51 protein-coding genes and 2 pseudogenes (1 of these 53 cut by a window edge) are annotated in these 57,406 nt (G+C 64.1%); 21 read left to right on the top strand and 32 right to left on the bottom strand.

The window, feature by feature from the left end; translation table 11 throughout:
* Together mdtN and AC1RWI_RS20910 are read left to right on the top strand one after the other, a co-directional pair.
* Positions 1-371 carry the end of a multidrug transporter subunit MdtN gene (gene mdtN, locus AC1RWI_RS20915; RefSeq protein ID WP_492868438.1) on the top strand. 679 nt of this gene lie to the left of the window's left edge, so the window shows 371 of its 1,050 coding nt (coding positions 680-1,050); its start codon lies off the left edge, out of view; the stop codon is at positions 369-371.
* 286 nt (positions 372-657) lie between these two features.
* Positions 658-849, top strand: a pseudogene (locus AC1RWI_RS20910) (integrase core domain-containing protein); the annotation flags it as partial.
* Here AC1RWI_RS20910 and AC1RWI_RS20905 read toward each other — a convergent pair.
* Both AC1RWI_RS20905 and AC1RWI_RS20900 read right to left on the bottom strand, forming a co-directional pair.
* A pseudogene (locus tag AC1RWI_RS20905) lies at positions 823-993 on the bottom strand (SDR family oxidoreductase); the annotation flags it as partial. The pseudogenes AC1RWI_RS20910 and AC1RWI_RS20905 sit on opposite strands and share 27 nt — an antisense overlap.
* Before the next feature lie 227 nt (positions 994-1,220).
* Positions 1,221-2,159: an MBL fold metallo-hydrolase gene (locus AC1RWI_RS20900; RefSeq protein ID WP_492868436.1), complete on the bottom strand. Its 939-nt coding sequence runs from the start codon at positions 2,157-2,159 to the stop codon at positions 1,221-1,223.
* Between AC1RWI_RS20900 and AC1RWI_RS20895 the strand changes: the two genes are divergently transcribed.
* The 5 genes from AC1RWI_RS20895 to AC1RWI_RS20875 all read left to right on the top strand — a co-directional run bounded on the left by AC1RWI_RS20895 (position 2,149) and on the right by AC1RWI_RS20875 (position 7,150).
* On the top strand, positions 2,149-3,060 hold the full coding sequence (locus AC1RWI_RS20895; RefSeq protein WP_492868434.1) for a LysR family transcriptional regulator: 912 nt from the start codon (positions 2,149-2,151) through the stop codon (positions 3,058-3,060). The two genes, AC1RWI_RS20900 and AC1RWI_RS20895, sit on opposite strands and share 11 nt — an antisense overlap.
* A gap of 139 nt (positions 3,061-3,199) precedes the next feature.
* Positions 3,200-4,132: a LysR family transcriptional regulator gene (locus tag AC1RWI_RS20890; protein ID WP_043358207.1), complete on the top strand. Its 933-nt coding sequence runs from the start codon at positions 3,200-3,202 to the stop codon at positions 4,130-4,132.
* Between the two features lie 130 nt (positions 4,133-4,262).
* On the top strand, positions 4,263-5,297 hold the full coding sequence (locus tag AC1RWI_RS20885; RefSeq protein ID WP_052495074.1) for a succinylglutamate desuccinylase/aspartoacylase family protein: 1,035 nt from the start codon (positions 4,263-4,265) through the stop codon (positions 5,295-5,297).
* 82 nt (positions 5,298-5,379) lie between these two features.
* Positions 5,380-6,768, top strand: a complete 1,389-nt coding sequence (locus tag AC1RWI_RS20880) for an MFS transporter (protein WP_043355397.1) — start codon at positions 5,380-5,382, stop codon at positions 6,766-6,768.
* A 16-nt stretch (positions 6,769-6,784) separates the two neighbouring features.
* Entirely contained in the window at positions 6,785-7,150 is a 366-nt protein-coding gene (locus AC1RWI_RS20875; RefSeq protein WP_492868432.1) for a RidA family protein, read from the top strand.
* A gap of 412 nt (positions 7,151-7,562) precedes the next feature.
* On the opposite strand, the gene AC1RWI_RS20870 is transcribed toward AC1RWI_RS20875, so the two are convergent.
* From AC1RWI_RS20870 to AC1RWI_RS20855, 4 genes are all read right to left on the bottom strand, one after another.
* Positions 7,563-8,897 carry a spinster family MFS transporter gene (locus tag AC1RWI_RS20870; protein ID WP_492868430.1) on the bottom strand — a complete coding sequence of 445 codons (1,335 nt, stop codon included), beginning with the start codon at positions 8,895-8,897 and terminating at the stop codon, positions 7,563-7,565.
* 183 nt (positions 8,898-9,080) lie between these two features.
* A complete protein-coding gene (locus AC1RWI_RS20865) occupies positions 9,081-10,052 on the bottom strand; it encodes a quinone oxidoreductase family protein (protein ID WP_043355401.1) in 972 nt (323 codons plus the stop codon).
* Positions 10,053-10,125: 73 nt separating this feature from the next.
* Entirely contained in the window at positions 10,126-11,184 is a 1,059-nt protein-coding gene (locus AC1RWI_RS20860; RefSeq protein WP_043355403.1) for a beta-keto acid cleavage family enzyme, read from the bottom strand.
* Positions 11,185-11,242: 58 nt separating this feature from the next.
* Positions 11,243-12,091, bottom strand: coding sequence for a TauD/TfdA dioxygenase family protein (locus tag AC1RWI_RS20855; protein ID WP_492868428.1), 849 nt, complete (start codon positions 12,089-12,091; stop codon positions 11,243-11,245).
* A 347-nt stretch (positions 12,092-12,438) separates the two neighbouring features.
* Here AC1RWI_RS20855 and AC1RWI_RS20850 point away from each other — a divergent pair, with 347 nt between their 5' ends.
* Both AC1RWI_RS20850 and AC1RWI_RS20845 read left to right on the top strand, forming a co-directional pair.
* Complete coding sequence (locus AC1RWI_RS20850; protein ID WP_492868426.1) at positions 12,439-13,476, top strand: AraC family transcriptional regulator; 1,038 nt, start codon at positions 12,439-12,441, stop codon at positions 13,474-13,476.
* A 792-nt stretch (positions 13,477-14,268) separates the two neighbouring features.
* On the top strand, positions 14,269-15,375 hold the full coding sequence (locus tag AC1RWI_RS20845) for a porin (RefSeq protein WP_492868424.1): 1,107 nt from the start codon (positions 14,269-14,271) through the stop codon (positions 15,373-15,375).
* Positions 15,376-15,418: 43 nt separating this feature from the next.
* On the opposite strand, the gene AC1RWI_RS20840 is transcribed toward AC1RWI_RS20845, so the two are convergent.
* A complete protein-coding gene (locus AC1RWI_RS20840) occupies positions 15,419-15,706 on the bottom strand; it encodes a hypothetical protein (protein WP_492868422.1) in 288 nt (95 codons plus the stop codon).
* Between the two features lie 101 nt (positions 15,707-15,807).
* Between AC1RWI_RS20840 and AC1RWI_RS20835 the strand changes: the two genes are divergently transcribed.
* Complete coding sequence (locus AC1RWI_RS20835) at positions 15,808-16,068, top strand: hypothetical protein (protein WP_043355412.1); 261 nt, start codon at positions 15,808-15,810, stop codon at positions 16,066-16,068.
* Between the two features lie 98 nt (positions 16,069-16,166).
* The gene (locus AC1RWI_RS20830; protein WP_492868420.1) at positions 16,167-16,430 is read left to right on the top strand and encodes a hypothetical protein; all 264 of its coding nucleotides are present in this window, start codon (positions 16,167-16,169) and stop codon (positions 16,428-16,430) included.
* 143 nt (positions 16,431-16,573) lie between these two features.
* Here AC1RWI_RS20830 and AC1RWI_RS20825 read toward each other — a convergent pair whose 3' ends face one another.
* From AC1RWI_RS20825 to AC1RWI_RS20770, 12 genes are all read right to left on the bottom strand, one after another.
* Positions 16,574-16,735, bottom strand: a complete 162-nt coding sequence (locus AC1RWI_RS20825; RefSeq protein WP_492868418.1) for a hypothetical protein — start codon at positions 16,733-16,735, stop codon at positions 16,574-16,576.
* Positions 16,736-17,049: 314 nt separating this feature from the next.
* Positions 17,050-17,424, bottom strand: a complete 375-nt coding sequence (locus AC1RWI_RS20820; RefSeq protein ID WP_043355415.1) for a hypothetical protein — start codon at positions 17,422-17,424, stop codon at positions 17,050-17,052.
* A 716-nt stretch (positions 17,425-18,140) separates the two neighbouring features.
* Complete coding sequence (locus AC1RWI_RS20815) at positions 18,141-19,661, bottom strand: sulfatase family protein (protein WP_492868415.1); 1,521 nt, start codon at positions 19,659-19,661, stop codon at positions 18,141-18,143.
* A 145-nt stretch (positions 19,662-19,806) separates the two neighbouring features.
* A complete protein-coding gene (locus tag AC1RWI_RS20810; RefSeq protein ID WP_043355418.1) occupies positions 19,807-20,685 on the bottom strand; it encodes an SMP-30/gluconolactonase/LRE family protein in 879 nt (292 codons plus the stop codon).
* Entirely contained in the window at positions 20,682-21,449 is a 768-nt protein-coding gene (locus AC1RWI_RS20805; protein ID WP_043355420.1) for an SDR family NAD(P)-dependent oxidoreductase, read from the bottom strand. The genes AC1RWI_RS20810 and AC1RWI_RS20805 overlap by 4 nt, the downstream gene beginning before the upstream one ends.
* 62 nt (positions 21,450-21,511) lie before the next feature.
* The gene (locus AC1RWI_RS20800; protein WP_492868412.1) at positions 21,512-23,179 is read right to left on the bottom strand and encodes a sulfatase-like hydrolase/transferase; all 1,668 of its coding nucleotides are present in this window, start codon (positions 23,177-23,179) and stop codon (positions 21,512-21,514) included.
* Positions 23,180-23,264: 85 nt separating this feature from the next.
* Positions 23,265-25,118 (bottom strand): sulfatase family protein, encoded by a 1,854-nt coding sequence (locus tag AC1RWI_RS20795; RefSeq protein WP_492868410.1) that lies wholly within the window; start codon positions 25,116-25,118, stop codon positions 23,265-23,267.
* A 92-nt stretch (positions 25,119-25,210) separates the two neighbouring features.
* Entirely contained in the window at positions 25,211-26,410 is a 1,200-nt protein-coding gene (locus tag AC1RWI_RS20790) for a formylglycine-generating enzyme family protein (RefSeq protein ID WP_492868408.1), read from the bottom strand.
* Between the two features lie 178 nt (positions 26,411-26,588).
* Positions 26,589-27,785: a porin gene (locus tag AC1RWI_RS20785; RefSeq protein WP_492868480.1), complete on the bottom strand. Its 1,197-nt coding sequence runs from the start codon at positions 27,783-27,785 to the stop codon at positions 26,589-26,591.
* Between the two features lie 123 nt (positions 27,786-27,908).
* A complete protein-coding gene (locus tag AC1RWI_RS20780) occupies positions 27,909-28,673 on the bottom strand; it encodes a class II aldolase/adducin family protein (RefSeq protein ID WP_043355428.1) in 765 nt (254 codons plus the stop codon).
* A 154-nt stretch (positions 28,674-28,827) separates the two neighbouring features.
* Complete coding sequence (locus AC1RWI_RS20775; RefSeq protein WP_492868406.1) at positions 28,828-31,005, bottom strand: glycoside hydrolase family 3 protein; 2,178 nt, start codon at positions 31,003-31,005, stop codon at positions 28,828-28,830.
* Positions 31,006-31,035: 30 nt separating this feature from the next.
* Positions 31,036-32,457: an MFS transporter gene (locus AC1RWI_RS20770; RefSeq protein ID WP_492868404.1), complete on the bottom strand. Its 1,422-nt coding sequence runs from the start codon at positions 32,455-32,457 to the stop codon at positions 31,036-31,038.
* 315 nt (positions 32,458-32,772) lie between these two features.
* Here AC1RWI_RS20770 and AC1RWI_RS20765 point away from each other — a divergent pair, with 315 nt between their 5' ends.
* On the top strand, positions 32,773-33,393 hold the full coding sequence (locus AC1RWI_RS20765; protein WP_492868402.1) for a TetR/AcrR family transcriptional regulator: 621 nt from the start codon (positions 32,773-32,775) through the stop codon (positions 33,391-33,393).
* A gap of 119 nt (positions 33,394-33,512) precedes the next feature.
* Here AC1RWI_RS20765 and AC1RWI_RS20760 read toward each other — a convergent pair whose 3' ends face one another.
* From AC1RWI_RS20760 to AC1RWI_RS20745, 4 genes are all read right to left on the bottom strand, one after another.
* On the bottom strand, positions 33,513-34,829 hold the full coding sequence (locus AC1RWI_RS20760; protein ID WP_492868478.1) for a serine hydrolase domain-containing protein: 1,317 nt from the start codon (positions 34,827-34,829) through the stop codon (positions 33,513-33,515).
* Between the two features lie 155 nt (positions 34,830-34,984).
* Entirely contained in the window at positions 34,985-35,446 is a 462-nt protein-coding gene (locus AC1RWI_RS20755; RefSeq protein ID WP_043355431.1) for a MarR family winged helix-turn-helix transcriptional regulator, read from the bottom strand.
* A 128-nt stretch (positions 35,447-35,574) separates the two neighbouring features.
* The gene (locus AC1RWI_RS20750; RefSeq protein ID WP_043355433.1) at positions 35,575-36,198 is read right to left on the bottom strand and encodes a UbiX family flavin prenyltransferase; all 624 of its coding nucleotides are present in this window, start codon (positions 36,196-36,198) and stop codon (positions 35,575-35,577) included.
* Positions 36,199-36,200: 2 nt separating this feature from the next.
* On the bottom strand, positions 36,201-37,670 hold the full coding sequence (locus AC1RWI_RS20745) for a UbiD family decarboxylase (RefSeq protein ID WP_144409991.1): 1,470 nt from the start codon (positions 37,668-37,670) through the stop codon (positions 36,201-36,203).
* A gap of 151 nt (positions 37,671-37,821) precedes the next feature.
* On the opposite strand from AC1RWI_RS20745, the gene AC1RWI_RS20740 reads away from it, so the two are divergent.
* The 3 genes from AC1RWI_RS20740 to AC1RWI_RS20730 all read left to right on the top strand — a co-directional run bounded on the left by AC1RWI_RS20740 (position 37,822) and on the right by AC1RWI_RS20730 (position 41,782).
* Positions 37,822-38,706, top strand: coding sequence for a LysR family transcriptional regulator (locus AC1RWI_RS20740; protein WP_492868399.1), 885 nt, complete (start codon positions 37,822-37,824; stop codon positions 38,704-38,706).
* Between the two features lie 430 nt (positions 38,707-39,136).
* A complete protein-coding gene (locus tag AC1RWI_RS20735) occupies positions 39,137-40,483 on the top strand; it encodes an MFS transporter (RefSeq protein ID WP_052495078.1) in 1,347 nt (448 codons plus the stop codon).
* A gap of 90 nt (positions 40,484-40,573) precedes the next feature.
* On the top strand, positions 40,574-41,782 hold the full coding sequence (locus tag AC1RWI_RS20730) for a porin (RefSeq protein WP_492868397.1): 1,209 nt from the start codon (positions 40,574-40,576) through the stop codon (positions 41,780-41,782).
* Between the two features lie 123 nt (positions 41,783-41,905).
* On the opposite strand, the gene ertE is transcribed toward AC1RWI_RS20730, so the two are convergent.
* The 9 genes from ertE to AC1RWI_RS20685 all read right to left on the bottom strand — a co-directional run bounded on the left by ertE (position 41,906) and on the right by AC1RWI_RS20685 (position 52,427).
* A complete protein-coding gene (gene ertE, locus AC1RWI_RS20725; RefSeq protein ID WP_492868395.1) occupies positions 41,906-43,171 on the bottom strand; it encodes an N-carbamyl-l-glutamate amidohydrolase ErtE in 1,266 nt (421 codons plus the stop codon).
* A 35-nt stretch (positions 43,172-43,206) separates the two neighbouring features.
* A complete protein-coding gene (ertD, locus tag AC1RWI_RS20720; protein WP_043355437.1) occupies positions 43,207-44,562 on the bottom strand; it encodes a hydantoin-5-propionate amidohydrolase in 1,356 nt (451 codons plus the stop codon).
* 354 nt (positions 44,563-44,916) lie between these two features.
* Positions 44,917-46,395 carry a M81 family metallopeptidase gene (locus AC1RWI_RS20715; RefSeq protein ID WP_492868393.1) on the bottom strand — a complete coding sequence of 493 codons (1,479 nt, stop codon included), beginning with the start codon at positions 46,393-46,395 and terminating at the stop codon, positions 44,917-44,919.
* Between the two features lie 44 nt (positions 46,396-46,439).
* Positions 46,440-46,562, bottom strand: coding sequence for a hypothetical protein (locus tag AC1RWI_RS20710; RefSeq protein ID WP_269083402.1), 123 nt, complete (start codon positions 46,560-46,562; stop codon positions 46,440-46,442).
* Positions 46,563-46,587: 25 nt separating this feature from the next.
* Positions 46,588-48,222, bottom strand: a complete 1,635-nt coding sequence (locus AC1RWI_RS20705; protein ID WP_492868391.1) for an ABC transporter ATP-binding protein — start codon at positions 48,220-48,222, stop codon at positions 46,588-46,590.
* Positions 48,223-48,234: 12 nt separating this feature from the next.
* Complete coding sequence (locus AC1RWI_RS20700; protein WP_043355442.1) at positions 48,235-49,176, bottom strand: ABC transporter permease; 942 nt, start codon at positions 49,174-49,176, stop codon at positions 48,235-48,237.
* An 86-nt stretch (positions 49,177-49,262) separates the two neighbouring features.
* Entirely contained in the window at positions 49,263-50,204 is a 942-nt protein-coding gene (locus AC1RWI_RS20695) for an ABC transporter permease (RefSeq protein ID WP_492868389.1), read from the bottom strand.
* Positions 50,205-50,315: 111 nt separating this feature from the next.
* Positions 50,316-51,902 (bottom strand): ABC transporter substrate-binding protein, encoded by a 1,587-nt coding sequence (locus AC1RWI_RS20690; protein WP_492868387.1) that lies wholly within the window; start codon positions 51,900-51,902, stop codon positions 50,316-50,318.
* Positions 51,903-51,929: 27 nt separating this feature from the next.
* Positions 51,930-52,427: a MarR family winged helix-turn-helix transcriptional regulator gene (locus AC1RWI_RS20685; protein ID WP_043355448.1), complete on the bottom strand. Its 498-nt coding sequence runs from the start codon at positions 52,425-52,427 to the stop codon at positions 51,930-51,932.
* A gap of 357 nt (positions 52,428-52,784) precedes the next feature.
* Between AC1RWI_RS20685 and AC1RWI_RS20680 the strand changes: the two genes are divergently transcribed.
* The 6 genes from AC1RWI_RS20680 to AC1RWI_RS20655 form a co-directional block, all read left to right on the top strand.
* On the top strand, positions 52,785-53,171 hold the full coding sequence (locus tag AC1RWI_RS20680; protein ID WP_492868385.1) for a helix-turn-helix domain-containing protein: 387 nt from the start codon (positions 52,785-52,787) through the stop codon (positions 53,169-53,171).
* Positions 53,172-53,175: 4 nt separating this feature from the next.
* On the top strand, positions 53,176-54,495 hold the full coding sequence (locus AC1RWI_RS20675; protein WP_492868383.1) for a type II toxin-antitoxin system HipA family toxin: 1,320 nt from the start codon (positions 53,176-53,178) through the stop codon (positions 54,493-54,495).
* Positions 54,496-54,659: 164 nt separating this feature from the next.
* On the top strand, positions 54,660-54,866 hold the full coding sequence (locus AC1RWI_RS20670; protein ID WP_419188894.1) for a helix-turn-helix domain-containing protein: 207 nt from the start codon (positions 54,660-54,662) through the stop codon (positions 54,864-54,866).
* Between the two features lie 526 nt (positions 54,867-55,392).
* Positions 55,393-56,079 (top strand): hydrolase, encoded by a 687-nt coding sequence (locus tag AC1RWI_RS20665; RefSeq protein WP_043355453.1) that lies wholly within the window; start codon positions 55,393-55,395, stop codon positions 56,077-56,079.
* 217 nt (positions 56,080-56,296) lie between these two features.
* Positions 56,297-57,118 (top strand): alpha/beta fold hydrolase, encoded by an 822-nt coding sequence (locus AC1RWI_RS20660; protein WP_043358219.1) that lies wholly within the window; start codon positions 56,297-56,299, stop codon positions 57,116-57,118.
* A 61-nt stretch (positions 57,119-57,179) separates the two neighbouring features.
* A partial coding sequence (locus AC1RWI_RS20655; RefSeq protein ID WP_492868476.1) for a twin-arginine translocation signal domain-containing protein occupies positions 57,180-57,406 on the top strand: 227 nt, incomplete at its 3' end.

Below are 57,406 nucleotides of genomic sequence, written 5' to 3'. Positions count from 1 at the left end.
TGTCCGGCGAAGTCGTGATTCCCAATCAGTCCCTCTTCCTGCTAGTGCATACCGGCCAATGGTTCGCCGTCGCCAATTTCCGTGAAACCCAGCTGGCCGATATCCGTCCGGGCGATTGCGCCACGGTCTATTCGATGATCGCCCGCAGCCATGTCATGCGCGGCAAGGTCGAGGGCATTGGTATTGGCATCACCGATACGGAACGCCTGAACCTGCCGCGTTCCCTGCCCTATGTCCAGCCGTCGGTGAACTGGGTGCATGTGGCCAAGCGATTCCCGGTGCGGATCAAGCTGGAAGAACCGCCTGAAATGCTGGCCCGGGTGGGCGCGAGTGCAACCGTCGAGATCCGTCTGCAGGCCAAGGGCGTCTGAAATCGCCCCCCCGACGGAAGGCCCGACCGCAAGGCCAAACATGTTCTGAAAGAGCGAAAGTAGTGCGGCGCCGGTGGAACGCACGCCCGGGTGAACGACGTCGAGCACAATACCCGCCGCCGGCCCTACCGTACACGTCATCAGGAAGCCGACGAACGCGATCAGCAGAAACTGCTGGCTGGCCGGCATCGTAACGGTAAAGGCCGCAACAAAAACCAGCAGGGTCGCCACGCACAGGAAATCCACGGCGAGAGGCTTGTTGCGTGGCCGGCGTGCAGCCGCCCTGTACACGTCGATTGCGTTCGGGCTGCGCTGCCACGAGGCCGGTGTGCGCCCCTCAATGGGCTCTGTCGGTGACGCGTACGACAATGCCATGTGCGAATCCTTCTTTGCCACGCTCGAGTGTGAGCTGCTGGCACGCAGCCGCTTTGCCACCCATGGCCAGGCGCGCGTGCTCCACCGGCGCCTTAGTGCCGGCATACGCGGCATAGAACGGTGTGAAGACCCCGAGCAGCGACGTGACCAGCGTGCAGATCTTGCCGTTGTCATTGACACGCTTGCCAGCTTCCTTGAGGAAGAAGAAGGCCGTCTTGGAATTGACCGCCGTCATTTCGTCGTACTCGGGGTGATCGTACCTTTCGTGCAAAAAGTGGCGGTGATCAACCGGAGAGCCGCCTGCAGCAAGGGTTTGCCCCTTCCCGGCCTTGTTGCATAGTGCGCCGGGAGACCGGTAAGGAGTAAAGGGTGGAAGTCCCTGACCACGAAGATTTAGCAAATCACGTTGTCCCCGAGTCATGCGCCGTGTGTCGTGAGGCACATGGTGAAGCGTTATTCTTGGCCATTCTTGCCTTATTCCGTGAGCTTCGTACTATAGGGAGCCGGCACCCAGCTGAAGCCGGCATGCTCGGTCCGCACATGACCCAATCCGGGGAATGTCACATGGGCACTCCCCACCATGTAGCCCTGTCTCGCTGCATCGGCAAGGATGCGCTGACGCGTCGTAGCCGCAGCAGTGGGATCGACGTCGTACTCGATTGTGATGGTCGGGTCGCGGAATTGGGCCTCCGTGGCATGAATGATGTCCCCCCAGAGCAGCAGGCGCTGCCCCTGATTCTCTATGAGGTAGCCGTTCATGCCAGGCGTGTGGCCGTACAACGGGACAGAACGAACACCAGGGAAGAGTTGGGCCGCACCGTCGAAGGTGCGCAGCCTGCCGGCCCTCACATAGGGGTCGACGGTCTGGTGAGACTGCCGGAAGGTCATGCGAGCCGCTGCTGGCGCCGTGGCCTCGGCCTCGGGACTTAGCCACAGGGCAGGATCGCGCTGGTCCACATGCACCGTAGCATTCGGAAACACTGGCCTCCCGCCGATACTGAGGCCGCCCGAGTGGTCGCCATGGATATGCGTCAACAGAATGTCATCGATATCACCGGGCTCGTAACCAGCAGCGCGAAGGTTCTCGACGAGGTGGCCTGTCAGCGGGCCGAACAGTTCGCCCGCGCCGGTATCGATCAGGATGCGGCGGTCGCCCGTATCGATCAAGAAGCAGTTGACAGATATTTCAACGGGCAGCGTTTGGTGGGCTGCCGCGAACGCGTCGCGCACGGCCTGTGGCTTGCTCATGATCTTCGCGACGTCGCGCGGCGCCGTGCCATCCGACAGCACAGTGATGCGAAACGCCCCAAGCGTAAAGCGGTAGAAGCCTGGCGCCTGGCGTGCTACCCATCCGTAGCTGGACGCCGTATCCGCCGTAAGCGGTGAACCGGCATTGGCCGATATGAATGACACCCTCGTCTTTCTCAGGGTTGTGGAAGCTGGGAGCTTCACCGCTGCGGCAACTGAACTTCGCCTACCCAAGACCACGGTCAGCCGCAAGCTGCGTGAACTTGAGCAGCGCCTCGGTGCGCAACTCCTGCACCGGACCACGCGCCGCCTAGGCCTCACGGAGGCCGGCGCGCTCTACTACGACGCCTGCCGTGCCATTCCCGGCATGCTGGCAGGAGCCGATGCCGCCGTCGGCCAACTGCAAGGCACGCCACGCGGCACGTTGCGGATCACAGCGTCCTACTCGCTGGCGGTCAGCCTGCTGGGTCCGCTGCTGGCCGAATTTCGCTCCGGGCACCCGGAAGTGAACATCGACCTCGTACTCAGCCACCGCACGCTCGACCTCGTCAGCGAGGAAATCGACCTGGCTTTGCGTATGGGCGATCTGCCGGATTCATCCATGGCTGCACGGCGTCTCGCAACCTTCCCGAATCGCATCTACGCGAGCCCCGCCTACCTGTCGCAGCATGGAGTACCAACCCACCCCGACGCACTGCTCAAGCACGCCGCCCTATCCACGCGCGTGGCCAGGCGTGTCAGCGGTCATGCCTGGCCAATGCAACATGAAGTCGCCCCCGGGGAGCTTGTCGATTTCCCCATCCAGCCGGTCATCGAGGCCGATGACCCCGAAGCGCTGAAGGCGCCATTGTTCGACGGCGCTGGCCTGATGATGGCCACGGACCTGATCATGACGCGGCATGCCGAACAAGGCCTGGTGGTGCCAGTGCTCCCAGGCTGGCTCGGGCGTTGCCCAGACCTGCATGCCGTGTTTCCGCGCGGGCAGATACTGCCTCCAAAGCTACGCGCGTTCATCGACTTCCTGGTGGCACGGCTCGAGCAAGGTGCGACAGACGCCGGACGCTGAGCGCAGCGGGAAAGAAATTTGATCAGGGGAGCCGCGCCGTCGGCGTCCGCCTCGCCAGCCTTTTTTTCTACATCATGCCTTTGTGGCATATTTGCCGTCGATTGCCGACCGCCAAATCATCCAGAAGACGAGTGAAATTGTGGAACTCAGACACTTGCGCTATTTCATCGCCGTAGCTGAGCACGAGAGCATTCGGCTGGCTGCGGAACATATTCACGTCACGCAGCCCGCCATCTCCCGCCAGATCCACGACCTGGAGGAGGAACTCGGCTTTGCCTTGTTCGAGCGTACCCCGCGTGGCCTCAAGCTGACGTCGGCTGGCCAGGCCTATCTGCGAGATGCCCGCAAGGCGCTCGCCCAGCTCGACGTCGCAGCACGAGGCGCCGCGCGGATTTCGTCCGGCGTTCAGGGTTATCTACGCCTCGGCTTTGTCGAGAACAGTGGCTGGGACGGGATCGTGCCGCACATCTTCCGGCGTTTCCAAGCGGAAGTGCCGGACGTCCGCGTCGAGCTGGTACCGATGAACACACCGCAACAGCTCGACGAGATTCGGGCGAGCACGCTCGACGGTGGCTTCATCTACCAGTACGGGCCGCTCCCCGAGTCGATCAACACGTTACCGCTGACGACAAACGAGGTCGTCCTCGCCGCGCCGCGTGCATGGACGCTGCCCGAGCAGGGTGATGCTTCCGCACGCCTGCCGCTGCCAGGCGTGGCCTTGCGCCAGATAGCCGACTGGCCATTCGTCACGTTCCCGCGTGCGACGTACCCGCTCTACTACGACCAGTTGATCGGAGCCTGTCAGGCTTGCGGCGTCACACTCAATGTCGTTCAGGAAGTCTCGACGGAAGCCGCCATGCTTTCCCTGGTTTGCGCCGGCATTGGTGCCGCCATTGTTAATTCTGCCAACTTGGGCCGTCCGCCTGCGCTCTGCCACTTTGCGTCGTTCACGGATCTTTCCATCCCGATGCCGCTCGTTTTTGCTTGCAAAATCGATACACCTAATCCGGCACTTTTCCGCTTCATCCAGACGGTGGAAGCAATGGGGCGGCCCGGTTTGACAACCGGGTGATGCCCCAGAAGCATCACCCCCTCCCCAAAACGGCATTTGTCGGCAACTGACTCGGCCCCCAATATTGCATGCACACGTGGCCGGTTCCATGGGAACTGACCACGCCCGATTTCCCCCACCGGAGACAGGCATGCCAGCCCAATCGAATGACCATACCCTTTCCAGAAAAACACTGATCTCAACGGAGATCGACTATGAGAGCGAGGGGTTCCAGACCGGCGTGCTGCGTATTCCCTATTCGCATGACCGCTCCGCCTACGGTCACATCCCGACGCCGATCGCTGTGCTCAAGCAGGGCGAGGGCCCGACGGTGCTGCTGACCGGCGGCAACCACGGTGATGAGTACGAAGGCCCGGTAGCGCTGATGAAGCTGATCCAGCGCATGCCTTCGCTAAAGATTCAGGGCCGACTGATCGTCATCCCAGCGCTCAACTTTCCTGCGTTCCTGAATAGCTCGCGCACCTCGCCAATCGACCGCGGCAACCTGAACCGGTTGTTCCCCGGCGACCGCAACGGGTCGGTCACGGCGATGATCGCGCATTATGTCGATACCGAACTCTTTCCCCGCGCTGACGTCGTGTTCGACCTTCACGCCGGGGGCGCGTCATTCAACCACATACCCACGGTGCTGGCCGCGCTGCCGTCCGACCCGGCTCGGCGTAGCGAATACCTGAAGCTGGTCAATGCGTTCGCCGCGCCCCACACCATGGTCATGGACCTGCTTGGAGAAGACCGCACCTACGGCGCCGCGGCCGAGCGCCATGGCACTTTGTTTCTGTGCGGGGAATTCGGTGGCTATGGCAGCTGCAATGTGGATGGCCTGTCCATCGTCGAAGATGGCCTGCGCCGCGTGCTGCATGCAACCGGACTGACGCGCGACGACAACCCGCCCCCACCGTGTCATGACACGCAGTTCATCGCCGTGGATGGCGCTAGCCACTATCTGTTTGCGCCTCGCCACGGCGTATTTGAACCGTGCTTCAAGCTGGGGCAGCAGGTGGCGGCAGGCGACCTGGCCGGTCGCCTCTTCGATCCGTACGCCCCTTGGGAACCGTCGCGCGAATTGCATTTCAATGGTGCGGGCATGGTGGTCTGCGCCCGCACCTTCGCAGGCGTCGAACCCGGCGACTGTATCGCGCTGCTCGCCGCCCCCATCACCCTATAGCCCGTTTTCAGCGGCAATACAAAGCCTGGCGCCCGTCCATAGCGCACGCCAGGCCGTCTTTTGCCGTGTCGAGGAGCCCTTCATGCAGTCCACCCAAAAAGCCGCGCCAGCCCTGGACGCCGGCGCGCCCCGTACCGAAGAGCCGGTCATTGCGTCAGCCGGCACGCCGTTCTCACATGGATACATCGTATTCATGTTCTTCATCTGCTTCGCCTTCTCCTATATCGACCGCCAGGTCGTCAGCATCCTGGTGCAGTCGCTCAAGACATCGCTGTTGCTTAGCGATACCCAGATCGGGCTTCTGCAGGGCGCGACGTTCACGCTTTGCTATGCCACCGCAGGCCTGTTTGTGGCCAGGCTGGTGGACCGCTCGAACCGCGTACGCCTAAGTGCCACCTGTGTCGCCATCTGGGCAGTGTCCACGGCCATGTGCGGCACCGCCAGCAGCTTCGGCGAACTTCTGGTCTGGCGCGCCGGTACAGCAATTGCCGAGGCAGCCCTCAGCCCTGCTGCTCTCTCCATCTTCAGCGACATGTTTCCGCCCCGCAAGGTCACACGGGCCAGCGGTGTTTTCATGCTGGGGCCCTACGTCGGCGGCGGTGTCGCACTGCTCGGCGGTGGCGTGCTGCTTGGCTGGATGGACCAACCCGCAGTGGCGGATTGGCTGACAGGTCATGGCCTGCTGCCGTGGCAAATGGTCTTCTTCGTGGTCGGATTGCCGGGCCTGGCCCTTGCAGCACTCGTTTTGGCGACCATTCGCGAACCGGTGCGGCGCGGGCTGCAGACCGCCCAAGCTGCCACTGAAGCAGCGCCACCGATAAGCGAAGTCCTGCGCGAATTGTTCGTACGAAACCGGTTCTGCCTGCCCTACTTCTTCGGCTACGTTGCGCTTATTCTGCTGTTCTACTCCTACGCCGCCTGGTTCCCGACCCTGCTGATCCGCAGCTTTGGATTAACCGCGAGCGAAGTCGGCAAGATGACCGGTCCGGTCTACATGCTCGGAGGCATGGCCGGCGTCATCAGCGCCAGCCTATTTGTCGGTAAGGTAAATGACCGCGATGCGCTGAAGAAAGTGCTGCGTATCGCCTCCGTAGCTGCCACCTTGCTGGTCCCAATTGCATGCGCGGCCCCGCTGGCACCGGTGATGTGGATGTCGCTTGCACTGTACGGCCTGTGCGCCTACGCAACCAGCATCGTCATGGCACTGGCGCCCGTACCGCTGCAGATTGCCATCCCCAATCGCATGCGCGGTCGCTCCGTGGCACTGCTGGTGTTTCTCACCAACGCTATTAGTGGCGGACTGGGCCCGTTCGCGGTCGGCTCCATCAACGAGTGGTTGGGCCATCCCAAGGCCGGACTGGCAATCGCCCTGGCAATTGTGGGTACGTCGGCAGCGGCAGTCAGCGCCTTGCTGTACTTCATCGCTGTCAAGCGTGTCGGACAGGCCGCCACTGCCGGCAATAACCAGTGAACAGGAGCAATTTCCGATGTCAGTTCAGAAGCCGTATTCCGACTGGGTGGAGCGCGCAGGATGGATCTACTTCTCGGGGAAAACCGGTGCGGGTGTGGACGGGGCGATCCCAGCAGACTTTACCGGCCAAGCCACTAACGCGATGTCCAACTCGTTCACCGCGCTACGCGATGCGGACTGCGATTGGCGCGACGTCGTGAAGGTGACAGTCTTCCTTACCGATATGAAAGACTATCAAAGTTTCAATGCCATCTACCTCAAATTCTTCGGAAATGAATTCCCGGCTCGCTCCTGCGTTGCCGTCGCCGACCTGCCCCGGTCGGCGAAAATTGCGGTTGAAGTCGTAGCGTATCGCGCCACGGCAAGCATCGAACATAGCTGAGTATTTCTCCATAGGAACTATGGCAGGTATACCTATCCTTCCTGCACCACAAAGTTCATTGGAGATGCGCCTTAAGTTCTTTCACAAACCTTGAGGGGCGGCCCGCCGTGCGTATCAGGTGGACCTCCCACTTGAAAGGTTCGATGCATACGATCGAGCTCGAAGAGTTGCCGCGTAGCGCCAATGTCCCGGCGAGCGCGACATGGTCGACGGGAATGATCGCACACGGGCGCTGCGAGCGCGGGAAGCCTCCGCAATCACGGGCTTGCGCCGCGGCTCGGTGTAGATCCATCACAGCCTGTCGTTTCGGGAACGCGATCAGTTGCTGATTTCACAGCTGCGTTGGCAAAACGAGCGTGAGCCGCATCTCTCTTCGCTGGGTCTGTCGAAAGGGTGACGCGACCAAAACCCATCAGGCGGATGCCGATGCGAGCGGTACTTCGTTATAAGTCTGCAGGCGGTTGTCGGCCCGATGCAGATCCGATTCATAATGGCGCGCCGCCAACAGGAAACATGCGGCAGCGACCAAGCCGAAGGCAGGCATCACCGCAAGGGCCGTCTGCAGGCCAAGGGCGTCTGAAATCGCCCCCCCGACGAATGGCCCAACCGCAAGGCCAAACATGTTCTGAAAGAGCGACAGTAGTGCGGCACCGGTGGAACGCACGCCCGGGTGAACGACGTCGAGCACAATACCCGCCGCCGGCCCTACCGTACACGTCATCAGGAAGCCGCCGAATGCGATCAGCAGGAACTGCTGGCTGGCTGGCATCGTAACGGTGAAGGCCGCAACAAAAACCAGCAGGGTCGCCACGCACAGGACAGCCACGGCGAGAGGCTTGTTGCGTGGCCGGCGAGCAGCCGCCTTGTCCACCACGAAACCCCATGCGAAGGCCCCCAGCGCGCCGCACAACACGATCAGCGCTGCCTGCTTGGCGGCGACGTCCGGGGCTGCGCCGTGGAACCGGTTGAAGTAGCTGGGGAGCCAGGCCCAGACAGTGGATACCACGATGAGCTGAAACGCTGCGCCCACGCAGGTCCACCAAACCGTACGCGAGTCAGACAACGCGCTTGCGACGTGCTTGATGAAGTTCCATGGTGACGCCTTCGCTTTGTTCAGCCGGGATGTCAGCTCCACGGTCTTGTAGTCAGGCACGAGCAGGTAGAGCAGCGCGACTGCCAGTCCCGGGAAGCCCACCACGCCGAACGCTGCCTGCCAGCCCCAGCGCTGAGCGATCACACCGCCCAGCATGACGCCGAGGACAGCACCCATGGAGCCGGCGGCAAAGAACGCTCCTAGCAACATGGAGCGCATGCGCTTGGGGAACAAGCTTGCAATCAGTGCCGCACCGACGGAACCATAGCCACTTTCGCCAACGCCGACCATGGCACGTGCGGCAAATAACTGACTGTAGTTGCGAGTAAACATGCATGAGATAGTCGCTACGCTCCATACCGTTGCCATCACGGCGACACTCTTGACCCGGCTCATCCGATCGGCCAGAAGCGCGACGGGCAGGCCGCCCAGGGCGACAACGATGGAGATGACCGACACCAGTGCGCCAAGCTGCTTGTCCGACAAGCTCCACGCCTCTTTCAAGTGGGGAAACAACGAGACAATGACCTGCCGGTCGATGTAGTCGAACAGCATCAGCGCAAATGTCATGGCAAAGGCAAACCAGGCTCGGGGCCGGCTGACCAGATAATCGTCGCGATCATCGGGTCCAGAATGCGGGGTGTGCGGGTTCATGCGTGTCTCCATAGTGGGTTGGCTCTTGCATTGAGAGCCACCTCTGATGCTTGCGCAGTCTGCTACGTGCCACTGACATTGCCGGCAGTCTTCCGGCATGGGGCGCTCAAGGTCAGGCTGACACGCGCAGCAATGCGCCCTTGATGCGTGCCGCGCGTGCCTCGGCAACGCGACAATGCCCTGTCAGGGCACCAGGACGGTGGCGCCTACTGTCTTGCGCGACTCGAGCGCCCGATGCGCGTCGGCGGCATCGGCCAGGGCAAAGGTCTGCTGGGGTTCGCTCGCGATGCGGCCGGCCAGCACGTGGCCGAACAATTCCTTGGCCATGTCCAGCATGTGCGCGCGCGGCTGGATATAGTGCATCATGGCGGGCCGCGTGAACCAGATCGAACCCTTCACGGCCAGCATCTGGGAATCGACGATCACCGCTCCCGACGAGGTGCCGTTGCTGATCAGCGAACCGCGCGGCTGCAGGCAGTCCAGGGAGGCTTCCAGCGTGTCCTTGCCCACCGAGTCATAGACCACCGGAACCCCCTTGCCATCGGTGATCTCCTTGACGCGCTGCACGATGTTCTCGCGCGACGTCACGATGGTGTGCGCACAGCCGTTGGCCTTGGCGATCGCGGCCTTCTCGTCGGTACTCACGGTTCCGATCATGGTGACGCCCATCGCCCGCGCCCACTGGCAGGCGATCAGTCCCACGCCACCCGCAGCCGCGTGGTAGAGGATGGTCTCGCCACCCTGGAGCGGATAGACCTGACGGAACAGGTATTGCGCCGTCATGCCCTTCATCATCAGCGTGGCGGCGGTGCGATCGGAAATGCCATCGGGCAGCGGGATCAGCACCGCGGCCGGCATCACGCGCGCCTGTGCGTAAGCGCCCTGCGGCCCGATCAGGTAGCCGACGCGGTCACCCACACGGATGTCCGTCACGCCGGAACCCACAGCCTCGACCACACCGACCGCGTCGGAGCCCAGCCCGTTGGGCAGCGCCAGCGGGTAGCGGCCGGTGCGGAAATAGATATCGATGAAATTCAGCGCGATGTACGTGTGGCGCACGCGAGCCTCGCCGGGGCCGGGCTCGCCTACCTCGACGTCTTCGAACTTCAGCACTTCCGGGCCGCCGGTTTCGTAGAAGCGAATGGCTTTTGACATGATTGTCTTCCTGTGTATGTTCTGTGGGGCTTTGCGCCATCGGCTCAGTGGGTCACCGACAGCGCTGCGGCGCTCAGGCGACCTTGCGCAGGTGGCCCTGCTGGCGGCCGATGCGATTGGGCGCGAAGCCGTTGGCCGCCAGGGACTCCTCCACGGTGTCGTAGAACACGCCGATCTTGGAAATCTCGCGCGCCTGCCGCGCGGTGGCGATCGGGCGGCCGAACTCACGTGAAATGCGCACCAGTTGCTCGATCTGCTGGACCGTGCTGAACTTGCTGGAGCGCTGCTGGTTCCAGAGGTTGTCCTCGATGCCGCAGCGCACATGCAGGCCCATGGCGATGCCCATCATGTTGATCGGCAGCACGTTGAGCACGGAGCTTTCCACCGTCAGCACTGCGCCATCGGGCACGGCGCGCACGATGTTAGCCATGTTGTAGATGTTGGGCGCGTCCATGCCGCCGCTGATGGCCACCCAGTTCATGACCAGCGGGCCCTTGTAGATGCCCCTGCGCATCAGGCGCTCGACCGACTCGAAGCTGTTGATGTTGTAGCACTGGAAAGCGCTTTGGATGCCGGCAGCCGACAGGCGGCGGATGTGCTCCTCGACCCATCCTGGCTGCGAGGGCACCGTCATTTCCTTGTAAGCCTGAAAGGTGGCCGGATCCTCCATCGACGTGCCGCGCAGGTCTTCGTAATCGAAGTGCTCCAGCACATTCATCTGCGAGGTGTTCACGGTCACCGTGACCTGGTCGGGCTTGGGGTCGAGATCGGCTAGCATGTGGCGCGTATCATCGGAGAGCCACTTGGCGGCAGCGCCATCGGTCTCTGGCGCGAAGGAGATCGAACCGCCCACCTGGATGATCATCTCGGGCACGGCCTTGCGCACGCCGGCGACCAGCTCGTTGAACTTGGACAAACGCTTGGAGCCGCGGCCATCGAGTTCGCGTACGTGCAGGTGCAGCACCGTGGCTCCAGCGTTGTAGCAGTCCACGGCCTTCTGGATCTGCGCCTCCATCGTCACCGGGATGTCCTCGGGAAAGTCAGAGGGGACATAGGACGGCGCGTAGGGCGCGGCCGTGATGATGAGCGGCTGCTGGTTTTCGGGGAACAGGTGTCCGTCGAGAAAATTCATGGCGTGTCTCCAGGGGAAAGGGGAAGGAACAAAGGGATAGGGCCAGCGGGAGCGAGGGTCAGAACACCTTGTCGCCGATGATGCCGGCGCGCTCCATCTTGCGATGGCTGGGCGGGTAGTCCATCACGGCGTAGTGCTGCGTCGAGCGGTTGTCCCAGATGGCGATGCTGTTCGGCTTCCAGCGCCAGCGCACCTGATACTCGGGGATCAAGGCCTGGCCGATCAGGTACTGCAGCAGCGCCGATCCGCCTTGGGTGAAGTCCTGGCCGTAACGCACGTTGGCCGCCGTGTGGAAGTTCGTGAAATGGGTGGCGAAGCCGTTGACGAACAGCACCTTCTCGCCGGTCTCGGGATGGGTGCGCACCACGGGATGTTCGGCATCCGGGTACTGGGCCTTGAGTGCCAGGCGCTTCTCAATCGGCATGGCCGCACCGAATGTGGCTTCGATGCTGTGCCGCGCACGCAGGCCGGCGATCTGGAGCTTGACCTGGTCGGGCAGCTTCTCGTAGGCCAGCGCCATGTTGGCCCACATGGTGTCGCCGCCCACCGGCGGGCATTCCACGCAGCGCAGCACGCAGCCCATTGGCGGCGTCTCGCGCCAGGTGGCGTCGCAATGCCAGCCGTTCTCGTAACGATCGTTGGGAGCCTCTGGCGATTTGTAGATGCGCACCAGGCCCGGGTGATCCGGGTCGCTGCCGACCACGGGGTGGTCCTCGAGCTCGCCGAAGCGGCGCGCGAAGCCCACATGCTCGGCGCGCGTGATGTCCTGGTCGCGCAGGAACAGCACCTTGTGCTTGAGCAGCGCGGCCCTGATCTCGGCGAACAGCCCATCGTCGTGCACGGCGTCCGCCAGGTCCACGTTCACGAGCTCGGCACCAATGGCGCACGTCAGCGGTTCGATATGCATGGTCTGTCTCCTTCTTTTTTGTTCAGATCACCACCACGGACGGGCCCGTCGTCTTGCGGGACTCAAGGTCGCGGTGGGCACGCCCCGCTACATGCGGCGCGTAGCGCTGGTCGGGCGGCTCTTGCGTTGAGAGCTACCGCCAATGTTTGCTCGGTCTGTGGTGCAACGCGGGCTCTGTACTGCCAGAAAGACGGCTTGAAGACTGAAGCCACGCTGTGTGCCATAGATCTCGCGCCGCCGGACATCGGGGATCAGAGCCACATCAGATCCACATCGGAAGACTATCTCTGCAAGACCAAATGCGATGTATTATTTGGGACATTCAATGTCTAAATTGGGACACGCCCATGCCCGGCTACACACCCTTGATCCGAAGCGCGAGTCTTACCGGCTATACGGAACTGGCGCGCCACCATGGACTTAACCCTGAGGCGATGCTGCGCAAGGTGGGGTTGAGTCCTCGAAGCCTTCTCGATCCCGACATGCCGGTCACTTCCATGGCGGTGCGCCAGCTGCTTGAGGACAGCGCATCGATGACAGGCGTGGAAGACTTTGGCTTGCGGCTGGCCAGGGACCGGCGGCTGGCCAACCTGGGCCCGATCAGCTTTGTGATGCGCGAAGCACCGAACGCCAGGCAGGCGCTGGACAACCTGTGTCGCTATATGCGCCTGATCAATGCGGCGCTGCTGACTAGCATCGAAGACTTCGGCGATGCCGTATTGATTCGCGAAGATATCCTGGCCACCGGCAAGTATCCGGTGCGGCAGTCCATTGAAATGGCCGTGGGCGTGCTATATCGCACGATCCAGGAACTATTGGGGCCAACCTGGCGGCCCCGAAGCGTCTGTTTCGAGCACCGTCAACCGCACGGTGCCACGTGTCACAAAGCGCTGTTCGGCTCGGTGGTTGAATTCAATGCGAGTTTCAATGGCATCGTCTGTGCCGCAAAGGACCTCGCGACGCCCATGCCGGCCAATGACTACCGTATGACGCCATACGTCCGTCGCTTTCTCGACCAGGCCTTGTCTGGATCCAATGAGAGTGCGACGCACACCGTTCGGCAGGTCGTGGTTGCCATGTTGCCCGGGGGCAGGTGTACGTCGGACCAGGTGGCAAAGCACCTTGGCGTGGATCGCCGAACTTTGCATCGCCGGCTCGTTGCGGAAGGCACGAGTTTTTTGTCACTGCTCCAGGCGGTCCGAGCTGAACTCGCCTCCCGCCAGATCCTCGACAGCGATCGCTCCCTCGCCGAACTCGCCGACCTGCTCGGTTTCTCAAGCTCCAGCGCTTTCGCTTTCTGGTTCAGAAAGCACTTTGGCATGACGGTGTCGAGCTGGAAGCAAACCTCACAGGCAGTCGCAAATGCATTGCCGCAACGTGGCTGATCTTCGCCCTCTCTCGTCGCCCTCTCCCACAGTAACCTGCGCACCGAGGTAGTCCAGTTTCTGGCCAGGCTCGCCGGTATGATCGCCACATACCAAAGGACAATAGACGCCCCCTGCCCCTGGGCCTGCCCCTGCCCCTGCCCCTGCGCCTTGCCTTGCGCTGACCTGGCAGCAGATATCCCTGGCGCCATACGCTGCGCAGAACTGCGCTTGGATCGGTGCTTGGAGCGGCGCTGCACCCATCTTCTTTCCGGGCCTTGGCCATCGGCGGCAAAGGCGGGGAAGTCCACGGGACGCCCGAACGCGGGCGCGTTGAGCCGCGCCTGACCAGCAGCAACCCGCCATGACCGTCCTGCCCCTATGCGCCCCGCAACGGCTGACTAATACGAAGAGACAATGGCGATGAGCACCACGCAGCTTTAACCTTCGTTCGAGGTGCTTGCGCAGAGATCCGCCACACTCCCGCGCCGCACCCGACCAGGGTGCTCGACGCGCGCCACACCGGCTCCGAGCAAAAGGCGGCCATCCATGCACACATGCGCAAGGCTACGCCTGCGTTGCCGGGCTTCGCGCTTGGCGCGGCGGCACACCTGGTGCTGGGCTTCTGGTGCGCGCTGCTGCCGATTGCGCTGTCGCTACCGTTGTCTGTCCGGCTCGCCTGCGCGAGCACCACGGCCTGGTCACGCGCGCGGATCCAACCGCACGCCGCCATCCCATTCATTCCCCACGCATTGCCATCGCGCAGTGAAATCCATAATGCAAAATCAAGCAAGAACCCGGTCCCGCCCGTGCATGCCGCAGCCACGCACCTGGCTGAGCGCGGTCGGCCTGCTGGCGGGCCTGGCGGCCGCCACGCCGCTCGCGTGGGCGCAAAGCACTGTCGCCATCTATGGCCGCCTTAACACGAGCCTGGAATACACCCGCGCCAGCACAGCCACCGAAGGCAAGGTGCGTGGCGGTGCCGCCCGGCTGACCAACAACCGCTCCGTGTTCGGACTGATGGGCGAGGAAAATCTCGGCGGCGAGCTCAAGGCAATCTGGCAGATCGAGAGCAGCCTGTCCATCGACAACGGCCAGGGCCAGATCGCCAGCCGCAACACGCGGCTGGGCCTGCAGGGCCCGTTCGGCACGATCTTCGGCGGCAACTGGCATACGCCCTACACGGAGTCCACCATGGGCTACGACCCCTACTACCCGACCACGGCCGGCTATATGGCGCTGATCGGCAACGGCTCGGCGTCGAGCACGGACAACATTGAGGACACCAGTTCCTTCGACCGACGCCAGAAGAACACGCTGCAATACCGTTCGCCCGTGTGGCACGGCCTGAGCGGCGCGCTGGCCTGGGGCTTGCCAGAGGAGAGGAATACGGCGCCGCGCAACCCGGCGCTCTACTCCTTCGCCACCGCCTACGACGCAGGGCCACTCAACCTGACCCTGGCCTATGAGGTCCACCAGCACTACCAGGTGGCCGGCCGTAACGACGACGCCATCAAGGCGGGCGTGGCCTACCAGTTCGCCACCACGCGAATCGCGCTGGTCTATGAACGACTGCACTACCGCACCGCCACCGGTGACCTGTCCCGCAACGGCTACTACACCTCCGTGGTGCAGAAGCTGGGGCCGGGCAGCGTGCGCCTGGGCTTCGCCTTCGCCGCCAACGGCACGGGGGATGCCACCGAGACCGTGGGCTTCTTCCACGCAGGGCCGAAGACGAGCGCCACGCAGCTCACCTTCGGCTACGACTATCCGCTGTCGCGGCGCACCGCGCTGTATGCGTACTACAGCCGCATCGACAACCAGCGCAATGCCCTCTACGACTTTGCCATCAACGGCATCGGCGTGGCCGCCGGCGCCAGGCCGCAGACCTTCGCGCTAGGCATGCGCCACAATTTCTGACCCTGTCCCCGCGCGGCAAGACCACATCAGCCGCAGGAACTTCCTATTGTCGGGCTTCGTCGGCGGCGCGATGGCCAGCGCTAACCCCTACTCGCTCATCGAATCCTGCCGGGCCATTGGCATCGAGCGGTATCGGCGCCTCCCGCTCGGCCTCCCGCTTTCCGATGTACGGGATCAGCGTGTCGCGCAATGGCAAACACCCTGTGTTGTTCTGTTGGTTTGCGCCCACCAGGTCAAAGCCACCGCGCACCGTGCGTTGGCGCCATTTTTCCCATTCCAAAGATTTTCTTCCCAAGCCCAGCCTGCGTTTGCGGGCGATTTTCGATGACATGGCCCGCCTTGGCACACTCCATGCGTTTGTACCTCCCGAGCGCAGCACAGATGCTCAACCCAGATGAACCAACGTCCCAATCGCTCCCAAGGAGAACTGCCATGACTACCACCCTCGCCATCAAGGACCTGTCGGTCACCGAAGAACTCGACGCCCGCGCCATGCGCGCCGTGCGCGGCGGCTTCGTGCCCTTCCTGCCCATCTTCAGCGCGGTCAAGATCGACTCGACCTTCAACGCCGAGCAACTGATCGGCCAGACGCAGAACGTCGTCAACATGAACGGCAACAACGCGGCCTTCGTCGACGACATCAAGTCCCATGTCACCTCGACGCAGAACGCCCAAAACAACATTTATCGTTGAACGGCCCGGCGCAAGCGGAGGCGGCCTCGCCCCCCTCCGCTGCCAACCAGCCAATCAAGCGCATTTCAAGTCATCCCGTGAAGCCAAGGAGAACCAACATGTCAGCCATCATCGTGCGCGACCTCGCCCTGAACCAGGAACTCGACAGCAAGTCCATGACCGCGGTGCGCGGCGGCAATTCCTGGCTGCAAGGACTGGGCCCGGTGGCCAACGTCAATGTCAACGTCAACCAGAACATCGCCCAGTTGCAAAGCATCAATGTCAACACGCTCAACAACGTCGGCGTGATCGGCTCCGGCTTCGGCCCGCTGAGCATCGACGTCAACCCGTCGCAATGGGCTGCCACCCACGCCAAGGTTTGAATCGGGCCACGACACGCTCGGCGGCGATGGGCAAGGTAACGCTGCGCATCTCGCCATTGTCGTTCTTGAAGTCGAATTGCTGCGTTTCTGAACAGTTGCCCAAGACCACAGCAAGGCTACGGCTCGACTCGCCTGGAAGTGCTTTATCGGTTGCTCCGCCGCCGGGAGTGGATCGTGCGCAGCAGCCGGTCGACGAAATAGACATACGGCAGCGCCAGCCAGGGCGGCAGCACCAGGCCCGGCATCGCGTAGTAGCGGCCGTGGAAGTCACTGTGATATTCCGGAAGCGGCCAGTACGGCAACACGACGAAGCCCAGGCTGCCGAGCAGACCAGCGAGCTCGAACAGGCTGCGGCTGCCAAGACAGATAGTCGCGGCCGAAGTCCAGGCCGGTCGGCACGCGCCGATGCACCGTCTGCCACGGCAGCGCCAACGGCGGCACTGCCGCCGAGGTCATGCTGAGCATAAAGCGCGTCGATACACCACGTCGTCGCCGAACAGCCTGTCCGTGCGCAGGATGACCTGGGCCGGCGGGAAGGCGGCCGGCCCGGCCACGGCTACCGTGCCGTGGCCGGGCGAGGCCTGGCCGCCTGGCGCCCGTCTTGTGTTACATCGCGTCTTTACTGGTTGCGCTCGGTGATCACCAGCGGCACGCGCACATCGCCCACCGTCATCACCGCTTGCACCGGCAGCGCACCCGCCGGCGCGAGTTGCGCCTCGCTCATCTGCTTGTTGCCGGCAAAGCGGAAGGCGGTCACCGTGACGGTGGCCTCGCCGTGCTGGCGCAGCGGCGGCGGCGCAGCCGCGCGGTCCGGCGCCACCGGACGCGGCAAGGCCGGCGGCAGCTCGGGTTCGATCTGCTGGCGCAGCGCGCCAGCGTCGGGCGGCACCTGCGCCAAGGTGGGGGCAGCGGCCAGGACGGTCAGGCAAAGGCCAGCGAGTTGCCGCGCGCCGGTGGCGGCGCGGATGGGGAAGCGAGAGGGATAGCAGCTCATTGAAGACGGGAATCGGTCACTTTTTCACAGGTGCCAATCCTATCGAGCATTTCGCGTGCAAAGCTGACAAGTTCTGACATTGGCTTGGGCGCCACCCCAAAGCGACTGCGCGTGGGCTATGGTCCTGCCGCCGCAGCGCAAGCACCGCGGCACGCCGCCAGGCGCTCTGGCGGTGCAATGCACGGTGACCAGTGACTCGGGGGAAGGTTTGAGGAAAGACGGGTGGCACGCCAGGCCGAGCGCAACCTGGAGGCCAAGGTGGCGCTGCATGGGGTGATCGTCTTTCCGTGCAAGAAATGGCGGTAGCAGGACGCACCGCCGTGCGCAGCAAGGCTTCTCGGGTCAGGTGAGATGCCCGGGACGTCGTCCCGCATCACCAGTTCGACGCCCTGCGCCACAGCGCGCCCGCATAGTGTTACCCGGCTGCCAAGCGGCGTGCAATTGACGGCGTAGTCGGCCAGCGGCGTGCGCAGCGCCCCCTGCGCCCGATCGCTCGCGCCGGTGTTGTCCGAGCGAGAGCGTGGCGGTTTCGATGAGAATACGCTTCGGTCTCAAGGGCGAGTGAGACGGCCGATTTCACAAGAGCAGTGAAATCGCAAAGTGTTGCCGAGAGCGATTTTGCAGGGGGGCTGCCGCCAGATTTCGCACCATTCGACCGATCACCCGAAGTTGGCGACGCATCGCGCCACGACAACCGGGAGGCCGCCCCCCAAGACTCAAACAAGGCGGTGATTACGAATTGGAAAAGGCGGCTTGCCCGGCTCGGCGGGCCGCTGCAGATCCTGCGCGTACTTCAGGGCGAGCGCGTCGGCCTTGGCCCCCCGCCCGGTTTCCCTCAGGCGATCCAGGTAGGCCCGCAGTTTCCCGCGGATGTGATAGGGGCCGCCTTCCTTCACAACATTGACGAGCGGGTCTCTGCCACGCGCCGCTGTGGGCAGCATTTCCGCCTCCCAGGCCCTCAGAAGTCCCATCCCCTTCTCTACGATGTCGGGCCGGTGATCGGCGAGGTTGCGCTGCTCATGGGGGTCGGCCTCCAGGTCGAACAGCAGGACGTCGTCGAACAGGTGGTATCCGTCGTGCAGGGTGCAGATCATCATCCAGTTCCCGAAGCGCACGCCGCGCTGGCAGGTCCATGCGCCTTGCGACACGACAAGGTGGTCACGCCCTTCATCGGCCCCAGCTTTCAGGCTCTGCGCGAACGATGCGCCATCCCAGGATGCGGGCACCGGCTGGCCCAGCAACTCCAGGATCGTGGCCGTGACATCGATCTGGTAGTGGAACGCGCGATACTCACGCCCGGCCTCGATGCCCGGCCATTTGAGCAGCAGCGGCACGTTGGTGGTGAACTGGTCCGCCGTCTGGTGGTCACCGTAGACACTGAGCTCGCCGAGGGTCTCGCCATGATCGGAGGACAGCATGACCGCCGTCTCGCCGTCGACGCCCAGTTCCGCGAGTTGCGCGAGCAGCTTTCCCACGTACTCGTCGGCCACCAGTACGCCGGTATCGTAGCCGTCGAACATGGCGCGGACTGCCGCCATGTCCGGGATGCTCTGCGGCTGGCGCGGGTACCACGCGCGGGCGGCCTCGTTCGGCGCGAAGCCCGTGCTTTCCTGCGCGCTGTGCGGGCCGCACCCTTGCCAGTGCTCCGCGCGCACCTCCTGCGTCAGCCATGCCGGCAAGGGATCGTCGGCAAAGGGCTCTCCGTACTCCGGCGCCGCCCGGTAGGGCGTGTGCGGATCCCACATATGCACATGCAGGAACCAGTTGTCCTCCTTGCCATGCCGCGCCAGCCAGTCCGACGCAAGGGCATGGACCTCATCGGCCGTCTCCCGGCCGAACTTGCCGACGTTGTAGGTTTCGTCGAAGCCGGTGTACCAGTGGAACGCCGAGTGCCGGTGCGCGAACGAACTGACGCTCACGGTCTTCAGCCCGGCCTGCTGCAGGCGGAACGGGAAACTGTCGAAATGGAGCTGCGACCAGAATTGCCGGTCGGGGCCGCCGATCACCGGATCGGCATCTTCGCCGCCATGATTGACGACACCGTTGTGGATACCGAAGCGCCCGGTCAGCAAGGCGGTGCGGCTCGGCAGGCACGGCGTGTCCGACGCATGGACGTTGCGAAACAGCGCGCTGCGGGCAGCCAGCTTGTCGATGTTGGGGCTTGTCTTGCGATGGTAGCCATAGCAGCCGAGGTGGTCGGGCCGCAGCGTGTCAATGTCAATGTAGATCAGTCGCATCGTTGAAATTCTCCACTTGTTGATGAGATGCGGGCGGGTCTGCGTACCCCGACCCTTGCCGCCGCGCCCCTGTTGATCGGGCCGCACGCCCGCGATACCGGACCGAGGGGCCGGCCCGCGGCCCCGCTTCTTGCCGCGCCTCCAGTCAGAACCGCGCCTTGCATGACATCTGAGGCAGCCCCCTCGTTGGCGCGCGGAACGAGAACAGCCCGCCGGCGAGCGGCTGCAGCGCGAGCGCCGCCGGAGACAGGCCTTTGCGCGCGGTCGTGACGTAGACGGTCCTGAGGTCGTCGCCGCCGAAAGCCAGCTTGGTGACGTTGTCGCACGGAAAGCGAACCACACCGGCCAGCCTGCCGTCCGGTGACCACCGCTCGATCCTTGCCCCGCCAAAGACGGCGATCCAGAGATGGCCGTCGGCGTCGACCGCCATTCCGTCCGGATAGCCCGTGCCGCAGAGCCGGGCAAATTCGCGCCTGCGCGACAACGCGCCGTCCTGGCCCACGTCGAAGGCGTAGACGAGGCGCTTGACGGTGTCCGCGTGATAGAGCGTGCGGGCGTCCGGGCTCATGGCCGGGCCGTTGGTGATGACATAGCCGCTGTCCCGGCGCCATGTCCGGCCGTCGTCGCCGACCTGGTAGAGCGAGCCGCTCGGCGCGGCTTCGCCGTCATCCATCGTGCCGAACCAGAGCCGGCCGGCGGGATCGACGAAGCCATCGTTGATGCGGTTGCCCGGCAGGTCAGGCTCCACCTCCTTGAGCCGGCGGCAAGCACCGTCCGCGGGATCGAAGCGATAGAGTCCATCCTGCATGCCGCACAGGAACCCCCCGTCGTCGAGCGGAACGATAAAGCCGGGCTGGCTATCGACCGGCCAGGAGCGCATTGCGCCCGTCGCGATGGCAAAACGATGGATTCTCCTGCCCTTGATGTCGACGAAATAGACCGCGCTCGAGCCTTGGTGCCAGACCGGCCCCTCGCCAAGCTCGGCGCCGAGCTGCCACACGCAGAGAGGATGGTTGTCTTTCATGCGCCAAAGTACCCCGCATCGACGAAATACTCGCGCCCGGAGCAGCGCTCCGCGTCATCCGACGCCAGGAACAGCGCCATGGCCGCCACGTGCCGCGGCTCGATGCGGGCGGGAAGGCATTGGCTCTGGAGCAGCCGCGCTTCGCTCTGCGCTGTCTGCCAGAGCAGGGTCTGGCGTGGTGTGCGCACGGCGCCCGGGACGATGCAGTTCACACGGATGCCGTCGCGGCCAAGATCCCGCGCCAGCCCGCGCGTGAGTCCCTCGATGCCGGCCTTGGCCGTCATGTAGATGGAGAGATCGGGCACCGCGACATGCCACGAGGCCGAGCCCAGGTTGAGGATGACGCCCGTCCTGGCCGTGCGCATGCCGGCGGCGGCCAGCTGGGCGCAGAAGAACTGATGGCGCAGATTGACGGCAATGCACTCCTCCCAATCGGAGGGCGTGACGGCATCGACCTGGTGCCGGTCATCCCTGCCCGCATTGTTGACCAGCACGCCAATCGGACCGCAGGCCTGCGCGATGCGGTCGAAGACGGCCGTGGTGGCGCCGATATCCCGCAGGTCGCAGGGGTGAAAGACGGTATGCAGCCCCTCGGCAGTCAGCGCGTCCTGCAGTTGCCTTGCCCCCACCTCGCAGACATCGATGAAATGGACGTGCGCACCCTGGCGCGCAAAGGCTCCCACCATTTCCGCGCCGATGCCGCCGCCGCCGCCCGTGATGACGACAGACTTCTCTTTCAAGCTAGGGTAAATCGCGTAAGACATCTGAATCTCCGGTACTACCATGATTCGGCGAAGGCAGCCCCGCGGCGCCAGCCGCCGAGGCCTCAGTTCGCACCTAGCCCTGCTGTGCCGTGCTCGATGGTCACCCGGTCGAACTCCGGCGCCGCCGCCGTGATCGAGTGCTCGAATGCCTCGGCATGTTGCTGCAGGCGCTGCAGGATCTCGGGCTCGCTCGCGGCCTTGTCGAACTTCTCACCCGGATCGCGGCCCAGGTTGTACAGCGTCGGCTTGGCCATCTTGGCTTGCAAGCCGCCCTTCGGATTGCGCCCGCTGACGTCGTAGAAATTGACTTTCCACTCACCTTCGCGCCAGGCCTGCAGGCGGCCGCGGAAGTAGTAAGGCAACACCTGGCGCGGGCTCGGCGCTTGCTCGCGCAGCGTCTTGCCCAGGTCGCTGCCGTCGAGGGCGGCGTCGGGCAGCCGCGCCCTGGCCAGCGCGGCGAAAGTCGGCAGCAGGTCGTAGGTAGCGCCGATGCCGTCCACCACCGCGGGGCGGATGGTGCCCGGCCACCAGAACAGCGCCGGTACCCGCGCGCCGCCTTCATAGGTCGAGCCTTTGCCGTCGCGCAGCATGCCGGCCGACCCCACCAGCTCCTCGTACAGGATCCAGGGGCCGTTGTCGCTGACGAACACCACCAGGGTGTTCTTGGCATCGGGGCTGCGCCGCACGGCCTCCAGCACCCGCCCCACGCTGTGGTCCAGCTCCGCGATGGCGTCGCCCACCGGGCCGCCCTTGCTGCTGCCGACGAACTCGGGGGCAGGCATATGCGGCAGGTGGGGCTTCTCGTAGCCCACCCAGGCCAGGTAGGGCTGGTTACGCTTGCGGCCGACGAAGTCGACGACCTGGTCGGTCAGCCGTCTGTTGTAGCTGCGCTGGTCCACCGGCTGCTCGACCACGCGGTCGCGGTAGTCGGCCTTGCCGTTGTCCACCACCCGCTCGCTCGCGATCAGCGGCGAGTTCCAGTAGGCGTTCTTGGGATCGCGGAAGGCCGCGACCGCCTGCCGGTAGTACAGGGCGAACAGCGCCTTGGGCGACTCGCCATTGGCGAAGCGCTGGCGCAGTTCGGCGATGCTGACGCCGCCGGGAATGCCGGCGAAGTACGCATCGTTCGACATCGGCATGCCCCACCAGGAATCGAAGCCGTGCCGCGTGGGATAGGCGTGCGGTGCGTCGCCCAGATGCCATTTGCCGAACAGCGCGGTGGCGTAGCCAGCGTCGTGCAGCACGCTGGCTACGCTCGTCTCGCGGTCGGGGAAGCCGTAGGGATCGCCCTCGACCGCCACGCTGTTGAGCGCGCCGTACAGGCCGGAACGGGTCTCGACCCGCCCGGTCAGCATGGCGCCGCGGCTGGGCGAGCAGACCGGGGAGCTGACGTAGAAGTTGGTCCAGCGCTGGCCTTCGGCCGCCATCCGGTCCAGGTTGGGTGTGCGAAATACCGGATGGCCGTAGCTGCCGAGATCGCCCCAGCCGAGGTCATCGGCGATCAGCAGGATGATGTTGGGGCGGGTGCGTGGGCCAGTGTGCGGACCTGTATGCGGGCCTGTGTTCGGGCCTGTGTCCGGGCCGCTGTCGGGTGCCGCCTGCGCCTGGGACAGCGGCGCCGCCAGTGCCAGGGCGCCGGCCAGCAGCAATAGCTTGCGCAGGCAAGGCGCGCCGCGCCCGGGGGCTTTCTCATGGGAACCCGGGCGCACCGTGCCTGTGCGCACTGTCATCCCAGGCCGCATCGTCTTAGAAGCTTCTTCCATTGTCTAATCCCTGTCTCTTCGAGGTGAATCTGGCGCCGTTACGGCGCGCGTCCTATTTCGCCGCGGGCGATACGACCGCGCCATCCGCGTAGTCGATCGCAGCCGGCCTGAATCCGATGCGCATCGCGTTGACATGGAGGATCTCTCCCGGTCTGAGCGCAATGGTCTCGCCGCCATAGACCGACCAGCTGGGCGGCACGGGGCGCATGTCCCCGACCTTGGCAAGGCCCATGCCGAACAGCTCGCCCGCCAGGCGCTCGTAGTCCCAACTCTGCACCACGTGGGTGGCGGCCGTGGCGCGTGCGGCGGGGCGCTCGATCCAGTAGCCAATGGAGGCACCGGGCGTGGCGCAGGCGATCTGCACGCCATCCACGCCATCCACGCCTTTGCCGGCCCTGCGCACTTCGGGAATCGCTGTCGCGGGCGGCTCGCTGCCACCCCGCCACATCTGCTTGAGCATCTCGCGCTCTGGCACGCCGCCCTTATCGCCGACCTTGGCCGTCCACGCCTGGAACGCATGCCTGAGCTCCTCGAGCTTGTTCTTGTACTTCGGGTCATCCGCCAGGTTGTGTTGCTCCCATGGGTCCTGCTCCGCATCGTAGAGTTCCTCCACCGGCTTGGTCTTGAACCATGCGGCCGTGGCGGGAGGGAGGCTGCCTTCGGCCCTGAGCTTCAGGATGTCGCGCATCATGGGCAGCTTCATGCGGAACTTCAGGTCTTGGTAGTACGGCAGTTCCGGCATGTAGTTGTACAGATAGCGATAGCGCTGGTCCCGCACCATCCGTACCCTGTCGTACTCGGTATCCATGCGGTCGCGCGCCGCGAAGACGTAGCGGCGCGGTATGCTGGCCCGCTGCTCACCAAGGAAGGCCTGGCCCTGCATATAGCCCGGAACCGGCACGCCAGCCAGGGAAAGCACCGTCGGTGCCATGTCGACGCCGCTGACCAGTTCGTCCCGGCGAGTACCCCCGTGCTGGCCGCCGGGATGTCGCACGATGAATGGCACATGCGTGCCGCGCTCGAGGAGCTCCCGCTTCATCCACGGCAGGTTGCCACCGTTGTCGGCAAAGAAAAAGATGATGGTGTTGTCGTACAGGCCGTCGTCCTTCAGCATCTGGATCAGTTCGCCAACCTGCCGGTCCATCAGCTCGATATTGGTGTACATGCGAGCGATGTCGCCGCGTACGGCCGCCGTGTCCGGGAAAATCGGCGGCACCGGCACGCTGACCGGATCATTGAGCAAGGGATCCTTGCGCAAGGCCACCATGACTTCGTGGGTCAGGAAGAAGTTGAAGACCGAGAAAAACGGCTTGCCCTTGGGGCGGTTGCGAAAGGACGCCGCGGGTCCGTTCTCATCCCAGACCGTGACGGGCGCCTCGAACTGGTAATCCTGCTTCTGGTTGTTCGTGGTGTAGTAGCCCGCCTTGCGCAGGTACTCCGGGAAGGCCTTGACTTGCTCGGGCAGCACGACAGAGTAGGTGGCGGGAAGCCCATCCGGCCTCTGGGAGGCGCTGCGCCCGGGCATCTGTATCTCCCCGGGCCCGGTACGCATGTGTTGCGCACCCACTGAAGTCGGGTACATGCCAGTGATCAGTGCCGCGCGCGCAGGCGCACAAACGCCTGCAGTCTGGTAAGCGTGGGTGTAGAGCACCCCTTCCCTGGCCAGCTGGTCGATATTGGGGGTCTTCACCTCGCGATCGCCGTACGCGCCGATGAAGGTCGTGATGTCCTCCACCGTGATCCAGAGGATGTTCGGCTGATTCCGCTGCTGCTGCGGCTGCGGCGGCTGCTGGGCATGGAGCAGTCCCGACTGCGCGGCCACGAGCAGCATGAAGCCATGCATGGCCAGGCGCATTGCGCGAGGCAGGCAGGCAAACGGATTCCTGGTGCGGTTGTGAACGTTCATGCTACGTCGATTCCAGTTGGATTGATTCGTTCCGGCAGGCACGGCACACGGCCGCCGGATGCCACTGCATTCGCCTGTCAGGCCCGGCCGCCCTATCCGCCTGGCGCGGAAGCCCTGGCCGGTGGTTGGGACTGGCCTGCCTGGCGTTGCCGCATGGCTTGCCAGCTGCCCTGGTCCATCACCAGACGGAAGCCCAGGTGCGACATGCTGGCGTAGGGGTCGGTACCACGGCGCGCGCTCGGGCGGTAGCTCAGGCAGTAGTCCTGATTGCAAAGGAAGGAGCCGCCGCGGATCACCCGCCTGGGCGCTTGCTCAGGCACGCCGGGTTCCGAGGGATCCCAGCTGTCGGCAGGGCCCTGTGGATCGACCGCCACCCTGTCCGCTCCGGCTGCCCGTTTGAACTGGTCGGCGCGGTACCAGTCCGCCACCCACTGCCAGGCATTTCCTGTCATGTCATAGAGTCCATATCCATTGGCCGGGAAGGTTCCGGCGGCGCTCGTGCCGAGCGCGCCGCCGGCCTTGGGACTCACCACGGGAAAGGGGTGCGCTTGCTGTCCCTGCCAGACGTTGGCCATCTGCTTGCCGCCGGGGGAGAACTGGTCGCCCCATGCATAGGTCGCCTGCTCCAGCCCGCCGCGCGCCGCGAACTCCCACTCGGCCTCGGTCGGCAGTCGCTTGCCGACCCATCTGGCATAGGCTTGTGCATCCGCATAGGAGACCTGCACAACGGGATGAGCGTCCTTTCCTTCGATGGAACTGCCCGGGCCTTTGGGATGGCGCCAGTCCGCACCGGCCGCGAAGCGCCACCAGCGGGCGTAATCGCTCAAGGGCACCGGGCGGTCCGTGCCGACAAAGACCAGGCCCCCGGGCACCAGCACGCTGTCGGGCGGGCGCGGCGTGCCCGGTGGCAGCTGCACCTTGAGCGTTTCCCAGTCCGGCTTCTGTTCGGCGGTGGTCACATAGCCGGTGGCTGCCACGAACGCGCGGAACTCGGCATTGGTCACGTGATGCCGGTCCATCCAGAAACCATGGACGCGCGTCTTGTGCGCCGGACGTTCGTTGGCCTGCGCCAGCGGGTGATCGCTGCCCATCAGGAAATCGCCGTCGGCAATCCATGCCATGTCGCGTGGACCATTGACGCCGTCGCCAATGATGATGTGCGGCGAAGCGCTTGCGCCAAGCAGCGGCTTGGCGTCGCCCCGCAATCCGCCGGCACTGGCCAAGGCGGCGATCGCCGCGGGCACGGCAATCGCCGCTGTGATCCACGCCGCGGCACGCAGGCGCCGGGGCATGGATCGCCGCCCGACCTGGCTGTGCGCAGACACCGCGGCCGCCGGCTCGCGGCTGGCCGAATGGGACTCGCTTCGCTTTCTGCTTTTCATGGAAACCGTCATTGCAATAGAAGGCTGAATGCCGGCAGGTGGCGTCGCTGATCGGCGCCGCCTGCCGGATGAAGCGCGCCTCGAGCCGCTAGAACTTGTGACGAATGCCGATCGCCGCCCCGGTCTGGCTGTTCTTCCCCTGGCCCAGATAGGCGCCGTTGCCGAATCCGATCGCCGCCGAATCCAGGTTCAGGCCGGAATTTCGCACGTACGCCACGGTCACATAGACGTCGGTACGCTTGGAAAGCGAATAGTCCGCAATGAAGTTCACCTGCCACGGATTCACTGGATTGCTGTTGGGCTGCGCAGCATTGGTCTTCAGCGTCTTGCGGGCATCGTAGTAGTAGCCCAGCGTCAGCGTTAATGCGGCAGTGGCGTCGTAATTGACCCCTGCCCACCAGAAATCATCCCGGACCAGGGTTCTGCCTGCCGCGTCCTTCATCTGCCCCCAACGATAGCCAGCCATCAGCTTGGTTCGCTCGAATGAATAGCTTGCCGCGAACGCCGCCTTCCTGGATGTGCTGGTGCTGCCAACGGTAACGGCCGGATTCCACTGATCGTAGGTTGCCGTCGCGCCAAGGCCCGCGCCCAGGTACGTCAGGCCAGCGCCATAGGCTGTATTGTCCTTGGCGTGGCCCGGCGTTTCTCCCGCGCCTTGACCCGCAACCGGCGTGATCTCGAATTGGCTCAGCCCGGCACCGAAACTGTAGTGGGCCCTGAACGTAACCGGGCCGGTCTCCATCGTATATTTCACGGCATTGTCCACGGCGCCTGAGCCAGCCGTCCCGCCCATTAGCGCCAGGGTTGGCTCGAACAGCGGGGCGAACTTCGCCGGCATGAAGTCTCCCAAGCTCTCATACAGGCTGGTGTTTTGCCTGCCGAGCGAAATCTGCCCGAGACTGCTGCTTTGCAAGCCGACGAATGCCCGCCGGCTGAACATGGCTCCCGCGCGGTTCACCTGTCCGGTATCGGCGGCAAAGCCGCTCTCCAGCACGAACAGCGCCTTCAGGCCGCCGCCGAGATCCTCCACGCCGCGTATGCCCCAGCGCGAACCGGACATGCCACCGGCGCCCTGTATGCCGAACCTGTTGGCACCCGGCTGCCTCGTCTCCACGCCAGTGACCGGATTGATGGTCGGGGCGCTCGCCGCCAGATTGTTGGCGTAGCCGATAGGCAGATCGACGACACCGTACATGGTCACGCTCGACTGCCCATGCGCCAGACCTGCGCAGCCCGCGGCCGACACCAACGCGGCAGCGCGCGCAAGGTATTTAGTCCTTTTCATACTCCTCCATATTATTGTTTCGGCGCGAATGGGGCGCCTTCTCGTTCTTCCCATCGACTGCTTGGGATGTCCTCTGGACCGGCCAAACGGCGAGGTCCACAGGGTTGCGCTGCAATGGCGCTCCTAGTTGCGGAAACCGGGGTCGATCCGGTCAAGCTTGCGGAGCAACGCCGGCCAGGCAAAGGCTCCCCCAAGGCCGCCGGTCTGCACGCGCATGGACTCCGCAACACCGCGCACGATCTGCTCGGGGACGTGCATCAACTCCCCGCCAGCCTGGGCCGAGATTTGGATCTGGCAGGCGGATTCCAGCACGTACATGCTCAAGAATGCATCGGCCACCGTCCTGCCGACTGTCAGCAAACCGTGATTGCGCAGGATCATGTGATTGGCCCGGCCGAGGTCTGCCTGCAGGCGAGGCTTCTCCTCCTCGTGCATGGCAACGCCTTCATAGCCGTGGTAAGCAAGCGATCCGAGAATGAACGTGGACTGTTGGCTGAGCGGCAGGAGACCCGCCTTCTGCGCACTCACGGCAACGCCACTTCGCGTATGGGTATGCAGGACGCACTGCGCGTCCGGGCGCGCCTCGTGCACCGCGCTGTGGATGACAAAGCCAGCCGGGTTGACCGGATAGGGGGAGGCCAGGATCTTGTTGCACTGCGCGTCGATCTTCAACAGGCTGGATGCCGTGATCTCGTCGAACATCAGCCCATACGGATTGATCAGGAAGTGGTCCGCTTGCCCGGGCACACGCGCGCTGATGTGCGTGAACACAAGATCGGACCAGCCATGCAGTGCGACGAGCCGATAGCAGGCCGCAAGGTCGACGCGCAATTGCCACTCCTGCGGACTGACGAGTTCCTGGATGCATGCGGAAGCGGTAGCAGTCATGTTTTGACTCCTGTCGGACAATATGTGAAAGGGGTGTTCTTTCCCACCGGTGGACCAGATCGGCCGTTGCGCTGGGAATCGAACTGTGCGAGGAAGGTGTCGGCGGGCACGTGCGCCGCCGGTATTCACGCCCTCCCTCTAAGGGCAGCATCCGTCAGCGGCCGAACTCGCGCTCCTCGAGGCATAGTTCAATGCTGAGTTCAAGGTCTTGCGCCGAACGCCCCAGCGCAATGCGGTACTGGCCCGCTTCCATGCGCCAGCATCCCAACTCGGACTGGAAGCAGGCAAGCAGGCGCGGATCGGCGGTAATGCGGACTCGCGCCGATTCGCCAGGGCGCAGCGACACACGCTCGAATCCGAGCAGCCTCATGCGCCGGTCACCTGCCGCATCCGTGAGGTACACCTGCGGGACGTCATCGCCTTGGCGCGCCCCCGTATTTGTCACGGTGAATGCCACGGTCAGCGACTCCGCATCAACGACCTCCAGGTCGCGGTAGGCGAAGGTGGCATAGCTCAGGCCGTGGCCGAAGCCGAACAGCGGCTGGCGGCCAGTCTTGGCAAACCAGCGGTAGCCGACCTCGGCGCCTTCGTGGTAGTGCACCTTGATTGGCGTGCCGAGCTCGACGTCCGAGCCCGGCAGCGTGGGGTGCGGTGTTTGCCCGACATCGAAAGGAAAGGAAATGGGCAGCCGGCCGGACGGATTGATCTTGCCTGTAAGGACTTCGGCAATCGCTTGCGCGCCGAGCTGCCCGGGGAACCACGCCTGCACGATGGCCCGCGCCTTGTCGCGCCAGGGCATGGCCACCGGGTTTCCGGTCTGCAGCACAACGATGAGATTCCGGTTTTCGTTCGCGACCGCTTCGATCAGCGCGTCCTGCCCGAACGGCAACGTCATGTCCGGGCTGTCGAAACGCTCTGCTTCGTGCCGGTAGGCAAACATGACGACAATGTCCGCGCGCTTCGCCATCGCCACGGCATCCGCGATATGCGCACCGCAATCGAACTCGATGATGGCCTCCGGCAACTGCTTGCGCAGCGCCGCCAACGGAGACGATCCGAACAAGCGCATGACGGTGGTTCCCAGCAACGGATGGCTGCGCAACGGCACTTGCGCCGCATATCCGCTCGTGGGCATGACCTGGCTCGATCCGTCCCCGGACAGCACGCCGGTCTGGGCGTATCCGCCGATGATCGCGATTCGTTGCCGTCCCGCTGCCAGGGGGAGCGCCTGCCCTTCATTCTTCAGCAGCACGATACCTTCGCGCGCCGCCTGCAGCGCGACCGCATTGTGCGCGGCAAAGTCGACCGGCGCCGCCGCACGCTGCTGGTCAATGCCGATTGCGTAGTAGGAGCGAAGCATGCGCCGGACCATGTCGCTGATGCGCTCCTTGGGCACCTTGCCTTGCTCGTAGGCCTGCCGCAGCGGCCCGTTGAACCACTCCTGCTTGTCGAGTTGGGCGCCCGCGTGCTGATCAAGGCCGGACAGCGCAAACTCCCATCCGTAGACCGCCAGCCAATCGGACATCACCCACCCCTTGAAGCCCATGGCGTCCTTGATCGTCTCCTGCAGGATGGCGCGATTTCCACAGGCGTATGCACCGTTGACCAGGTTGTAGGCACCCATCAGGGCGCCCGGCTGGCTCTTCTCGATCGCGATCTGGAAGGCCAGCAGATCGCTTTCCCGGTGCGCCGCGGGATCGATGATGGCATCAAGGAAGAATTTGTTCGTTTCGCTGGCGTTGAGCGACACATGCTTGAGCACGGCGATGACGCCCTCTTCCTGCGTACCGGATACGATTTCCGCCCCGATCAGGCCAGAGAGGAGCGGATCTTCCGATATGTACTCGAAGTTCCTGCCGTTGCGCACATCGCGCACGAGGTTGATCCCGCCCCCCAGCGCTACGTTGAAGTCCCTCGCACGCGCTTCCTTGCCAATGAGATTGCCGATCGTGCGCGCCAACGACGGGTTGAATGTCGCGCCGATGGCAAGCCCGGCGGGGAGCGCCGTGGCGCAATCGTCGGGTCCGTCGGTGTGACGAAGCCCAAGGCTGGCGTCGGCCAGCTTCAGCGGGGGAATTCCCAGGCGCGGCACGCCTTTTACGTAGCCGGCGACAGCCGGCACGTCCGCCGGCACGCGCGGCTCGCGCGCGCCTGTTCCGAACACCCGGACCATCAGGCTGTACAGCATGGAGAACCGCTCGTCGTCCGTCATGCGTGCTTCGGTATCGCGGGCGAGCGCGTCGGGATCGCGGCCTGCGGCTACGGACGATGAAGATGGCATCAACACGGCGGTCGACACTTCACCCGTGTTTGCGAGAATTTCCTGGTGCATCGGCTTGCGTTTCCTTCTCTATCGGTAACGTCAGTTGGAGGGGGTTCTTGCGGCCCGGCGCTGATGCAGCGCCTCGAGGATCTTCCGGTGTTTGCCCGGCGACAGCGGGTAGAGGAAAGCAAGCCCCACGGAGATGCCGAGGAAGATCATCGGCCCCTGCCACAGCATGGCCCAGATGCCATCGATGGTCGACTGCGCTTGGCTTCGATTCGCGACGAAATCCACAGCCCCGAGCATGTGCCCGACGCCGCCGACCGCCATCGCCAGGGCTACCTTGTGCGCAAAACTGAAAACGCCGAAGATCGTCCCCTCCCCCCGGATACCGGTACGCCACTCTCCATACTCGACCGTGTCCGGGACCATCGCCCACATGGAAAGCAGCGCCGCTGCAATCGAAAAGCCAGTCAAGCCAATGAGGATGAAGAAGACGCTGATGCTTGGCATGCCGATTGCGCCCAGCGCTGCGTAGCCACAGATGCCCAGGCAGCCTCCGGCCATTGCGACGAATCGCTTCGACGTGCGCCGCATCACCCATGCCCAGAACGGAATGGCAATGAACACCTGGACGGCGACCGTGCCGAGGGCGGGCCCGATCAGGTCTTCCCTGTGCAGGCCGTACTTCATCACATAGGGAAGCGTCTTCGAGAAGAAGGTTCCCGCGCCGACGATCGCAACCGTGATGCCGCAGGCCAGCAGGAATGGCAGGTTGTGCGCCACCGTGGCGAGCGCCTCGCGAATCGTGATCCCGTGCGAGTCTGGCTGAACCCGCTCCTGCGTGGAAAAGAATGTGAGGAGGAACACAGGAATCGAAGCGACGGCATACAGCGCCATCACGACAAAAAAGCCTCGTTTCTGATCCGCCATCCCGAAAACGTGCACGAGCTTGAGAGTCAGCAGCGCTACCACAAGGCCGGCCGCACTCGCACAGACCATCCGATAAGCGGCGAGGCTTCCGCGCTCGCGGCTATCGCAGGTCAGCGTTGCCATCAGCGCGTTATAAGGCATCGAGAGAACGGTGTAGGTCGTCCTGAAAATCATGTGCGTGACCAGAACAAGGGCCAGCAGCGTCGTGCCCTGGAGGTTCGTGGGAAAGAACATGGCCATGAAGCTGAGCGCGAGGGGGACAGACCCGAACAGCAGATAGGGACGATAGCGACCCCAGCGGGTTCTCGTGCGATTGGCGATGTAGCCTGCCACGGGGTCGCATAGCGCATCCCAGAGCAATGCGCCGCCGAAGATCCAGCCCGCCGTAACGGGGGGAAGCCCCAGCACATCCGTGTAGTAGTACAGCAAGTACAGCGTGGTCGCCTGCCAGTACAAATTGAACGCAAAGTCACCGAGGCCAAAGCCAAGCTTCTTTCGCAGCGCAAGCCGTTCGTCGTTTCCCGGCGCCGGCGCCGGAGCCGGCAGCGCCGTCGGCGACACCGCGCAGTCGAGATTTGCAGCCGTCATGTAATCCACCTCGCAAACAAGGCATTCCTGCCGATATATCTACGCACAGACCAGCAGCGCCACGATGGTGGCGATCTCCGCATGCCCTGGACTCTTTATTTATCCACTCGGATAACTTTAGCAGAACGACCGAAACTGGTTACTAGTACAATCCCTGACTCATTTGCGCAGCAAAGGCGGAAGCCAGGAATGCGGCGGCACGGTGCAAGGCGTGACCGCTATACAGGCGTCGAGCCGATAGATCCGGAGATGTTTCGCATTGCATTTCCGGATGCCAAGGGCGGAAATCGGGGCTTACCTCAGAGAAGGACGAAGATGCAAACCGTCAGGCTGGCACAGCAGGACCGAAGCGAGCAAACACGAGCGGCGATACTTGGCATTGCGCTGGAGCAGTTCTCCACGCGTGGCTTCGATGCCGTGAGCCTGCGAGAAATCGCCGACACGGCCGGCGTCAACCACGCGATGATCCGCTACTACTTTGGGAGCAAGGAAAATCTCTGGCGTGAGAGCGTGGCTCACCTGTTCGACCGATTCGTGGAGGAAACCCTGCCGCCGGGGCCTGACACCGAGGGGTTTTCACTGGATGGCGCGAAAGAGTACGTCCGCAGCTATGTCAGATACTGCGCGCGGCACCCGGAGCATGCTCGCCTGATGATGCAGGAAGCCAACCGGGACTCGGAACGCCTGAAGTGGATGGCGGAGAAATTCATTCGCCCGCGCCATGACCGGACGCTACCGTTCGTCAAGCAACTCGGTGCCGTGACGCCAGGGCTGGAGCGTATCGACGCCGTGATGCTGCTCTATATGATTACGGCCATTGCGCAGGTTCCGTATTTGCTGACCTCGGAAATCAAGTACGCCCACGGCATCCAGGTCATGCACGAGAAGACGGTCGAAGCCCATTGCGATGCGGTGCTGGCGTTCATCTTTCGATAGCCCGGCACGCAACGTACCTGCGAGGTGCAGCGACTGAGGGCGAATTGCGCAATCCAGACAAAAGCGGCGGCGTTCGCGGGAGTTCGTCGCCCGTGAAGCCGCGCGCCTGCTCTGGCTTGTCACTTCATCAACGATTGCGCCAACGCGTCGAAGGCACGGAACGTGATCGGATTGTTGGCCGCATTGCTGGCAACGGGGTGCGAGGCATAACGGACGATGGTCAACTCGGCCTTGGGGTCGATGTAGATGCGCTGACCATAGACACCGAACGCCTGATACACGCCGTGGCTATCGTGGGTGACCCACCACATATCGCGGTAGCTCCATCCCGGCAGTGCCGGCCCGCTGGTTGAACTGGCGAACTTCGTACGATCCCCGCCCCGACGAATGTCTGCGACCACGGAAGTCGGAATGATCTGACGGCCATTGAAGCGGCCGTCATTGCGCATCAGTTCGCCGAAGCGAGCCAGGTCCCGCAGCGTCGTATTGAACCCGCCGCCGCCAGATTCGGTGCCAATGCTGTCCACCGTAAAATAGGCATCGTGCTCCGCGCCCATCGGCTGCCAGATGCGGGTCGAGAGCAGTTGAGCAAGCGACTGGCCGGACACCCGCCGCAGAATCCAGGCCAGCACTTCGGCGTTGACCGTCTTGTAGGCAAAGACCTGGTTGTGATCGCCTTCCTTGCGCAAGGTCCGGAGGAAGTCGTAGAAATTGGGCGGACCGCTGTAGCCAGCCGGACGCGCCAGCATGCCGCCGGCACGGGCATAGTCCCAGATCTCGGCCTTGGGATTGGCGTAGTCTTCCGAGTAGTGCACGCCCACGGTCATGTCCATCACTTCGCGCACTGTTGCGTCGCCGTAGGCGGTGTCAGCCAACTCGGGCAGATAGCGCGTCACGGGGGCCGCCGGATCCAGTTTGCCGTCGGCCACGAGCATGGCGGCGAGTGTTCCGACGAAAGACTTGGTGACCGACATGGCGATATGGGGCGTGTGGTCGTTCAGCGCGCCAAAGTACCGCTCATAGATGACCTTGCCTTTGTGCATCACCAGAATGCCGTCGGTATAGGTCAACGTCAGCATGTCCGCGAAAGTGCGGCGCGTGCCGTCGACATCGGTAAACGGAATCGATCCGATGTCGCGTTCGGCGCGAGGCAGAGGGCTGGCCGGACCGTTGCCACGCCAGACCGTTGCAGTCGGAACGAGTTCGCGGATATGCGAGAAGGCCCAGCGATTGCGGGGATAGACGACACTTTCGGGCGTGTGCATGACCAGCTTGGCTGCCGGTGGCGGGAAGCCCTGCATCCATCCCATCGTAAGCGGGTCACTGCTCACGGCCTTGGCCAGTGCGGCGACGCTGGGCGACAGCGCCGGGCCGCCCTGGGCCGGTGCGGCGGGCGCCTGCCCGATTGACGGCATGCTCAGCCCGAGAAGCGTCATGGTTGCCAGCCAGTGCTGCCATCGGCATCGCACGTCATTGACCGGGCGCGTGGATTTCGCCTGCATCGTGTCTCCTCTTGTGTTGTGTCGTGTTGTGTTGCTTGCGGCGGTTGCCGCCTTATGCATTCGCAGGCCTGCACAGACCGGGGTGGTGCCTATCGTTCGCCACCGCTCTTGTGCGCGATCAACGCGACGACCAGCTTCTCGATGCATTGGTTGAGCGTCTTGCGCTCTGTCTCTGTCAGGGTATCGAGCAGCATCTGTTCCAGCACGTCGCCGCGCCGATACGTAAGCTCGATCATTTCGATACCGGTCGGGGTCAGGTAGAGATTGACCTGGCGCGCATCCTGCTCGCCAATCTGCCGACGCAACAACCCTCGCTGCGCGAGCGCGGTAACGCACTTCGACGTGACCGATTTTTCGAGCAGCGTCAGTGCGATCAGCCGTGTCAGCGTCAGCCCAGGCTCCAGCGCAACGAGGCGCAGTACCCGAAGATCCCGCACACCGATACCAAACTCCCGCTCATAGAGTGCTGATGCTGCGCTCTTGGTCATGTCGGAAAGACGATCAAGCCGGAACGAGAGATAGTCGAGGAGCGAAGGCTGGGACGGGGACATGGATCGGCCGCAAGCGGCAACGTTTGGCTGAATGGATTCTATTGGAAATAGTTTCCACGCGCAACCAAATAACCGACGCCTCGAAGCGATGCCTACAAAAGCGACTCCCGAGCCTGTATCAGGCCAGGTCACGCAACATGTGCGGCATCCCCGGGATTCCGTTTGGCCGCCACCCCACTCCACCGGCCGGCCAACGACGCTTCCAGCCCAAACAGATCCAGGACCCTGCCGAGGGAATAGTCGACCATGTCTTCCAGGCTGGCGGGTCGCGCGTAGAACGCCGGAACCGGCGGATAGACGATGGCGCCGATGTCGGTCACGGTGGCCATGCTGCGCAGGTGCCCGGCGTGCAACGGGGTTTCCCGCACCATCAGTACAAGCCGGCGGCGCTCTTTCAGCATCACGTCGGCAGCCCGCGACATCAGGGAACTGGTGACGCCGCTCGCGATTTCGGAGAGCGTCTTGATCGAACATGGCGCGATGATCATGCCGTCGGCGTGAAACGAGCCGCTGGCGATGGCGGCGCCAATATCGCCGTTGGCGTGAACGACGTCCGCCAAGGCGTGGATGTCCGCCGGGCGCAGCTCAGTCTCGCAGTTGAGCGTGAGATGGGCCGAGCGGCTCATCACCAGGTGGGACTCCACATCCAGGCCCCGCAGCAGGCGCAATAGCCGGATGCCATAGATGGCGCCGGAGGCGCCGGTGATGCCGACCACGATGCGCCGGCGCCCCTGACGATTGGGCGTTTCCATCGTTATGGCCTCCAGTCGGAGCGGCCGGTGTCGAGCCGACCGTCCGCGTGCAGTCTGGCCCTGACGCGCTCCATGACCTCGGCTGGCGGCACGGCGCGATGCCAGTCCTGGCGATCGCTTGCCTTGCGGGTCGCGTCCACCCCCATCTTGGTGGCCACGCCGTCCTGCTTGATCGGTTCGGAGCGGTCGGTCCGCGCGCCAGGGGCGATCAGCAGGTCGCGGTCGGGCCGCATGCGTGTGGCAACAGCCCATTCCACCTGGGCGGAATCCCAGGGGTCGATGTCGTCATCGACGACGGTCACGTTCTTGATGAGATTCACGCTGCCCCAGATCGCGAACATCACCTTCCTGGCCTCGCCTGCGCGATGGGCTGCGATGCTCACGACCGCGTTCAGGCGGCCGCAGCCGCCATGCCCGACGGCGACCTCACGCACCGGTATCGCGGCCGCGCGCAGCATGCGCGCCAGGCCCGCAGCAATCGCTACGCCGCCGATCAAGGTGTGCTCGGGATAGTAGCCGGGCTGAATCACCTGGAAGAAGGCGTCGTCGCGCCGCGTCATGCAGTGAAACTCGGCAATCGGCCCGTCGCCGTATGGCTCATACATGCCGTGGTACTCGGACACGAGCTGTTCGTCGTGCCGGCTCCCCACGTCAAGCACGCCTTCGAGCACGATCTCGCATTGCGCCGGCACGTCGAGGTCGATGGTGCGGCAGGCCACGGTCTGTACCGGCTCGCCCAGCAGCGCGCCCGCCACTTCAAGCTCGTCGTCGCCAAGGCGCAGGTAGAGCGCCGCGGCGATCAGGACAGCAGGATGATTTCCGATGGTGACCGCGATCTCAAGTTTCTCGCCACGCTTTCTGGCGGCCTCGGCCATGACGGCCAGATGGTGATTGGGTGCGATGCCGACCATGCCGCGATTGCCGTCCAGCAACTTGACCCGGGCAAATGAGACATTGCCGCGGCCGCTCGCGCGGTCACGCGCGAAGATCACGCCGGCCGTGATGTAGGCGCCGGTTTCCCGGGGAAAGAATAGCGGCGCGGGAAGCTCGCGCTGCAGGTCCGGCCTGTCGATGACGGTCTGCTGGCAAGGCCCGTTGCCGACGCGCTCTGGCGCGAGGCCGCTTCCGATCGCGTCGACGATGCGCTGCTGCAGGGTCTGGGGCGTTGCGCCGATGCCGCGGGCAATGCGCGGCAATGTGTTGAGGAGGTTGCCAACGGCAGGCAGCCCGTGGCCGGCGATGGCCTCGAAGCGCAACGCGGGGCCGTCGGGCAGTTGTGCCAGATAGGCTGAGATCTCGTATTGGGTGCTTACCGGTTCGCTAACACGCATCAGTTCGCCGCGCTCGTCGAGGGACTGGACAAAGCCGCGCAGCGACTGGCGTTGCAGGCTGGCGCTTCCCGCTATCTGGCGGGGCTCCTTGGTACGCATGGTGACTCCTTCGTATTGCTGGGTTGTCGAGGCATCCGGCAAGCAGTCTTGCCGGATGGTTGCGACGGCCGTCGGATGACGACGCTGCAGGCGAGGCTGCCGGGGCAGCAAGCCCGGCGCTTTCGCGAGAGTCTAGGCCAATCAATGGCAAAACATCGTATGCTTATATATTCCACCCAATTAACATGATGTTATGAAGCTGAACCTGCGCCAGATCGAGGTATTTAGAGCCATCATGCTGAGCGGCTCCATCAGTGGGGCGTCAAAGCTGTTGTACGTCTCGCAGCCGGCCGTGAGCCGGCTGATTTCATATACGGAACAGCGCCTGGGATTGCTCCTCTTCCAGCGCATCAAGGGGCGGCTCTATCCGACGCCGGAGGCACGCCGTTTGTTCGATGAGGTCGGCGCCGTCTACCAGAGCGTGCAGCGGGTCAATGAAGTGGCCGAGAATCTGGCCGAGAATCGCGTAGGACAGTTGCGAATTGCGTGCAGCCCCAATATCGGCCAGTCGCTGATGCCGCGGGCGGTAGCGATCTTTTGCCAGCGTTACCCGGACGTGAGGATTGTGCTGCACACGCTGATCCCGGGTGCCCTGCTGCAGGGCCTGCTGACGCACCAGGTCGAGTTGGGGATCACGTTCATGCCAGTCGGCCACCCCAGCCTCCAGGTGCTTCCGCTCTACAGGAATCGCATCGTCGCGGTGTTGCCCAAGGATCACCGTCTGGCGGCACGCGATTGCATAGACGCCAGCGACCTGATCGATGAGCCGTTTGTCGGCTATAGCAGCGACATCCCGTTTGGCCAGCTGGTGCAGCAGGTCTTCGGCAGCGAGGACCGCCAGCCGGTGCCGCGCATCGAAGTGCAGCAGGCCCATGTCGCTTGTTCCATGGTTCAGGCGGGGGTAGGCGTGGCGCTCGTGGATGAGATCACGATGCAGGGGCCAATCTGGTCCGGCGTGGTGGCCCGGCCGATCACACCTGAAGTGCATGCGCCAATCAACGTGTTCCGCCTGGAGCTGCAGCCGCTCTCCCGCCTCGCGCAGGAATTCATTATCGTCCTCAAGTCACTGGGAACCTGACGGGCTGGCATCCCTTGATGCGCCTCGGATGCCTGCGCCGGTTTTCCGCGGTGTTTGGCGGCCGCGCCGGCTGTTCTTATGGGCACGCATCGTTTGCGATGCAGCTGCATTTTCCGGATGCCGTCCGCTGTGGTTTGCGCAACGCCAGTGCGTGGCCGCTTCAACGAGCGGCACAATCGCCTAGTCATAACAAGTTGTTATGAAGTTGGAACAAAAAGTAAAGCGACATTATTTGGTGAGCTACCTAATATCCCGTCGATCAAGACCGCGACAAGGCAGGACCTAGCCGTCCACGTTGCGCTCGCCTGAACAGACACCCCCTGCGATCGCGGTTCCGGTCGCGCGAAGAAGAGCTTGTCACCCAGGCATCCCGACAGTCCGCAGCCTAGCGAGACGATCGATCCACATGGCGAACATTAGGAGCATTGGCATGAAAGAAGTAGTTCTCGATCCGCAGAGCAGACCAGGAGACGACTCGATACAGCGGGATGACCAAGAGGCTCGCAGCGCGGGTGCGGGGCGCCGCGCCGTCATCGCCGCCTCGGCGGGCAATGCGCTGGAATGGTATGACTTCACGGTCTACGCACTGTTTGCCGTCTACATCGGCCAGAACTTCTTCCAGAACGACAATCCGACCGTGCAACTGATGGGCTCGTTCATGGCATTCGGCCTGGGATATGTGGCGCGCCCGCTGGGCGCCCTGTTTCTTGGCTCCTATGGCGACCGCAAGGGCCGCAAGGCCGCGCTGACCATGACCATCATGCTGATGGCGCTTGGCACGCTGCTGATTGCGGTGGCACCGCCCTATGCCGCCATCGGTGTTGGCGCGCCGCTGCTGATCGTATGCGGCCGCGTGCTGCAAGGTTTCTCGGCGGGGGGCGAAGTCGGCGGCGCGACGGCTTTCCTGGTCGAGCACGCACCGGCGCACAAGAAGGGGCAGTACGCCTCGTGGCTGCAGGCCAGCATGGGTATCTGCAATATCCTTGGTGCGCTGGTGGCCACCTTGGTGACTACCTTCTATACGCCGGATCAGATCACGGAATGGGCGTGGAGGATTCCGTTCATCATCGGACTGGCGATTGCCCCGGTTGGCCTGTGGATGCGCAAGACGCTGGACGAAACGCCGCATTTCAAGCAGGAGGAGGCCCGCATGAAGCAGCAGGGCATCACGAAGAAGGCGCCACTGCTGCAAGTCGTGCGCGAATGCCCCAAGCAACTGCTTTCCGGCTTCGGCCTTTCGGTGCTATGGGCAGCGGGCCCGTATTCACTGATCATCTTCATGCCGATCTACGTGCAGAAGTCGATGGGCTTCACCGGGTCGCAGGCCTTCCTGGCGGCCTTCATCGGCAACATCTTCCTTACCGCGGGCTGCGTATTCGCCGGGACATTGTCCGACCGCTTCGGCCGGCACCGCATCCTGCGGATCGGTGCGACCTCGCTGCTGGTCTGCGTCTATCCGCTGATGATGTGGTTGCAGTCCTCGCACACGACATTGACGCTGGTGATCGTGCAATCGGCGTTCTGTGCGCTGATCTCGCTGTTCGTCGGGGTGGCGCCGGCAGCCTTGTCCGAGATATTCCCGACCGCGGTGCGCTCCTCCGGCATGTCGCTGTCCTATAACACGGCCGTCACACTGCTGGGCGGCTTTGCTCCCGCGATCCTGACCTGGATCACCTACACGACCGGCGTGGCATTCGCGCCGGCGCTGTACGTCATGGGCGCCGCCATCGTCGCCCTTGTCGCCATTTCCCTGCTGCCCAAGGCACGCGAGGACTAAGACTGATACGCAAGGCGGGCCATGCCGATTCCGGTGGCCCGCCAAATGGTCAGTCCGCAAAAGACCACACCACAAGAAGGAGAGGAAACCATGAAGATCCGGAAAAAATACCGGAGGAGCGCCCCTGCGCGCTCGTCTCGCCGCCTGCTCGGGCTATTTGGCCTGCTTGCGCTTTCGGCCGCTAGCAGCGCCTATGCCGATTCGAGTGTCCAGATCACCGGCGTCATCGATACGTACGCCGGATCGCTCAAGCGCAGCGGTGAAGCCGGCAGGACGGGCGTGGTCAACAGTAGCGGGATGACGACTTCCTGGTGGGGCTTCAAGGGCGTCGAGGACCTGGGCGGCGGCCTGAAGGCGCAATTCAACCTGACGAGTTTCTTCCGGCCCGACACCGGCGGCGCGGGGCGCTACGATGCCGACACGCTCTTTTCGCGGGACGCCAACGTCGGACTGACGGGCGCTTTCGGGCGCGTGTCGCTGGGCCGCGACCTGGCACCCAACTTCATCCCATCGGTTTCCCTCAATCCGTTTGGCGGTTCGTTTGCCTTCGCGCCGCTGCTGGTGCAGACGCAGGCGTCGAGCGGCTACACGCGAGGACAGAAATGGGCTGCCACCGAAGCCGGCGATACCGGCTGGAGCAACGAGGTCATGTATGTGACCCCCAACCTCGGCGGCCTGGTGGCGAGCGCCTTCTATCAGTTCGGCGAACAGATTGGCAATGCGGGCAAGAACAATATTGGCGTCAATGCGATGTACAGCGATGGCCCGGCGACGTTGGGCGCCTACTATCAGCGCGTCAAGGTCAACAATCCCGTCGACAATGCCGCAGGCAATTCCGGCGTTTTTTCCTTCACGCCCTATAACAGCCAGACCGGTGCGATCTACAAGCTGACGCCGGCCAGGGAGCAGGGAACGTGGTTCGTCGGCGGCGCGTACGATCTGCGTGTGGCCAAGTTGTTCGCGACCTATCAGCACTCATCCAACGCGCTGCCCGATGGCTTCGACAGCGCGCATTTCAAGCTCCAGTCGAGCACGATGCAGCTTGGCGCGAGCGCGCCGCTCATGCAGGGAACCGCCATGTTGTCCTGGGCCAGGACAACCATAAAGGCTGACGGAGACTATCGCGCCAGCCTGGGCAGCGACGGATGGCAATCCACGGTCAGGCGTGACACGGTATCGCTCGGCTACGACTACCTGCTGTCCAAGCGGACCGACCTGTACGCGGTGGCAATGTACGACAAGATCACGGACCAGGCGGGCGGCGCCAGCTTCGCAGTCGGCGCAAGGCACAAGTTCTAGCGTTCTAGCGTTCCAGAGTTCCAGAGTTCCAGAGTTCCAGTAATCTGTCAGCTTGCTGGCAGCGAAGCTTGCGTGGCGGCATCCACAGGATGCCGGCACGCATCAGGCACTGCATCAGACACGTCAGGCGCGAGTGAGTACCGTGTCCAGTTCCAGCACGGACTGATACAGCACGCGTGTGCCATCGAGCAGCTGCGAGGGGTCGATCCATTCTTCCGGGCAATGGCTGCGGCCATTCAGGCAAGGAATGAAGATCATGCCGATCGGGCCCGTGGGTGCCATATACACCGCGTCGTGGCCCGCGCCGCTTGGCAAGCGCATCGAGGCATAGCCGAGCCGGTTGGCGGCAGCTTCCACCGCATCCATGACCACTGGCGAGCAGTCGGTGGGCCGCGCCCGGCTGACCGGCGACATGTCCACGGTCAGCCGCAGCGCGGCGATGTCGGGCGCCACGCCAGCCATGAGCGCCTCTGGAAAACTGCCCAGCACCTGCTCGCTGTCGCTGCGAAGCTCCAGCATCAGTTCCACGTGGCCCGGCACGGCATTGGGTACATTCGGCGTCATCGCGATGCGGCCGATGGTGGCAACGACGTAGTGCGGATTTCCACTGAGCGCACTGGCGTGACGGTGGGCGGCGTCGATGATGCGCGCGGCACCGACCAGCGCATCGCGCCGGATGTCCATCGGTGTGGTGCCGGCGTGGTCAGGCTGGCCCTTGACCGTGATCAGCGCGCGGCGAATGCCCACGATATTGGTCACCACGCCGATCGGCAGCTTGCGGGTTTCCAGCACCGGCCCTTGCTCGATGTGCAGTTCCACGAATGCCGCGGTGCCGCCGGCGCCGCGCAGGGGCGCGCCCAGCGCCGCCGGGTCGCCACCGATACGGCGTATGCCTTCGGCGAGCGTTTCCCCTTTCGCATCGCTGGCCGACAACATATCCGCATGAAGCTGGCCCGACAGCGCGCGGCTGCCCACGCAGGAGATGCCGTAGTCGCTGGGTTCTTCCGACAGGAAGTCGATTACCTCGAATGGGTGCGCCAGCGTGACGCCATGCTCGTGCATCGCATGCGCGACCTCGATGCCAGCCAGCACGCCGATGATGCCGTCAAAGCGCCCACCGCCGACCACCGTGTCGCAATGCGACCCCGTGACAATCGGCTTGCGCTGCGGATCGCGCCCGGCGCGCCGGCCCACGAGGTTGCCGCCGGCGTCCTGATGCACCGCCAGGCCAGCGGCTTCGAACTCCTGGCGCAGCCAGGCGCGCGCTTGCGCAAACATCGGCGAAAAAGCCCGGCGGGTCCAGGGAACCTCGGGCTGCGTCATGCGCGACAGCGTTTCGACCCGCGCCCACAGGCGCTCGGCATTCAAGGGAGGGAGAGTATTCGACATGGATTCCAATATGCGTAGTGACAGGCGATGCGGGCTCAAGCCGCGTAGGGGCGCAGGAAACGGCCATCGCCCGGGTTGTTGACGATGCGCTTGCCGTCGTAGACCTGTTGGCCGCGGCACCAGGTGCCGGCCACGCGCACGCTGAACTCGCGGCCTTCGAACGCACTCCATTGCACGGCCGACAGGCTGCCGGAGGGATCGAAGGCATGGCGCTCGGGGGCAAGGATCACGATATCGGCATCGTAGCCAACCGCCAGCGAGCCCTTCCGGTCGTCCAGCAGGAAGTGGCGCGCGGGGTTCCGGCAGAGCTGCCTGGCCACCATGGCCGGCGTGATGCCATGCTCTTCGCAGCCGGTCCAGAAGGCGGGCAGCAACGTTTCCAGACCCGGCCCGCCAGACGCATTCTTGAACACATTGGGATCCTGCTTGCGCTCCAGCCCCCAGCTGACGTGGTCCGAAGAGACGAAGGTGCACTCGTCACGCGCGATGTGCGTCCACAACAAGTCCACCTCGGCTTTGGGCCGAATCGGCGGATAGTGCTTGGTCCTGGCGCCGAAGCGGCGCGTATGCTCCTCGTGGTTCAGCATGAGGTATTGCACGCACGTTTCGATGCTGGCGTGGTGGCCCGCGCGGCGGTACATATTGCACAGCTCGAAGCCGCGCGACGTGGACACATGGACGGCATGCGCGCGCGCGCCGGTTTGCGCGCCGATCTCATAGATGATGCCGGTTGCCAGGTTCTCGATCAACGGCGTGTGGGCACGCAGGAAGGCATCCCAGCCGGTGTCGCCCGCTTCGGTCATGCGGGCGATGTTCTTGCGCGTCAGCTCCTGCATCTGATTGTGGACACCGCAGGCCAACCCCGTCGGCGCGATCAGGCGGAAGGCCTCATAGAGATCATCTTCCGCGACGCGGGGGAAACGCCCGGGCGTGGCCTCGAAGGTCGAAAACTTGAAGGCGCAGACGCCGCCCTCGATCAGCCCGGCGGCGGCCTGCAGGCCGTGGGTGGCATTCAACGTGCCAAACAGGGCCACGTCCACATGGCAGTCCCGCTCGGCTTGTGCGATCTTGGCGTCCAGTTGGGCGCGCGCCGCGACCGGCTCGGGGTCGTCGTAGGGCATGTCGACCATCACCGTCACGCCACCGGCGGCGGCCGCGCGGGATGCCCAGCCCAGACCTTCCTGGTCGCGTTGGCTGCCCGAGTGGACCTGTCCATCGATGACCCCGGGCAAGACCCATTGACCACGCGCATCCACCGTATCGCGCGCAGCCGGCGCCGCACCGGTGCCGCGTGCCGCAACCCTCCCCTCGCGTACCGCCAGCCAGCCATCGTCCACCACGCCGTGCGCTTCCACAAGTCTGCCTCGTACCACCAGATCAAAATCGCCCATGACACTCCTGTCGGTTCGTGCTGTTTAGATCCCGGTAGTGTAGTGAGCGATATGCCAGCACGTCCTATGCCAATATGTGTGAAGGCGTTGAGCAAATGTTATGACTTGAGCGTCTGCCTCCGGGCCGTGCGGGCATCTTCCACGCGGACCGAAATCCGGGCATGCTCGGGCAAGGATGTGAACCCGCTTGGGGCAGTCATGGAGGTGGGTGAATAGGTGGCTGCTGTGCAGCGCTATCGCGACGTCGCGCGAGTTCGCATTGGAGGCCGGCCGATGCGCAGTCCCGGCTGCCCTGCCCTCGGTCGACCGCCGCTGCCGGACGCCGCGACGAATCAGGCTGGCCTGCCTGCCACCCTAGATGTCGTCAAGGGGATAGATCGGCCGCCGCACGTTCTCGAAAGTCAGCTTGCCGAAATCGGAAGTCGTCACGCCAATGCTGTCGCACTCGAAGACATGCGCCGCCAGGTCGCCAAAGCCGGCGCGCCAGTGAACGCGGCTCTTCATCACCAGGAACTTCTTGCGCGCGGGATCGATGCCGAGTGCCTGGAAGCAGCTGAGATCGAAGGGTTCCATGTGCGAGGAGACCACGATGACCTGGATCGTACCGGCATCCAGCACTACCGTCTTGCCGGTGCTCGCCTCCACCCCCGCATTCATGGGGCCGCGCAGATGGAAACGCCCATCGCTGATAAGACGCACGCGCGCGGTGAGCCGGATGGGCTCATTGCGATCCCCCGTTGCCTGCAGGACGGTCCGCCCGCCAAGCGCAAGCGAGACCTCGTTGCCGATGCCGGCCAGAATCGCCTCTTCGACAGCAAGGGGATCGTGAATCGCATAGAAAACAGCGTCCGTGAGTTCTTGCCGAAGCACCTCCCGGAGAACCGCGGTGGTATCCATCGTGCCGCCCGACGCCACATTGTCGCAGTGGTCCAGCAGCACTACCGGGCTGCCTTCGGCCGCCTTGGCGCGGGCGACGGTTTCGGCCAGCGGCGCGCCATGGTATAGAAAACGGGAGCGTTGGTCCCATGCCTGGTCCAGCAGCGCCTGGCAGGCCTGCCAGGCGCCGACGCCGTCCGCATCGGCGCAGATGACCGCGGACAGGCCCGCATTGCGGACATCGGCGTGGGGAAATCCGGTGAACATTGAGGCGGCGAGAATGCCGCAACCCGCCTGTTCGAGCGCGATGCACGATGCCTGCAAGGAGCGATTGGGCTCGGCGTGCGTGCCCTGGCGCATCACATGCGGGAGCATGGGACGGTTATCCCATGCCAATACCGGACGGATTTCCCCCTGGATGGCGCGGCACAACAGTTCCGCGGCGCGCTTGCCGGCGGCTGCCATGTCGACGTGCGGGTAAGTGTGATATCCGGTCAGCACGGTGACGCGGGAGATCATCTCCGGATACAGGTTGGCGTGCATGTCCAGCGTGACGCCGATCGGCGTATCCGGCTGCACGTCTCGCAGGCGCCGCAGCAGTTCGCCCTCCCCGTCCTCGTAATCGGGCGTCACCATGGCGCCGTGCAAGTCCAGCAGGATGCCGTCGAATGCCTCGCTGGCCGCCGCCTGCACGATCAGCCCGCAGATGCGCTCGTAGGCCTGCGGATCGACCGGGCCGCTTGGAGATGCTTCGGCCACCACCGGCACCACCATGTGGGCGCCAAGGCGTTGCGCCACTTCGATAAAGCCGCCCATCGCGGTGCCTGTGCCACGCCGCGCGGCGATCGCCTCGGCGCCGCCAAGGACCGCACCGTCGCGAAAAAAACGCTGGAACGGCGTGGGAACCGGTGAAAACGTGTTGGTCTCGTGTTTGAACGAGGCAAGCAGCAGCCGCATCTTTGCTCCTTCGGTTGGGTCGATTTCAGCGTCACGCGACGCGCTCAGGTTTCCGTGCGCGCCAGAACGGCTTGCGTCACCTCCACTGGCGATAGTGCCTTGCTGGCGTAGAGGTCGAGCATCGTCGTGGCACTCAGTTCATTGAGTGCGGTCGTCACGGTTGTCATGGTGTCGTTGCTGGGTGAAGGTGCATCAGCCGGCACCGAATTCGTAGTCCTGGCCCGGCGCGGCCGCAAGCAGGGCTTGCGTGTACGGCTGCCTGGGCGAAAGGAAAATATCGCGGGCGCTTCCCTGCTCGACGATGCGCCCTTGGCGCATGACGATCACGCGGTCGCAAATCTGGCTGGCGACGCGCAGGTCGTGCGTAATGAACAGAATGCCGAGCTTCAGCCGCTGCTGGATGTCGTTGAGCAGCGCGATGATCTGGGCCTGCACGGAAACATCAAGCGCGGACACGGCCTCATCCGCGATCAGCACCTCGGGGTCGCAGGCGAGCGCGCGCGCAATGCAGATGCGCTGGCGCTGCCCGCCCGAAAACTCGCTGGGATAGCGCTGCAGCGCGTCCGGGTTCAGGCGTACCAGGTGCATGAGCTCCTCCGCGCGGGCCCAGGCCTGGCGCGCCGGCACGCCGAAGTTCAGCGGGCCTTCCACGATCGATGCGCCCACCGTCTGGCGCGGGTTCAAGGAACGGTAGGGATCCTGGAACACCACCTGGACCGTGCGCCGGAAGGCGGATATGTCGCGTTTCGCCGCCTTGGCCATGGAGCGCCCCTGCGCCCAGATCTCGCCGGCGGACGGCTCGATCAGCCGCGCGATGCAGCGTGCCACCGTCGATTTTCCCGATCCCGATTCGCCGACGATGCCTACCGTCTCGCCGGCGTGCACCGCCAGCGCGACATCCTGCACCGCCTGCACGATCCCGCGCCTGGCGGGCCAGCTTCCCGTCACATAGGTTTTGGCAAGGCCGCTCGCCTTGAGCAGCGGCGCCGCCGCCTTGACTTGCGGCCGACCGGCAGGGCGCAACCGGGGAACCGCGCCGAGCAGCATCTTCGTGTAAGGCTCCTGCGGGCGGCGCAGCACGGCTTCCTTCGGGCCCTGCTCGATCAGCTCTCCCAGCTGGAGTACCGCGACATCGTCCGCAATCTCCGCGACCACGCCGAAATCGTGGGTGATGAACAGCACGGCGGTGCCGCTCTCGGCCTGCAATTCGCGGATCAGCTTGAGGATTTCGGCCTGGGTCGTGACATCCAGCGCGGTGGTCGGCTCATCGCAGATCAGCAGCGCCGGCCTGAGAATCATCGCGATCGCGATCACGATCCGCTGGCGCTGTCCGCCGGACAACTGATGCGGATATGCGCTGTAGATCCGCTCAGGCTCGGGCAGCCGCGTGCGCGCGAAGATCTCCAGGATGCGCGCGCGGCGCTCTGCCGGCCGCAGATCGGTATGCCAGGCCAGTACCTCGTCCACCTGCTCGCCGCAGGTCATCACCGGGTTGAGTGCCGTCATCGGCTCCTGGAACACCATCGCCATGGCGACCCCGCGTAGCGCGCGCAGGCGCCGCGTGCTGGCTTCAAGCAAGTTCTCGCCCAGAAGCTCGATGCGTCCCGCGCATGGCTTGAGCGTGGGCGGCAGCAGCCCCATGACCGCCTGGGCGATCACTGACTTGCCGGAACCGGATTCACCGAGCAGGCACATGATGCGGCCCGGCGCCACCTCGAAGCTGATGTGCCGCACCGCCAGCGGCCGGTCACTGCCGGCCGGCAGCGTGACCCAGAGGTCCCGCACCGCCAGTACCGGTCCGGTACCCGTCACTGCCGTCCGTTCCATGGCCTGCATCCTTTACCTCCCACGCTTGCTGAATTTAGGGTCGAGGGTGTCGCGCAGCCCATCGCCCAGCATATTGACGGCCAGCACGCTTGCCGCGAGGAACAGGCCCGGCAGCAATACGGTATGGGGATAGCTGTTGAACTGCGACCGGCCCTCGGCCATGATGTTTCCCCAGGTCGGGATCTCCGGCGGCAATCCGATGCCAAGAAACGACATGCCGGCCTCCACCAGCATGGCGGCGGCGCAAACGTACGTGCCTTGCACGATCAAGGGCCCGATGGCATTAGGCAGGATATGGCGGAACATCAGGGCAGGCACCGTGCTGTCGAGCGCGATGGCAGCCTCCACGTACGGCTCTTCGCGTACCGTCAGCACCACCGATCGCACCAGTCGCGCGACGCGGGGTATCTCGGGCACGGTGATGGCGAAGATCACCGTCATCAGGCTCGGTCGCCACAAAGCCACCAGAACGATGGCGAACAGGGTGCCCGGAATGGCCATCATGCCGTCCATCACGCGCATCACCAACCCGTCGACGCGCCTGAAATAGCCGCAGAACGCCCCGATCGCCAGCCCCAGGCACAGCGACAACACCGCAACCGCACCGCCTACGGCCAGCGAAACGCGTGTCCCGTACAGGACGCGGCTCCAGACGTCCCGGCCCAGGCTGTCGGTGCCGAACAGGAACCAGCGCTGGATCGGTTCGGCGGCGCTAAGGCTGAGGAACTCGCCATGCGTGAGCGGCGCCAGATTGGCGGCGGCCGGATCCATGGACGTGGGATCGATGGTGTAAAGCCATGGCGCGCCGGCCGCGAGGAGCGCCAACAGGATCAGGGCGCCCAAGCCGAGGCGCACACTGGTATTGCACAACGCCAGGCGCCACAAGGAGGGACGGCGCGCCGGCCCGGACGCCCGCAGGGCCGGGAGGCTGCTTGAGAGGAAATCGGTGGACATGTCGGAACCTCAACTGCTCAATAGCTCAATAGCTCAATAGCTCAATAGCTCAATAGCTCAATAGCTCAATAGCTCAATAGCGATGTTCAATAGCGAATACGCGGATCGAAAAAGATGTAGCTGAGATCGACCAGGAGATTGACCAGCACGTAGACGAAGGAGAAAAACAGCGTCACACCCTGGATTACCGGATAGTCGCGCGACAGGATGGCTTCCACGGTCAATGCGCCCAGGCCAGGAATGGCGAACACCGTCTCGGTGATGACCACGCCGCCGACTAGCAGCGCGACGCCCACGCCGATCACCGTGACAATGGGCACCGCCGCATTGGCCAATGCATGCCGGATCAGCCCCCGATACTCGGGGATGCCTTTGGCACGCGCCGTGCGCACGTGATCCTCGGTCAGCGCTTCGGCAACCGCGGCACGCGTGACGCGCGCTATCAGCGCGATGTCGACGATTGACAGCGTCACGGCGGGCACCACCAGCTGACGCAGCCAGGCGCCCAGGCCCTCGGAGAGGCGTGCGTATCCCTGCACCGGCAGCCAGCCGAGCTTGAGCGAAAAACCCCAGATCATCAGATAGCCGACCACGAACACCGGAATCGAAAAACCGAGGACCGAAAAACTCATCAGGCACCGGTCCAGCCAGCCACCATGCCGCCACGCGGCAAGCACCCCGAGCGGCACCGCGATCAGTACCGCCAGCGTGATCGTCACCCCCGCGAGCGCCACCGTCGGCTCGAGCCGCTGCGCGATCAGCTCGCTGACGCTGCGCTTCAGGTAGAACGATTCACCCAGGTCGCCGTGGACAAGGCGGGCCGCCCAGGCCAGGAACTGGTGGGCGAGCGACTGGTCCAGCCCGAGTTGCAGCCGGATTCGTGCGATGTCGGCAGCCGTGCCGGCGTCGCCGACGATCGCCGCGGCAGGGTCTCCCGGCGTCAGCCTCAACATCAGGAAGACAATGAAAGCCACGATCACGAGGACGGGCAAGGTCGCGATCAAGCGACGCAACACGAAGAAGGCCATGGTCAACTCAGAACATTGTTCGCAGGGGCACCCGACGAACGGGTGCCGTTCGGGACGAAGTCATGGAGGGAGTCGCGCCGGGCTGCGCGGCGTGCTGTCGAGGCTGTTCGCTCAGTGCTTGCGGATGTTCCAGTACACGAACGCCGGCGCAGGCACCACGCCGTCCACTACGCCCTTGCGCACCGCCGTTGTCAGCCAGCCCTGGCCAATCGGCGCCATCAACCCAGTCTCGTAGACGCGCAACTGGATCTCTTCGGCCAGGCGCTTTCGCTCAGCCGGATCGGCACTGCCCGAGAACGCCGACTTCAGTTCCTCCAGCTTGTTGTCGGTGGCCCAGCCAAACCACCCCTTCTCGCCGTTCCCCGTGAGGAAGGACATGAACATCGGGTTGAGCAGCGTGGCATCCGGCCACACGCTGATGAAGGCATTCCATCCGCCCTTGTCGGGCGCATCCTTCTTCGCCCGGCGCGTGATCAGGGTGGACCAGTCCATGGTCTGCAGATCCACGTTGAATCCGGCCTGCTTTAGCAACTGCGCATAGACGACGGGATACTTGTTGAGAGAGGCGAGGTCGGATGGATAGAGCAACACCACCGGCTTGCCGTTGTAGCCCGCCTCCTTGAGCAACTGCCTGGCCTTCTCGAACTGCGGCTTGCCGGTGAAGCCGCCGGCATTCTGGCTGGAATACATCGTGCCGCAGGGGTAGATCGAGACGCAGGTGCTATAGAGTTCGCGGTGAAGCCATTGCGCGCGCATCATCGCGTCCTGGTTGATGGCAAGCAATGCCGCCCGCGCGATGCGCGGATCGTTGAACGGCGCAACGAGATGGTTCAGGTGCAGGGTTGCCATGCCGCCAGCCAGCTTCAGCAGCGCTATCGCAGCATTCTTGCGTAGCGCGTCATACTGCCCGGACGGCAACAGTTCGAGCATGTCCACCTCGCCGCTGAGCAGCGCGTTGACCTGCGTCTGCTCGTCCTTGAGGATGACCCATTCGACACGGTCCACATAGACCCGCTTGCCTCCGGCCGTGCCCGACGGGGGTTCCGAGCGCGGGCGGTACTGCGCGTTCCTGACATAAACCACCTTCTCGCCAGGACGGAATTCATCCTTTTTGAAGATGAAGGGGCCGGACCCGGTGTAGTCGTCGATCTGCTTGTCGGCCGGCGTCTCGGCCACCCGCTTGGGCATGATGAACGGCGCGCTGGTGTTCGGCTTGGCAAGGGCATCCAGCACCAGCGGGAACGGCTGGCGAAAGACAAGCCGGAAGCCGTTGGGAGGAACCGCCTCGATCGCTTCCAGCGCGGCGAACATACGCTGGCCGAGCGCATCGCGCCTGGCCCATCGCGAGAGGGAAGCGACAACATCGTCTCCCGTCACCGGCTTGCCGTCGTGGAACGCCAGGCCCGGACGGAGCGTGAAATTCCAGGTCCGGTTGTCCTTGCCGACAGTGAACTTGTCCACCATCTGCGGCTGCACCTTGCCTTGCGCGTCCAGCCCGAACAGCGTGTCATAGATCATGTAGCCATGATTCTGCGAAATAGTGGCCGTGGTCCAGATCGGGTCGAGCACCTTGAGATCCGATGTCGGCACCGTGCGCAGTGTGCTGACCGGCGCTTGCGCCCCCGCGGTGCCGGCGGTGCCGGCGGCGGCTGCGATCAGCAAGGCGGCCGCCCACCCCCTGAACGATTGATAGAGCATGGATATCCCTCCGCGGGAATGAAGAATCTATGCGGCCCGCTTGGGCTTGGCGCTGCCCGGATCGTCGCTGCCGGCATTCTTCGCGCGGCGCTCCAGCGTATCCGTCAACTTGTCGATGCAGCGATTGAAAATCTTGAGCTCGGCCTCGGTCAGCGTCGCAAGAAAATCCTTTTCGAGCGTGTTGCCGCGCTCGTAGGTGCGCTTGACCATGCTCTCGCCCTCGGCGCTCAGGAACAGATTTATCTGCCGGGCATCGACTTCACCGATCTGCCGCCTCAGCAGCCCTTGCCGCACCAGTGCACTGACGAGCTTCGACACCAGCGTCTTCTCGAGCAAGGAAAGCTCGATGAGCCGGCCCAGGGTCAGGCCCGGCTCCAGCGCAACCAGCCGCAGCACGCGCAGATCCCGCACCGTGACGCCGAATTCGTTCTCGTAATATTGCGAACCCGCCGCTTTGCTCAACTCGCTCAGGCGATCGAGGCGGAACGACAGGTATTCGAGGATGGGATGATCCGAGGCTGGCATATCAGTCTTCAAAAATCAGTAGATATTGACAAAAGATTCTCGTTGCAATAGATGCTTGTTGCAACCAAGTACAAATACCTACGCATGGGCGTATCTGGTCTCTCGCAGCAGGCCTGCCGCATCGTGTGGTCTGAGCGGGGAAACCACCTGCTACGTCTTGATGCCCTGCTGACTATCGGCTCCGTCAGGCGCGAGACATTTGCCTGCGCGTGCGAAGCCTAGAGTCGCATCGGTGCGATAGCCCCATGCGGCGGGGCCTACACCACACCGCTTATTGCATCGTTACGCCTTCTATTCCGGTAGTTACGTCGTCTCAGGCACAATACGCCCGCTATAGCAAGCTTATCGACGCGTGTCTTGACATATCACCCTGATTGTACTACCGTACAAAATAACCGCCTTTGCAGGCGCAATGACAATATTAAATACGTTATGCCTGCTATTCGAAGCACATCGACAGGTGATGAAATTGCCGCTGAAATCGGGGTCCGCCTGCGCTCCAAGCGCATAGAACGCAACTTCACGATCGAAGACCTGGCGAAGCGCGCCGGCATCGGCCGGACCGCCCTGGGCGACCTGGAGGCCGGACGGGATGTGCGCGTATCCACGCTGGTAAAGGTGTTGCGAGCGCTGAGCATGATCGGCAGCCTGGACGCAGCCTTCCCGGATACCTTGCCATCAAGCGAAGCGCTGTCTGCGCGAGGCGAAGTCCGCAAGCGCGCCTATAAGCCCAAGGAGCGCTAGTTTGGTGACGCAAAGAAAGTCGCGCTCGCCGCAGCGCGCCCGTCCGGTACAAGGCGTTATCGCCAGCGCCCATGTCCTCATGCGCGGTCAGGCCGTGGGTGCCGTCACTGAGTTCGATAGCGGCCGGATCGGCTTCAACTATGACCTGGAGTACCTGGGCACCGGGGGGCCGAGCATTTCGCCGGAGTTCCTGCCACCCCAGTCTGGCACGTTCGAATTTCCCGAACTGCGGCGGGTCAACGCGTTTCTGGGTCTGCCTGGCGTCCTGGCGGACGCGCTGCCGGACACCTTCGGCAACCTGATCATCAAGAAGTATTTCGAGGACCGAGGCGAGCCTGACAAGGCGATGAGTCCGGTTCAGCGCCTGCTTTATATCGGCGACCGCGCAATGGGGGCGCTCGAGTTCCGGCCCAGGATCGACCGGCGGGCGACGGCAGGCGAGAGCGAAGCCCTTGAGGTTGGCGCACTGGTGGAGGCCGCGCGCAAGCTCGTGGCCGGCGAACAGGATGGCGCGATCCAGGAACTGATGCGGATTGGCGCAAGCGCGGGCGGCGCGCGGGCCAAGGCGCTGATTCTCTGGAACCGTCGGGACAAGCAGATCCGTTCCGCGTTCGTCAAACCGCGCAAGGGCGAGGAAAGCTGGCTGATCAAGTTCGGCGGCGTCGAGTCAGCCAACCCGAATGACCATCACGCCCAGCCTTTCAACCGGGTTGAATATACCTACGCTCTCCTGGCGAAAGAACTCGGCATCGACATGGCGCCGGTCGACTTCATCGAAGAGGACAACGGCAGATTCCACTTCCTGACCAAGCGATTCGATCGCAGCGAAGACGGTGGCCGAGTGCATATGCACAGCCTGGCCGGCCTCACGCACATCGACTACAACATCCCGCGCGCCTACAGCTATGACCAGTACTTCCGCCGGATCCGGGCCTTCCAGATGCCCCATGCAGCGATTGAGGAAGCTTACCGCCGGATGATCTTCAATGTCGTGGGGCGCAACCAGGACGACCACGTGAAGAACTTCGCTTTCCTGATGTCACCCACCGGCGAATGGAGCCTGTCACCGGCCTATGACCTGACGTTCTCCGCAGGCACGGGTTACACGCTGCAGCACCAGATGACCATCGGTGGCAAGGCAGACAATTTCACCGTGGACGACCTCATCGGTTTCGGCAAGAAATTCGATGTGACCGGCCCCAAGGCAGTGATCGAGCGCACCGTCGATGTGTTCAGCGGCTGGGCGGCGCTGGGCCGACTCTGGAAAGTGGCACCGAAGGAGATTGAGGCGCGCGCCGGACGCCTGCGCCTGTTTAAACTCTGAGCGCGCAAGCGCAACCATTCCTCGGGGACCAGGGTCGAGACCGTGCACGAGAGATCGGCGCAACTCACGCCGACACTGCTGACGTCCGCCGAACGGCCAATCGATCAAGATGTCGCGCCGCGCGTAGCGCAGCATCCTCCATTCACCGTCGCCGGTTTTCACGCTTGCGCCTATTCCTCATCATTCCTCCGCCCTGTGTCCGGTTTGTTGCGCAAGACACACCTTCCGTACTGAGTCGCGCAATCGCCCGCATGGAATCGCGCCCGGGGCGGCAGCTACTGCGGCGAGCCACGCATCGCCTCGGTCTGACCGAAGCCGGGCGTCCGCACCTGGGCCGGGCCCAAATGGCAAAAGACTTCGACGTAAGGTGAGAGCGCCAACACAAAACTGGCAGGCCGCAAGCCTTTACCGCCGCCGCCGGCCCATGGCGATGCGACAGCTCGCCGGTATGATCGCCTCATACCAAAGGGCAATAGACGCCCCCTTCCCCCGCGCCTAGCCTTACGCTGATCCTCCTGGCAATCCGGTATTGGCCAGGCTGCCTGGCCTGGCCGGGCCTCAAACGCAGACGCAGGTCGGCGTTTGGATCGGCGCCGCGCACGTCGCTTCTCCGGGTCCTGGCCTTATCGGCGTCAAAGGACAGGAATTCCGCTGGATTCCCGGACTCGGGCCGTTGATCCGCGCATGAGCGGCGCTCACCATGCCCATGTACGCCCCGACAGCGGTTGACTAATACGAAAAGACAATGGCGACGAGCATCATGCAGCCTTAACCTTTGTTCGAGGTGCTTGTGCAGAGATCCGCCACACTCCCGCGCCGCACCCGACCGGGGATCGGCCGTCGCCTGTGCCGCGCCATGCCGGCACGATCCCGCCAACCCAACTTCAGGAAGAAATCATGACCAACGCCAAGCTCGAAGTACTGACCCCGCAAAACAGCCAGCTGATCTTCATCGACCAGCAGCCGCAGATGGCCTTCGGCGTGCAGTCGATGGACCGCCAGGTGTTGAAGAACAACGTGGTCGGACTGGCCAAGGCCGCCAAGATCTTCAACATCCCCACCACCATCACCACGGTGGAAAGCGAATCCTTCTCCGGCTTCACCTATCCCGAGTTGCTGGACGTATTCCCCGGCCAGCAGACGCTGGAACGCACCTCGATGAACTCATGGGACGACCAGAAGGTGCGCGACGCGCTGGCCGCCAACGGCCGCAAGAAGGTCATCGTCGCCGGCCTGTGGACGGAGGTCTGCAACACCACCTTTGCCCTGTGCGCCATGCTCGAAGGCGACTACGAGATCTACATGGTGGCCGACGCCTCCGGCGGCACCACCAAGGAAGCGCACGACTACGCCATGCAGCGCATGGTGCAGGCCGGCGTGGTGCCGGTGACCTGGCAGCAGGTGCTGCTCGAATGGCAGCGCGACTGGGCCCACCGCGACACCTATGACGCCGTGATGAAGGTGGCCAAGGAACACTCGGGCGCCTACGGCATGGGCGTGGACTACGCCTACACCATGGTGCACAAGGCCGAGCAACGTACCGCCACGCCGCACGCCTCGCTCGCGCCGGTGCCGGCACGCTGATTCGCCCACAACACCACCCTTATCTCTCGGGCAGACAAGCATGAGCGCGCAATCCAATCAGCAAGGCATAGCCCTGAACCCATCGCGGCGCGAGTTGCTGGTATCCGGCGCCAGCACGGCCGGCGCCGCCGCCCTCGCGGCCCTGGGCAGCACCGCCGCCGTTGCCGCCGGCAAGCCGCAGGGCCACGCCGCACCCCACCATACCGGAGCAAGCAGCATGAACACCATCACTACCAAGGATGGCACCCGGATCTACTACAAGGACTGGGGCACCGGCCGCCCGGTCGTGTTCTCGCACGGCTGGCCGTTGAACGCCGACGCCTGGGACGCGCAGATGCTGTTCCTGGTGCAGCACGGCTTCCGCGTGATCGCGCATGACCGCCGTGGCCATGGCCGCTCCGACCAGCCCGCCAAGGGCAACGACATGGACACCTATGCCGACGACCTGGCCGCGCTGATCGAAGCCCTGGACCTGAAGGGCGCGGCGCTGGTCGGCCACTCCACCGGCGGTGGCGAGGTGGCCCACTACATCGGGCGCCACGGCACCAAGCGCGTGTCCAAGGCCGTGCTGATCGGCGCGGTGCCGCCGATCATGGTCAAGACCCCGTCCAACCCCGGCGGCCTGCCGATGGACGTGTTCGACGGCATCCGCAAGAGCACGGCTGAAAACCGCTCGCAGTTCTTCAAGGATCTGGCGGTGCCCTTCTTCGGCTTCAACCGTCCCGGCGCCAAGGTCTCGCAAGGCACCATCGATGCGTTCTGGGCGCAGGGCATGACCGGCAGCATCCTGGGCCAGTACCTGTGCATCAAGGAGTTCTCGGAAGTCGACTACACCGAGGACCTGAAGAAGATCGACGTGCCCACGCTGATCCTGCACGGCGATGACGACCAGATCGTGCCGATCGACGATGCGGCCAAGCTCAGCGCCAAGATCGTCAAGAACGCCACGCTGAAGGTCTACCCGGGCGCCTCGCATGGCATGTGCGTGGTGCAAGCCGACAAGGTCAACGCCGACCTGCTGGCCTTCCTCTCGGCCTGATAACATGCCGTCCCGCGACCAGCAGACAGGCCGGGACGGCCTGTGCGCATCTGATGCCTCCCTGTCCTCCTCGCCTTTTGCCTCACTGACCCGCCGACAGTTCATTGCCGGCGCCGCCGCGCTCGGCGCGGCAGCCGCCAGCCGGAGTTTCGCCATGACCCAAACCAGCACGCCCGAGCTCATCCTCGTCAACGGCAAGTTCGCCACGCTCGACCGCGCCAACCCGCAGGCCGAAGCCGTAGCCATCAGCGACGGCAAGTTCATCGCCGTCGGCACCCGGCACGAGAT

This window comes from Cupriavidus sp. MPR-AND1C (genome assembly GCF_058809705.1).
Note: the sequence above shows the minus strand (reverse complement) of the source record. Positions and strands in the feature narration are given on the sequence as shown.

Bases quoted from the DNA above. Each gene is read 5' to 3' on its own strand.
- AC1RWI_RS20895 (WP_492868434.1), top strand. From the start codon at position 2,149: ATGAATGACACCCTCGTCTTTCTCAGGGTTGTGGAAGCTGGGAGCTTC.
- AC1RWI_RS20885 (WP_052495074.1), top strand. From the start codon at position 4,263: ATGCCAGCCCAATCGAATGACCATACCCTTTCCAGAAAAACACTGATC.
- AC1RWI_RS20880 (WP_043355397.1), top strand. From the start codon at position 5,380: ATGCAGTCCACCCAAAAAGCCGCGCCAGCCCTGGACGCCGGCGCGCCC.
- AC1RWI_RS20875 (WP_492868432.1), top strand. From the start codon at position 6,785: ATGTCAGTTCAGAAGCCGTATTCCGACTGGGTGGAGCGCGCAGGATGG.
- AC1RWI_RS20870 (WP_492868430.1), bottom strand. From the start codon at position 8,897: ATGAACCCGCACACCCCGCATTCTGGACCCGATGATCGCGACGATTAT.
- AC1RWI_RS20865 (WP_043355401.1), bottom strand. From the start codon at position 10,052: ATGTCAAAAGCCATTCGCTTCTACGAAACCGGCGGCCCGGAAGTGCTG.
- AC1RWI_RS20860 (WP_043355403.1), bottom strand. From the start codon at position 11,184: ATGAATTTTCTCGACGGACACCTGTTCCCCGAAAACCAGCAGCCGCTC.
- AC1RWI_RS20855 (WP_492868428.1), bottom strand. From the start codon at position 12,091: ATGCATATCGAACCGCTGACGTGCGCCATTGGTGCCGAGCTCGTGAAC.
- AC1RWI_RS20850 (WP_492868426.1), top strand. From the start codon at position 12,439: ATGCCCGGCTACACACCCTTGATCCGAAGCGCGAGTCTTACCGGCTAT.
- AC1RWI_RS20845 (WP_492868424.1), top strand. From the start codon at position 14,269: ATGCCGCAGCCACGCACCTGGCTGAGCGCGGTCGGCCTGCTGGCGGGC.
- AC1RWI_RS20840 (WP_492868422.1), bottom strand. From the start codon at position 15,706: ATGTCATCGAAAATCGCCCGCAAACGCAGGCTGGGCTTGGGAAGAAAA.
- AC1RWI_RS20835 (WP_043355412.1), top strand. From the start codon at position 15,808: ATGACTACCACCCTCGCCATCAAGGACCTGTCGGTCACCGAAGAACTC.
- AC1RWI_RS20830 (WP_492868420.1), top strand. From the start codon at position 16,167: ATGTCAGCCATCATCGTGCGCGACCTCGCCCTGAACCAGGAACTCGAC.
- AC1RWI_RS20820 (WP_043355415.1), bottom strand. From the start codon at position 17,424: ATGAGCTGCTATCCCTCTCGCTTCCCCATCCGCGCCGCCACCGGCGCG.
- AC1RWI_RS20815 (WP_492868415.1), bottom strand. From the start codon at position 19,661: ATGCGACTGATCTACATTGACATTGACACGCTGCGGCCCGACCACCTC.
- AC1RWI_RS20810 (WP_043355418.1), bottom strand. From the start codon at position 20,685: ATGAAAGACAACCATCCTCTCTGCGTGTGGCAGCTCGGCGCCGAGCTT.
- AC1RWI_RS20805 (WP_043355420.1), bottom strand. From the start codon at position 21,449: ATGTCTTACGCGATTTACCCTAGCTTGAAAGAGAAGTCTGTCGTCATC.
- AC1RWI_RS20800 (WP_492868412.1), bottom strand. From the start codon at position 23,179: ATGACAGTGCGCACAGGCACGGTGCGCCCGGGTTCCCATGAGAAAGCC.
- AC1RWI_RS20795 (WP_492868410.1), bottom strand. From the start codon at position 25,118: ATGAACGTTCACAACCGCACCAGGAATCCGTTTGCCTGCCTGCCTCGC.
- AC1RWI_RS20790 (WP_492868408.1), bottom strand. From the start codon at position 26,410: ATGCCCCGGCGCCTGCGTGCCGCGGCGTGGATCACAGCGGCGATTGCC.
- AC1RWI_RS20785 (WP_492868480.1), bottom strand. From the start codon at position 27,785: ATGAAAAGGACTAAATACCTTGCGCGCGCTGCCGCGTTGGTGTCGGCC.
- AC1RWI_RS20780 (WP_043355428.1), bottom strand. From the start codon at position 28,673: ATGACTGCTACCGCTTCCGCATGCATCCAGGAACTCGTCAGTCCGCAG.
- AC1RWI_RS20775 (WP_492868406.1), bottom strand. From the start codon at position 31,005: ATGCACCAGGAAATTCTCGCAAACACGGGTGAAGTGTCGACCGCCGTG.
- AC1RWI_RS20770 (WP_492868404.1), bottom strand. From the start codon at position 32,457: ATGACGGCTGCAAATCTCGACTGCGCGGTGTCGCCGACGGCGCTGCCG.
- AC1RWI_RS20765 (WP_492868402.1), top strand. From the start codon at position 32,773: ATGCAAACCGTCAGGCTGGCACAGCAGGACCGAAGCGAGCAAACACGA.
- AC1RWI_RS20760 (WP_492868478.1), bottom strand. From the start codon at position 34,829: ATGACGCTTCTCGGGCTGAGCATGCCGTCAATCGGGCAGGCGCCCGCC.
- AC1RWI_RS20755 (WP_043355431.1), bottom strand. From the start codon at position 35,446: ATGTCCCCGTCCCAGCCTTCGCTCCTCGACTATCTCTCGTTCCGGCTT.
- AC1RWI_RS20750 (WP_043355433.1), bottom strand. From the start codon at position 36,198: ATGGAAACGCCCAATCGTCAGGGGCGCCGGCGCATCGTGGTCGGCATC.
- AC1RWI_RS20740 (WP_492868399.1), top strand. From the start codon at position 37,822: ATGAAGCTGAACCTGCGCCAGATCGAGGTATTTAGAGCCATCATGCTG.
- AC1RWI_RS20735 (WP_052495078.1), top strand. From the start codon at position 39,137: ATGAAAGAAGTAGTTCTCGATCCGCAGAGCAGACCAGGAGACGACTCG.
- AC1RWI_RS20730 (WP_492868397.1), top strand. From the start codon at position 40,574: ATGAAGATCCGGAAAAAATACCGGAGGAGCGCCCCTGCGCGCTCGTCT.
- ertE (WP_492868395.1), bottom strand. From the start codon at position 43,171: ATGTCGAATACTCTCCCTCCCTTGAATGCCGAGCGCCTGTGGGCGCGG.
- ertD (WP_043355437.1), bottom strand. From the start codon at position 44,562: ATGGGCGATTTTGATCTGGTGGTACGAGGCAGACTTGTGGAAGCGCAC.
- AC1RWI_RS20715 (WP_492868393.1), bottom strand. From the start codon at position 46,395: ATGCGGCTGCTGCTTGCCTCGTTCAAACACGAGACCAACACGTTTTCA.
- AC1RWI_RS20710 (WP_269083402.1), bottom strand. From the start codon at position 46,562: ATGACAACCGTGACGACCGCACTCAATGAACTGAGTGCCACGACGATG.
- AC1RWI_RS20705 (WP_492868391.1), bottom strand. From the start codon at position 48,222: ATGGAACGGACGGCAGTGACGGGTACCGGACCGGTACTGGCGGTGCGG.
- AC1RWI_RS20700 (WP_043355442.1), bottom strand. From the start codon at position 49,176: ATGTCCACCGATTTCCTCTCAAGCAGCCTCCCGGCCCTGCGGGCGTCC.
- AC1RWI_RS20695 (WP_492868389.1), bottom strand. From the start codon at position 50,204: ATGGCCTTCTTCGTGTTGCGTCGCTTGATCGCGACCTTGCCCGTCCTC.
- AC1RWI_RS20690 (WP_492868387.1), bottom strand. From the start codon at position 51,902: ATGCTCTATCAATCGTTCAGGGGGTGGGCGGCCGCCTTGCTGATCGCA.
- AC1RWI_RS20685 (WP_043355448.1), bottom strand. From the start codon at position 52,427: ATGCCAGCCTCGGATCATCCCATCCTCGAATACCTGTCGTTCCGCCTC.
- AC1RWI_RS20665 (WP_043355453.1), top strand. From the start codon at position 55,393: ATGACCAACGCCAAGCTCGAAGTACTGACCCCGCAAAACAGCCAGCTG.
- AC1RWI_RS20660 (WP_043358219.1), top strand. From the start codon at position 56,297: ATGAACACCATCACTACCAAGGATGGCACCCGGATCTACTACAAGGAC.